At 72.3% G+C, this 40,716-nt stretch carries 37 protein-coding genes; 19 read left to right on the top strand and 18 right to left on the bottom strand.

Going from position 1 to position 40,716, the window contains the following annotated elements; genetic code table 11:
• Positions 1–133 precede the first annotated feature (133 nt).
• Positions 134–2,293 (top strand): molybdopterin oxidoreductase family protein, encoded by a 2,160-nt coding sequence (locus ACIGXX_RS12640; RefSeq protein ID WP_399975137.1) that lies wholly within the window; start codon positions 134–136, stop codon positions 2,291–2,293.
• Between the two features lie 127 nt (positions 2,294–2,420).
• On the opposite strand, the gene ACIGXX_RS12645 is transcribed toward ACIGXX_RS12640, so the two are convergent.
• From ACIGXX_RS12645 to cutA, 3 genes are all read right to left on the bottom strand, one after another.
• Positions 2,421–2,717 (bottom strand): DUF6355 family natural product biosynthesis protein, encoded by a 297-nt coding sequence (locus ACIGXX_RS12645; protein WP_351160194.1) that lies wholly within the window; start codon positions 2,715–2,717, stop codon positions 2,421–2,423.
• A gap of 222 nt (positions 2,718–2,939) precedes the next feature.
• The gene (locus tag ACIGXX_RS12650) at positions 2,940–3,377 is read right to left on the bottom strand and encodes a gamma-glutamylcyclotransferase family protein (protein ID WP_399975142.1); all 438 of its coding nucleotides are present in this window, start codon (positions 3,375–3,377) and stop codon (positions 2,940–2,942) included.
• Positions 3,374–3,742 carry a divalent-cation tolerance protein CutA gene (cutA, locus tag ACIGXX_RS12655; RefSeq protein WP_399975144.1) on the bottom strand — a complete coding sequence of 123 codons (369 nt, stop codon included), beginning with the start codon at positions 3,740–3,742 and terminating at the stop codon, positions 3,374–3,376. The genes ACIGXX_RS12650 and cutA overlap by 4 nt, the downstream gene beginning before the upstream one ends.
• A 155-nt stretch (positions 3,743–3,897) precedes the next feature.
• On the opposite strand from cutA, the gene ACIGXX_RS12660 reads away from it, so the two are divergent.
• Together ACIGXX_RS12660 and ACIGXX_RS12665 are read left to right on the top strand one after the other, a co-directional pair.
• Positions 3,898–4,653: a hypothetical protein gene (locus ACIGXX_RS12660; RefSeq protein WP_399975147.1), complete on the top strand. Its 756-nt coding sequence runs from the start codon at positions 3,898–3,900 to the stop codon at positions 4,651–4,653.
• Complete coding sequence (locus ACIGXX_RS12665; protein WP_351160206.1) at positions 4,650–5,936, top strand: HAMP domain-containing sensor histidine kinase; 1,287 nt, start codon at positions 4,650–4,652, stop codon at positions 5,934–5,936. The genes ACIGXX_RS12660 and ACIGXX_RS12665 overlap by 4 nt, the downstream gene beginning before the upstream one ends.
• A 63-nt stretch (positions 5,937–5,999) precedes the next feature.
• On the opposite strand, the gene ACIGXX_RS12670 is transcribed toward ACIGXX_RS12665, so the two are convergent.
• Positions 6,000–6,659, bottom strand: coding sequence for an NAD(P)H-dependent oxidoreductase (locus ACIGXX_RS12670; RefSeq protein WP_351160208.1), 660 nt, complete (start codon positions 6,657–6,659; stop codon positions 6,000–6,002).
• A gap of 217 nt (positions 6,660–6,876) precedes the next feature.
• Here ACIGXX_RS12670 and ACIGXX_RS12675 point away from each other — a divergent pair, with 217 nt between their 5' ends.
• The 3 genes from ACIGXX_RS12675 (at position 6,877) to ACIGXX_RS12685 (ending at position 9,455) form a co-directional block, all read left to right on the top strand.
• Positions 6,877–7,662 (top strand): aminotransferase class IV family protein, encoded by a 786-nt coding sequence (locus ACIGXX_RS12675; protein WP_351160211.1) that lies wholly within the window; start codon positions 6,877–6,879, stop codon positions 7,660–7,662.
• Positions 7,663–8,096: 434 nt separating this feature from the next.
• Positions 8,097–8,654 (top strand): hypothetical protein, encoded by a 558-nt coding sequence (locus tag ACIGXX_RS12680; RefSeq protein WP_351160214.1) that lies wholly within the window; start codon positions 8,097–8,099, stop codon positions 8,652–8,654.
• 198 nt (positions 8,655–8,852) lie between these two features.
• Complete coding sequence (locus ACIGXX_RS12685; RefSeq protein ID WP_351160714.1) at positions 8,853–9,455, top strand: class F sortase; 603 nt, start codon at positions 8,853–8,855, stop codon at positions 9,453–9,455.
• A 47-nt stretch (positions 9,456–9,502) separates the two neighbouring features.
• Here ACIGXX_RS12685 and ACIGXX_RS12690 read toward each other — a convergent pair whose 3' ends face one another.
• The 3 genes from ACIGXX_RS12690 to ACIGXX_RS12700 form a co-directional block, all read right to left on the bottom strand.
• The gene (locus ACIGXX_RS12690; protein ID WP_351160217.1) at positions 9,503–10,285 is read right to left on the bottom strand and encodes a TSUP family transporter; all 783 of its coding nucleotides are present in this window, start codon (positions 10,283–10,285) and stop codon (positions 9,503–9,505) included.
• A gap of 96 nt (positions 10,286–10,381) precedes the next feature.
• A complete protein-coding gene (locus ACIGXX_RS12695) occupies positions 10,382–10,573 on the bottom strand; it encodes a hypothetical protein (RefSeq protein WP_351160220.1) in 192 nt (63 codons plus the stop codon).
• Positions 10,574–10,612: 39 nt separating this feature from the next.
• Positions 10,613–12,085 (bottom strand): ferric reductase-like transmembrane domain-containing protein, encoded by a 1,473-nt coding sequence (locus tag ACIGXX_RS12700; RefSeq protein WP_399975233.1) that lies wholly within the window; start codon positions 12,083–12,085, stop codon positions 10,613–10,615.
• A 436-nt stretch (positions 12,086–12,521) separates the two neighbouring features.
• On the opposite strand from ACIGXX_RS12700, the gene ACIGXX_RS12705 reads away from it, so the two are divergent.
• The 6 genes from ACIGXX_RS12705 (at position 12,522) to ACIGXX_RS12730 (ending at position 19,408) form a co-directional block, all read left to right on the top strand.
• A complete protein-coding gene (locus ACIGXX_RS12705) occupies positions 12,522–13,865 on the top strand; it encodes an FAD-dependent oxidoreductase (RefSeq protein WP_366462047.1) in 1,344 nt (447 codons plus the stop codon).
• A 1-nt stretch (position 13,866) separates the two neighbouring features.
• Positions 13,867–16,467, top strand: coding sequence for a nitrite reductase large subunit NirB (nirB, locus tag ACIGXX_RS12710; protein ID WP_351160227.1), 2,601 nt, complete (start codon positions 13,867–13,869; stop codon positions 16,465–16,467).
• Positions 16,464–16,787: a nitrite reductase small subunit NirD gene (gene nirD, locus ACIGXX_RS12715; RefSeq protein WP_351160229.1), complete on the top strand. Its 324-nt coding sequence runs from the start codon at positions 16,464–16,466 to the stop codon at positions 16,785–16,787. Before nirB ends, nirD begins: the two co-directional genes overlap by 4 nt.
• A 72-nt stretch (positions 16,788–16,859) precedes the next feature.
• Positions 16,860–17,444, top strand: coding sequence for a TetR/AcrR family transcriptional regulator (locus tag ACIGXX_RS12720; protein WP_399975155.1), 585 nt, complete (start codon positions 16,860–16,862; stop codon positions 17,442–17,444).
• Between the two features lie 126 nt (positions 17,445–17,570).
• A complete protein-coding gene (locus ACIGXX_RS12725; RefSeq protein ID WP_351160234.1) occupies positions 17,571–18,347 on the top strand; it encodes a glucose 1-dehydrogenase in 777 nt (258 codons plus the stop codon).
• A gap of 89 nt (positions 18,348–18,436) precedes the next feature.
• On the top strand, positions 18,437–19,408 hold the full coding sequence (locus tag ACIGXX_RS12730; RefSeq protein ID WP_399975159.1) for an oxidoreductase: 972 nt from the start codon (positions 18,437–18,439) through the stop codon (positions 19,406–19,408).
• A 147-nt stretch (positions 19,409–19,555) separates the two neighbouring features.
• Here ACIGXX_RS12730 and ACIGXX_RS12735 read toward each other — a convergent pair whose 3' ends face one another.
• Positions 19,556–20,083: a hypothetical protein gene (locus tag ACIGXX_RS12735; protein WP_351160239.1), complete on the bottom strand. Its 528-nt coding sequence runs from the start codon at positions 20,081–20,083 to the stop codon at positions 19,556–19,558.
• A 272-nt stretch (positions 20,084–20,355) separates the two neighbouring features.
• Here ACIGXX_RS12735 and ACIGXX_RS12740 point away from each other — a divergent pair, with 272 nt between their 5' ends.
• The 3 genes from ACIGXX_RS12740 to ACIGXX_RS12750 all read left to right on the top strand — a co-directional run bounded on the left by ACIGXX_RS12740 (position 20,356) and on the right by ACIGXX_RS12750 (position 23,472).
• Positions 20,356–22,227: an APC family permease gene (locus tag ACIGXX_RS12740; RefSeq protein WP_399975163.1), complete on the top strand. Its 1,872-nt coding sequence runs from the start codon at positions 20,356–20,358 to the stop codon at positions 22,225–22,227.
• 10 nt (positions 22,228–22,237) lie between these two features.
• Positions 22,238–22,822 carry a hypothetical protein gene (locus ACIGXX_RS12745; protein ID WP_351160243.1) on the top strand — a complete coding sequence of 195 codons (585 nt, stop codon included), beginning with the start codon at positions 22,238–22,240 and terminating at the stop codon, positions 22,820–22,822.
• Between the two features lie 95 nt (positions 22,823–22,917).
• Positions 22,918–23,472 carry a hypothetical protein gene (locus tag ACIGXX_RS12750; protein ID WP_366462042.1) on the top strand — a complete coding sequence of 185 codons (555 nt, stop codon included), beginning with the start codon at positions 22,918–22,920 and terminating at the stop codon, positions 23,470–23,472.
• Between the two features lie 55 nt (positions 23,473–23,527).
• Here ACIGXX_RS12750 and ACIGXX_RS12755 read toward each other — a convergent pair whose 3' ends face one another.
• The 3 genes from ACIGXX_RS12755 to ACIGXX_RS12765 form a co-directional block, all read right to left on the bottom strand.
• The gene (locus ACIGXX_RS12755) at positions 23,528–23,767 is read right to left on the bottom strand and encodes a hypothetical protein (RefSeq protein WP_361462504.1); all 240 of its coding nucleotides are present in this window, start codon (positions 23,765–23,767) and stop codon (positions 23,528–23,530) included.
• A gap of 216 nt (positions 23,768–23,983) precedes the next feature.
• Positions 23,984–26,719 carry a pyruvate, phosphate dikinase gene (gene ppdK / locus ACIGXX_RS12760; RefSeq protein WP_351160251.1) on the bottom strand — a complete coding sequence of 912 codons (2,736 nt, stop codon included), beginning with the start codon at positions 26,717–26,719 and terminating at the stop codon, positions 23,984–23,986.
• Between the two features lie 406 nt (positions 26,720–27,125).
• Positions 27,126–28,391, bottom strand: a complete 1,266-nt coding sequence (locus ACIGXX_RS12765; protein WP_351160254.1) for an ROK family protein — start codon at positions 28,389–28,391, stop codon at positions 27,126–27,128.
• 137 nt (positions 28,392–28,528) lie between these two features.
• Between ACIGXX_RS12765 and ACIGXX_RS12770 the strand changes: the two genes are divergently transcribed.
• Entirely contained in the window at positions 28,529–29,983 is a 1,455-nt protein-coding gene (locus ACIGXX_RS12770) for an MGH1-like glycoside hydrolase domain-containing protein (protein WP_383818949.1), read from the top strand.
• Positions 29,976–31,988: a glycogen debranching N-terminal domain-containing protein gene (locus tag ACIGXX_RS12775; RefSeq protein WP_383818775.1), complete on the top strand. Its 2,013-nt coding sequence runs from the start codon at positions 29,976–29,978 to the stop codon at positions 31,986–31,988. The genes ACIGXX_RS12770 and ACIGXX_RS12775 overlap by 8 nt, the downstream gene beginning before the upstream one ends.
• A gap of 176 nt (positions 31,989–32,164) precedes the next feature.
• On the opposite strand, the gene ACIGXX_RS12780 is transcribed toward ACIGXX_RS12775, so the two are convergent.
• The 5 genes from ACIGXX_RS12780 to ACIGXX_RS12800 are packed head-to-tail and all read right to left on the bottom strand — an operon-like array spanning position 32,165 to position 36,900.
• Positions 32,165–33,388, bottom strand: coding sequence for an NAD(P)/FAD-dependent oxidoreductase (locus ACIGXX_RS12780; RefSeq protein ID WP_399975168.1), 1,224 nt, complete (start codon positions 33,386–33,388; stop codon positions 32,165–32,167).
• Positions 33,389–33,394: 6 nt separating this feature from the next.
• On the bottom strand, positions 33,395–33,586 hold the full coding sequence (locus ACIGXX_RS12785; protein WP_351160262.1) for a ferredoxin: 192 nt from the start codon (positions 33,584–33,586) through the stop codon (positions 33,395–33,397).
• A 26-nt stretch (positions 33,587–33,612) separates the two neighbouring features.
• The gene (locus tag ACIGXX_RS12790) at positions 33,613–34,467 is read right to left on the bottom strand and encodes a fumarylacetoacetate hydrolase family protein (RefSeq protein ID WP_399975172.1); all 855 of its coding nucleotides are present in this window, start codon (positions 34,465–34,467) and stop codon (positions 33,613–33,615) included.
• Positions 34,464–35,381: a 3,4-dihydroxyphenylacetate 2,3-dioxygenase gene (locus ACIGXX_RS12795; RefSeq protein WP_399975174.1), complete on the bottom strand. Its 918-nt coding sequence runs from the start codon at positions 35,379–35,381 to the stop codon at positions 34,464–34,466. Before ACIGXX_RS12795 ends, ACIGXX_RS12790 begins: the two co-directional genes overlap by 4 nt.
• Complete coding sequence (locus tag ACIGXX_RS12800; RefSeq protein WP_399975177.1) at positions 35,374–36,900, bottom strand: aldehyde dehydrogenase; 1,527 nt, start codon at positions 36,898–36,900, stop codon at positions 35,374–35,376. Before ACIGXX_RS12800 ends, ACIGXX_RS12795 begins: the two co-directional genes overlap by 8 nt.
• A 220-nt stretch (positions 36,901–37,120) precedes the next feature.
• On the opposite strand from ACIGXX_RS12800, the gene ACIGXX_RS12805 reads away from it, so the two are divergent.
• Positions 37,121–37,885, top strand: a complete 765-nt coding sequence (locus tag ACIGXX_RS12805) for a gamma-glutamyl-gamma-aminobutyrate hydrolase family protein (protein WP_399975180.1) — start codon at positions 37,121–37,123, stop codon at positions 37,883–37,885.
• A gap of 64 nt (positions 37,886–37,949) precedes the next feature.
• On the opposite strand, the gene ACIGXX_RS12810 is transcribed toward ACIGXX_RS12805, so the two are convergent.
• Positions 37,950–38,522, bottom strand: coding sequence for a MarR family winged helix-turn-helix transcriptional regulator (locus ACIGXX_RS12810; RefSeq protein ID WP_351160272.1), 573 nt, complete (start codon positions 38,520–38,522; stop codon positions 37,950–37,952).
• Positions 38,523–38,618: 96 nt separating this feature from the next.
• Complete coding sequence (locus ACIGXX_RS12815; RefSeq protein WP_383818786.1) at positions 38,619–39,416, bottom strand: acetoacetate decarboxylase family protein; 798 nt, start codon at positions 39,414–39,416, stop codon at positions 38,619–38,621.
• A gap of 622 nt (positions 39,417–40,038) precedes the next feature.
• On the opposite strand from ACIGXX_RS12815, the gene ACIGXX_RS12820 reads away from it, so the two are divergent.
• A partial coding sequence (locus ACIGXX_RS12820) for an IS110 family transposase (protein ID WP_399975236.1) occupies positions 40,039–40,716 on the top strand: 678 nt, incomplete at its 3' end.

A 40,716-nucleotide genomic window follows, 5' to 3' on the forward strand; every position in this document is an offset into this window, starting at 1 on the left:
CCTCGCGCAGTTCCCCGCGCCCCTAGGCACGGCCCCGCTCACAGTGGGGTGCGGGCCGCGCTGAGGTCGGCTTACCGCGGGTGTAACGCGATCGCGTCGGGGGGCGTAACACGTCCGGCGGACGCTGGACCGCATGCACACCGAGGCGACACCGACCCACTGTCCGTACTGCGCGCTGCAATGCGGGATGGGCCTGGCGACCGGCCCCGGCGGGGTGGAGGTCATGGAGCGCCCCGCGTTCCCCGTGAACGGGGGCGCGCTGTGTGGCAAGGGCCGCACGGCGCCCGCTGTGCTCTCCTCCCGGGTGCGCCTGACCGAGCCACTCATCCGATCCCACGCCACGGGCCGGCTCGAACCGGCCACCTGGGAGGAGGCCGTCGGCCGCGTCGCCGAGGGGCTCTCCCGCACGCGTACGGACCATGGCGCGGACGCCTGCGGGGTGTTCGGCGGCGGGGGGCTGACCAACGAGAAGGCGTACACCCTGGGGAAGTTCGCGCGGGTGGCGCTCGGCACGTCGCAGATCGACTACAACGGCCGGTTCTGCATGTCGTCGGCGGCAGCGGCCGGGCAGCGGGCCTTCGGGCTCGACCGCGGCCTGCCGTTCCCACTGGAGGACATCCCGCGCACCGGCTGCGTGATCCTCGTCGGTTCGAACCTCGCCGAAACGATGCCGCCCGCGCTGCGGTACCTGACGGAGCTGAAGGCGAACGGCGGGAAGCTGATCGTCGTCGACCCGCGCAGGACCCGCACCGCCGAGCAGGCCGACCTGCATCTGGCGCCGCGCCCCGGCACCGACCTCGCCCTCGCGCTCGGCCTGCTGCACCTGGTGGTGGCCGAGGGCCGGACGGACGAGGCCTTCATCGAGGAGCGCACCAGCGGCTGGGAGGCGGCGCGGGCGGCGGCGATGGCGCACTGGCCGGAGTACGTGGAGCGGATCAGCGGCGTTCCCGTGCCCCACCTCCGGGACGCCATGCGGATGTTCTGCGACGCCGAGGCCGCGATGGTGCTCACCGCGCGCGGGCCCGAGCAGCAGTCCAAGGGGACGGACACGGTGGGCGCCTGGATCAACCTCTGCCTCGCGACGGGCAACGCGGGCCGTCCACTCGCCGGGTACGGCTGCCTGACCGGGCAGGGCAACGGGCAGGGCGGACGGGAACACGGCCAGAAGGCCGACCAGTTGCCCGGCTACCGCAAGCTGACGGACCCGGCGGCGCGGGCGCACGTGGCGGGGGTGTGGGGCGTCGACCCGGACTCGCTCCCGGGCCCAGGCCGTTCCGCGTACGAGCTCCTGGACGCGCTCGGCGGGGACATCAAGGCGCTGCTCCTGATGGGCTCCAACCCGGTGGTGTCGGCGCCGCGCGCCGCGCATGTGGAGGAGCGGCTGCGCTCGCTCGACTTCCTTGCGGTGGCCGACGTCGTGCTCTCCGAGACGGCCCAACTGGCCGATGTGGTCCTGCCGGTGACGCAGTGGGCCGAGGAGACGGGGACGGTGACGAACCTGGAGGGGCGGGTGCTGCTGCGCCGGCAGGCGGTGAGCGCTCCGGACGGCGTACGGAGCGACTTGGACGTGCTGCACGGTCTGGCCGCCCTGCTCGGCCATGAGAAGGGCTTCCCGACGGACCCGGAGGAGGTCTTCGAGGAGCTGCGCCGGGCGAGCGCGGGCGGGGTCGCGGACTACTCGGGGATCTCGTACGCGCGGCTGAAGGAGGGGAACGGGGAGGGAGTCTTCTGGCCCTGCCCCGCGGACCAGGGCCAGGGCGAGGGCGGGCACGAGGACGGGGACGAGGACGAGGACGGGGGGATGGGCCGGGACGGGGACGGAGTACGTGCCGCGCACCCCGGTACGCCCCGCCTCTTCCTCGACCGGTTCGCCACCGAGGACGGCCTCGCGCGGTTCGTGCCGGTGACGCACCGGGCCGCGGCCGAGGAACCGGACGCGGAGTATCCCGTGCTCCTGACCACCGGGCGGGTCCTCGCGCAGTACCAGTCGGGGGCCCAGACGCGCCGCGTCGACGAGCTCAACTCCGCCGCCCCCGGCCCCTTCGTGGAGCTGCATCCACGGCTCGCCGCGCGCCTCGAGGTCGGGGACGGCGAGCCGGTGACCGTCGTCTCGCGGCGCGGCCGGGCCGTCGCCCCGGCACGGATCACGAGCGCGATCCGCTCCGACACCGTCTTCATGCCGTTCCACTGGCCGGGCGAGGGCCGCGCCAACTCCCTGACGAATCCGGCGCTCGACCCGGTGTCGCGGATGCCGGAGTTCAAGGTGTGCGCGGTGCGTCTGGAGCGGACATAGCGGCGGGCCGGGGTGGCGTCTCCCCCGGCCCGCGGTCATGCACGTACGAAAACAGCCCGTACGGAATCAGACGGTATGGAACCTGACCATACGGAATCAGCCCGTACGAGGTCAGCCCGTACGAACGTCAGCAGGTGCGTCCCACGTAGTGCGCGCCCTGGATCTTGTTCGCCGAGCCCAGCCAGTGGTTGCCCGGGCCCACACAGCGCTCGTAGTCGGGGGCGAGGGCCACGCGCACCTGGATGACGACGTTCGAGCCGTCACTTGTGCAGTGGTTGTAGAACGCGTCGCTGCCGGTCTCGTAGAACCCGCAGGGGTTCATGACGGCGGTCGGGGCGTGAGCGGACGCGGCGGCCGCCACGGGGAGGCCGAGGGTGAGGGCTACGGCGCCGACGAGGGCCGGCAGCGAACGGCGAAGGCTCATGGGGCAACTCCTGCTGAGGACGTGGTGCTCACGCACCGACTCGCGCACCGACTGGTGCACACGGAGAGTGCCACAGCGAACACCCTGCGCGATCATGCGGTTCGCGTGACGTCGCTCGCACGGGTGATGGAGTACACCGGATCGAGTGCGCAGCCGTTTGAGCTGCGAAATCCGCGCCACGGCCGGACCGTCGGCGCCGGCGCGAAACCCGCACGGCACACCTCACCGCCGCGTCCGGAACGACGCCCAGTCCCCTCCCGCGATCACCGCCCCCGAGGCGCGCAGCCGCGCCGCCACCCGCGGCGCCGCCACGTACACCCACGCGCGCGCCGTCGTCCCGTCCAGGAGGGTCACCTCGCGCACCACGCGCTCGTACAGGCTGCGGGGGTCGCCCGGCGCGCACTCCTCCAGCACGTCGAGGTCGGCGAGGAGCCGCTCGTACGCGGACGGCAGCGCGTCGATCAACTCGCCGCGCACCGGGGCGCCTTCGGACTCCTCCACCAGGTACGGATAGCCGGGCCCTTCGTAGAGGACCGCGCCCGCGAGCCGGGCGGGCACCTCCGCCGCGACACGGCCGCGCAGGTAGACGTCGTGGTTCGGCTCCCCCGGCCGCAGCGTTCCGTACACGAAGAACGGCAGCCGGTCCGCCTCCGGCCTCACCCGGCCGTCTCCCGCTCCACCCACTCCAGGTACGCCGCGCTCCCCCGCACGACCGGCGTCGCGATGATCTCCGGGGTGTCGTAGTCGTGGGCCTCGGTCAGCCAGGCCTCCAGCGGCTCGTACCGCGCGGCGGCCGTCTTGAACAGCACCTGCCACTCCCGTGCGGTCTCGATCTCGCCCTCCCACCGGTAGACGGAGACGACGGGCCCGATTATCTGCGCGCACGCGGCGACCCGTGCCGTCACCGCGCCGCTCGCGAGGTCTTCCGCCTTCTGGGCGGTGTCGGTCGTGGTCAACACGGTGAGCACCGCTGCCTGTCCGGGGCCGGGTCCGGGTCCGCATCCGGGCGCGTACGTCGTCGTCATGCGCCCGATTCTCACCGGACCGGCCGGCGGCGGGACGGGAGGGGGCCACCGGCCAGGCCGAAGGTCCCGATCTCCGCGTTTCCACCCCGCCTACCCCCGTCTGTTACACAACGTCCCGTTTTCCGTGATGGACGCTTCCTACCGTCGGTAGAGCCATGAACCTCACCTGCCCCCGTCGCCGCCGCCCGCGCCGCGCCGCCCTCCTCGCCGTCGCGGCGGCCGTCGTGCTGGCCGGATGCGGCAGCGTGGACGGGCTCGACGCCGGTGAGCCCGCGCCGTCCGTTTCCGTGCAGCCGCGCCCCGAACCGCTCTGGCCCGCCTGGTCCAGTACGTCGTCGGAGGCGCCCGGCGCCGACGCCGCCACCCACCAGCCGCCGCCGGAACCCCTGGCGGGGCTGCCGAAGCTCGGCAAGGACGGGCTCGGCGCGGAGGACTTCCGCAAGGTGCTGCGGGCCGACCCGCGGATGAAGCCGCTCGCCGACCGCGGCGAGATCGACCGCCCCGGCCGGGTCGGCCTTCGGCCACCGCTCCTGACGGACCTGACCGGCGACGGGCGGCCCGAACTGCTGGTGGCCGCCGACACGGAGAGCGGGCGCAGCGTCCTCGTCGCCTACACGGAGCGCGAGGGCCGCGTCTATCCGATCCTGCTCACCGCGGGCAAGCGCGTCAGCGTCGAGACGCTCGGCCGGGACCTGCTGGTGCGCAGCCCGTGCACGGACGGCGGCGAGCAGGCCGTGCGGTTCCACTGGGACGGCGTACGGATGTCCACGGTGAGCGACGTCAAGAACTACAAGAAGACGCCGGGCTCCTCCGAAGGCCCTCCGTCACCGAAGCCCACTCAGGAGCCTTCGGGCGGCACGGAGCCTTCCGGCAGCACCGAGCCTTCCGGCGGCACGGGCGGGCAGAGGTGAGGGGCATCGCCCGGCGCGCCCGCGCCGCGCTCAACGCCCTCGGACTGCGCTGGAAGATCGCCGCACTGCTTGCCCTGGGCTGCGCGGTCGTCGCCGTCGCCATCGGGGTCCTCATCCATCAGGCGCGCCTCGAGCAGGTCTCCGTGAACGCCAGGTCGGGGGCGACCGCGCAGCTGGTGCGGGTGCGCCAGCTGTACGAGCTGACGGGGCAGGTCGACACCGACGGCGACGCCGGTACGGACGCCGCCATCGACGCGCCCGACCTGCCCGCGTCGCTGCGGGCCGCCGCGCTGGACGGGCGGCGCACCACGTACCTCGACATGGATGCCGCCGATCCCGTCGTGTGGGCGGCGCGCCCGGTCGGCGACCATGTGCTGTCCGTACGCGAACCGCTGGCCGAACAGGCCGCCGAGATCGCGGAGTTCGACCAGCAGCTGATCGCGTCGGGCGCCGTCGTCGTCATCCTCGCTGCGCTCGGCGGCGCCGCCCTGGCCAGCCGTCTCAGCCGCGAGCTGCGGACCGCGGCGGCCACCGCGCGCCGCATCAGCCAAGGCGATCTGGACGCACGTATCGACCATCCGCGGCCACCGGGCAGCCGGCCCGGCAAGGACGAGGTGGCCGAACTGGCCACCGCGGTCGACACGATGGCGGCCTCCCTTCAGCAGCGCATCGAGGCCGAGCAGCGCTTCACGGCGGACGTCGCCCACGAGCTGCGCACCCCGCTGACCGGTCTGCACACCGCGGCCGAGCTCCTGCCGCAGAGCCGCCCCACGGAACTGGTGCGCGACCGGGTGCTCGCCCTGCGCACCCTCACCGAGGACCTGCTCGAAGTGGCGCGGCTCGACGCCGAGGTGGAGCGGCCGGACCTGGACGCGCATCCGCTGGGCCCCCTGACCGAGGGGATCGTGCAGCGGTCGGGGTGCCCGGTGCGGTTCGCGGCGTCGTGCGGCGCGGACGGCACGCTCGTACGCACCGACGCGCGCCGCCTGGAGCGGATCATCGCCAACCTCGTCGCCAACGCGCGCAGGCACGGCGCCGACCCGGTCGACGTGCGGGTGGCCGGACCCGTGGTCACGGTCAGCGATCAAGGGCCCGGCTTCCCCGAGCACCTCCTGAAGGACGGTCCGCGGCGCTTCCAGACCGGCGCCCGTGAGCGCGGTCAGGGCACGGGCCTGGGCCTGACGATCGCCTTCGGCCAGGCGCAGGTCATCGGGGCGCGGGTGGAGCTGAGCAACGCGGAGGGCGGCGGCGCGGTGGCGACGGTGCGTCTGCCGGAGGCCTAGCCCGCGCGGCCGGAGGCCTGCCTCCGCGCGACCGGCGGCCCAGCCACGCGCGCACTACGGGAATCAACTGCCGTACGGGCGCACTTCCTTGGCGCCGCGCAGCGCCCACGCCCACCAGTGGAGCTGGTCGAGCATCGACTTGGCGGCGGCGTTCGCGGCCGTCGGGTCCTTGTGGGTGCCGTCGTCGGCGAAGAGCGCGCCCGCGTTGTGGAAGGAGACGGTTTCGCGAATCGTCATGGTGTGCAGCTCGGCGAAGACCGGGCGCAGGTGCTCGACCGCGCGCAGACCGCCGGAGAGCCCTCCGTAGGAGACGAAGGCGAGGGGCTTGGCCTGCCATTCGGCGTTGTGCCAGTCGATGAGGTTCTTGAGGGACGCGGGGTAGGAGTGGTTGTACTCGGGGGTGAGGACGACGAAGGCGTCGGCGGCGGCCAGCTTCGGGGTGACCTTGCCGAGTTCGGCGAGCACTTCGGCGGACGGGTTGAAGGAGAGCGCGGTCGGCAGATGGGATTCGGCCAGGTCGACGACGTCCACCTCGAAGTCCGCGCGCTCGCGAATCCGGGACAGCAGCCACTCGGCGACGATCGGCCCGAAGCGGCCCTCCCGGTTGCTCCCGATGATGACGGCGACGCGAAGGGGCGCGGCGGACGTGCCGGACGCGGCGGCGAACGTGGGAGTGGACGCGGCGGTGGACGTGGAATCTGCGGCAACGGTGTTCTTGGTCATGGGTAGGAGCCTCGTTGCTCAACCTAGGTTGAGGTCAAGCGCCTCCCGCGACGAATTCGGCGAGCGGCTGAAGCCGACGCCGCGGCCACCCCTTGCCCGGGCCTCGTCCACCCCTTGCCCGGGCCTCGTCCGCCCCTCCCCCGGGACTCACCCCGGCCTCACCCACCCCTCCCGTTCCCTCGTCCGGCCCATGCCCCCACGTCGTACGGTGAAGCCCATGACAACTCCCGCGCCCCTCCAGCGCCTTGAGATCGACGGCCGGGCCGCCACCGCCGACCGACTGCTGTGGCCCGCTCTCGGCGGTGTCGGACACTTCACCGCGATGCAGGTCAGGGGCGGCGCGACCCGCGGGCTCGGGCTGCACCTGGCCCGGCTCGACGCGGCCACCCGCGAGCTCTTCGACCGGGAGCTCGACGGGGAGTACGTCCGCGGGCTCGTCCGGAACGTGCTCCGCGACGACATCGCCGACGCCTCCGTACGCGTCCACGTCCACGCGCCGGAGGGCGAGCCCTCCGTGACGGTCACCGTGCGGCCGCCCGGTGGGATGCCCGAGAGCGCGCAGGCCCTGCGGTCCGTCCCCTACCAGCGACCCTTCCCGCACATCAAGCACCTGGGCGGCTTCGGACAGGCACGGCACGGAGAGCTCGCCCGGCGCGCGGGCTTCGACGACGCGCTGCTCACCGCGCCCGACGGGACGATCAGCGAGGGCGCCGTCACGAACATCGCCTTCTTCGACGGCTCGGAGGTCGTCTGGCCCGACGCGCCCTGCCTCACCGGCATCACGATGCGGCTGCTCGAACCGCGGCTGGCGGCCGCCGGGCTCCCCACGCGCCGGGCGCCGGTCACGCTCGCGGACCTCTCCTCGTACTCGGCCGTCTTCGTCACGAACGCGCGGGGCATCGCGCCGGTGCGGCGGATCGACGCCACGGAGTTCGCGGTCGACGAGAAGCTGATGGGGACGCTTGCGGGGCTCTACGCCGACGTGCCCTGGGACGCCGTCTGAGGCGGACGCGTCTGAGGCGGCGGCCGCCTGAGGTGGACTCAGGTCCGCGGAGGGGTTCCGGAGTCCGCCGAAGTGGGGTTCCGGAGTCCGCCGGAAGGGTCCCGGAGGGCTGCGGAGGGCTGCGGAGGGCTCCGGACAGGTTGTGCAGGGGGTCCGCGGGCCTGCGGTCGGGCCGTGGCGGTGCCCCCGGGTCACCCATTCACAGGCGCCGCGCACCCCCTTCGGATACTTCTCGGCGACACGCCGGGTGACCTGCTGGAATGTTCCCGTCGAAACGTCAGGAGCCGCTCCACCGCAGAGTTTCTGACGGACCTTCAGGAGGCGTGCGCCGCCGAGTGCCACTTACCTCGGTAGAGCGGGGTTCGACCGACGCAGCGGCACTTGGGGGTGCCGCGGGCCGTGCCCTCTGAAGGCCCCTCGGAGGAGCAAGCACGATGCGCAAAGCCCGCCTGCTGACCACTGCCGCGCTCGCCGTCGCATCGGCGGGCCTCGTGGCGCCACCGGCGGCCGCCGCGGCGCTCGCCGCCGGTGGCGGCCTGGAGGTCCACCCCTCCACGGTCGTGCCCGGCTCCACGGTCACCGTGCACACCTCCGCGTGCGGCGGCGGAGGGTCCGCGTCGGGCGACGCCAGCGCGGTGGGCGCGGGCACGTTCACGCTCGCGCCTGCCACGCACGAGGATCACGAGGAGAACGCGACCGGCCGGTTCAAGGTGCCGCCCTCGGCTCAGCCGGGCACCTACGAGATCGTCGCGCAGTGCTCCGGTTCCGGCGCGGACGGCAAGCAGGTGGCGGGCGATCTCGTCGTGACGATCACCTCCACCGCCGCCGCCCGTGAACAGCAGGTGGCCCCGAAGGGGCACGTGAAGACGGGGGTCGGCGGCGCTCTTGGCCCCGATCCCGTGCAGACCGCGGCGGGTGTGGCGGCGCTTGCCGTCGCCGCCGCGGGCGGTACCTGGCTCCTGCATCGCCGGGCGAGAGGCGACAGGATCTGACGGACACCCTCCGCTGTCCACCGGTACCGCCAGCCCCCTCCCTCTCCGGGTCCGCCTGTCCCTCGTGGATTCGGAGAGGGAAGCGGGGACCGGCCTCCCCGAACCCTGAGGGGGACGAGTCGAGTGAAGCGCAGGAAGAACGTCGGCGGGACGAGCTCTGGCAGCAGACCTCGCGGCTTCAAGACCCTCAACGCCGCGATGGGCGCGGTCACCGTCCTGGCCCTGTGCGCCGGGGCCTGGCTGCTGCACAACGGCACCGAGTCCCGTCCGCCGCCCCAGCCGTCGGCCGCGCAGGCCGCTTCGGCACATCCCCGCTCCGGCCACGACCCGGCCGCCGCGGCGCTCCCGCCGTCCCCGCCCGACCGGATCCGCATCCCCTCGATCCGGGTCGACGCGCCCCTCATGGGGCTCGGCCTGACCCGGCAGGGCAGTCTCGACGTACCGCCTCCGAAGAAGACGAACCTCGCGGGCTGGTACGAGTCGGGGACGACGCCGGGCGAGACGGGCACCGCGATCGTGGCGGGGCACGTCGACAACGCCGATGGGCCTTCGGTCTTCTACGACCTGGGCGGCCTGACCAGGGGCCGCACCATCGAGGTCGAGCGCAGGGACGGCAGCGTGGCGGTGTTCACGGTCGACGCGAACGAGGTCTACGACGCGAAGGAGTTCCCGGACGACAAGGTGTACGGGGCGGCGGACCGGCCGGAGCTGCGGGTCATCACGTGCGGCGGCAGCTATTCGAGGAAGACGGGCTACCAGGGCAACGTGGTGGTGTTCGCGCACCTGACGAGCGTGCGGTGAAGCGGTCCTGCGAGCGCTGACGCCGTCCTGCGTGCACTGACGCCGTTCTAGGCGAGCCACTGCTCGTACGCCATCTTGGCCACGAGCCCGAACACGGTGGTGAGCAGCACGATCCGGACGAACCCGCTGCCCTTCTTCAGCGCGGTGTGCGCGCCGAACATGCCGCCCGCGAGGTTGAAGACGGCCATCAGGGCGGCCAGTTGCCACAGGACCGCGCCCTGCCAGGCGAACATCGCCAGGGCGCCCGCGTTGGTGCAGCAGTTGACGATCTTGGCGGTGGCGGAGGCCGACACCAGGTCGAGGTGGAGCACGGCGGTCAGCGCGAGCACCAGGAAGGTGCCGGTGCCGGGCCCGATGAGGCCGTCGTAGAACCCGATGCCGAGGCCCGCGAGGCCGATGGCGGCGAGGATGCGCCGGGGTGAGGCGGGCCGGGCGGAGGGCGCGGTGCCGAAGGCGGGCCGGAAGATGACGAAGGCACCGACGCCGAGCAGCACCACCATGATCACGGGCTTGAGCACCTCGGTGCTCATGCCAGCGGCGAAGAAGGCGCCGCCCATGGACCCGGCGAGCGCGGCGAGCCCGATGCGGACGGCGGTGCGCACGTCGACGGGCGTCTTCCTGACGTACGTCACCGCGGCGCCGGTGGTGCCGACGATGGCCACGGCCTTGTTCGTCCCCAGGGCGTGCGCGGCCGGGGTCGAGCCGGGAAGCCCGAGCAGCAGGGCGGGCAGGAGGAGCAGGCCGCCGCCGCCCACCACCGCGTCGATCCAGCCGGCCGCGAGGGCGGCTGCGCACAGGACGACGACGGTGGTCAGAGATATGTCGGGCATGATCGCGACCCTATGGAGGGGTGATCACCGCGTCCATGGAATTCAGGGAGAGTTGAGGGAGAGTTGAGGGTCTTCGGAGGTTTCGGTTCCCGGGGGCTACGGCGCCGCCTGCGGTGCCGGGGCCCCCGCCGGGACGCGGTCGGGAGCGGGCGGTGACGCCGGTTCGACGGTGAGCGCGAGGACCGTGGCGACCAGCGCGCTCGCTCCGGCGAGGCCCGTCGCCAGCTTGCGGCGGGCCTGGAGGGTGGGCCCCTGGGCGGGGCCTACGGGTTTGCGGTGACGTCCCATGTCGGCCTGCGATCCCCTCTCGGAAGGTGAAGCACTCGGTCAGAAGGTGAAGCACTCGGTGTGGATGCGCTGCTCGGGCACCCCGGCGCGGACGAGCGCGGTGGTGGCGGAGGCGGTCATTCCGGGCGGCCCGCACAGATACACGTCGTGCTCGGCGAGGTCGGGGATCAGATTGCGCAGGGCCTGCGGGGAAATGGGGTCTTCCCTTCTCGACAGGTCTTCCCTGCTCGACAGGTCTTCCCTGCTCGGCCGAAGCCGAGAGCTTGCGGAAGGATCGATGGAGGCGTCGGACCGCCCGAGCAGATAGTGCAGCCCCGCTCCCCTGCCGCGGGCGATCTCCTCCAGCTCATCGCGCAGCACGAGCTGCTCGGCGCTGCCCGCCCGGTAGAGCAGGGTGATGTCGCCCGGCCCGCCCGGCAGCGTCTCGAACAGCGCCCGCATCGGGGTGATCCCCACCCCGCCCGCGAGCAGCAGCACCTTCCTGCGCGTACGCCGGTGGGCGGTCAGCGCCCCGAAGGGCCCCGTGGCGAGCACGCGCGTTCCCGGCTTCAGGCGCCGCATCCGCCGCGTGTGGTCGCCGACGGCCTTCACGGTGATCCGCAGGGTGTCGTCGCGCACGGGAGCGGAGAGCGAGAACGGCAGCGCGGTGCGCCAGAGCCTGCGCCGCAGGAAGCGCCAGCGGAAGAACTGGCCGGGTTCGGCCCGCAGTCCGTCGAGCCCGATGCCCTGCATCACGACGGACACGACACCGGGCCCTTCGTCGCGTACGTCGATGACGCGCAGGCTGTGCTTCAGCGCCTGGCGGACGGGTACGACGACGCGGTACCAGACGAGCAGGACCGCCACGGTGGCGTGCAGCATCGACCACACCCACACCGTCAGGACGCTGCCCGCCACGTCGGGCCCGGCGAGCTGGTGCACGAAGGCGAGCGCGGCGCCGAGGTAGGTCAGCAGGTGCACGGCCCGCCAGGTCTCGTGCGGGACGCGGCGGCGCATGGCGCGGGCGGAGGTGACGCCGACGGCCATGAGCAGGGACGTGCCGACGGCGGCGAGGGCGAGGCCCGGGTAGCCGAGCAGGGCGGCGGTGGCGCTGAGGAGGTCGGTGTCGGCGTGGGCGGCGTATCCGCACAGGGCGAGCAGGGCGTGGCCCAGGCAGAGGGTGAGTACGTAGCGACCGCCGAGGGCGTGCAGCCGCGCGAGCCGGTCGGCGCCGACGCCGTGCTCGACCGCGGGGACGCGGGCCATCAGGAAGAGCATGACGAGGACGCCGTACCCGGCGAGCAGTCCGGTGAGGTGGGCGCCGGTCGCGAAGAGCACGTCGAGCCGGGCCGAGGGTTCGGCCTGCACGGCCCAGAGCGCGGTGACGGCGAGGGCCGCGGCGAGGATTCCGTTGCGGAGGGCGGTGGGGGTGAGGCGGATCGGGGGGACGGGGGTGGCGGCGGTGGCGGGGCGTTGCCGTGGGGGTCGCGGGGGTCGCGGGGGTCGCGGGGGTCGCGGGGGCTCCGCGGGCATGGGCGGCGGGAGCTGCGGCCCCTCCGTCTGCCGCAGGTACGCGGACAGCGCGGGGTACGCGGCGAGACGGGAATCGGCTACCTCGGTGGTCACCGCCGCAGACTAGGCGCGGGGCGCGGGCAGAAGTGGCTGGTCAGGGGGTTATCGCTGATCCTTAAGGTGGACTTGAGGACCGGCTCAACGGGGGTTAAGCCGGGGCGCGGCGGGGCGGGAGAGGCCTGTTCGTCCAGGACCGGATGCGGGGTGAACGGGCGGGTGGGCGGGAGAGGCCCGTTCGGCGAGGACCGGATGCGGAGGGGCGGGCGAGGCCCGTTCGGCCGGGACCGGAGGCGGGGGCGACCCTCACAACCCGTTCCGGCGCCCGCTGAGGGCAGCGTTCCCGCCGGGAAACAGTCAGGATGCCGACGGGTAACACCGCCCCCGCACTCTGCCGTACATGACCTCTTCGACCCCGGGCCCCCAGAGCTCGCCCTCCCGCGTGGTGGTGATCGGCAGCGGCCTCGCCGGTGTCCGGCTCGCCCAGCGCCTCGGGGGCGACGGCGGCACCGGGGCCGTTCTCATCGGGGAGGAGCCGCACGCCCCGTACAACCGCGTGCTCCTCGCCGACGTCCTCGCGGGACGGCTCGGCCCGGACGTCATCGGCCTGCCGTCCGCCCCCGGCGAGTTCCTCCGCACCCGCGCCGTCCGCGTCGACCGCGCGGACCGCGTCGTGCACTGCGCGGACGGCAGCGTCGTCCCGTACGGCACCCTCGTCCTCGCGACCGGCTCGAACCCCGTCCTCCCGCCCCTGCGCGGCCTCTTCGAGCCCGGCGCCGTCGACCTGCCGCGCGGCGTGCACGCCTTCCGGACCATGGACGACTGCCTCGCCCTGTCCGAGGCCGTCGGCACAGGCACGGGCACGGGTACGGGCACGGGCACGGGCACAGGAAAAGGCACCCGCGTCGTCGTCATCGGCGGCGGACTGCTCGGCGTGTCGGCCGCCCGCGCGCTCGCCGTCCGCGGCGCCCAGGTCGTCCTCACCCAGCAGGGCGACCGCCTCATGGAGCGCCAGCTCGACCCGGGCGCCAGTGACCTCGTACACCGGCATCTCACCGACCTCGGCGTCGAAGTGCACACCGAGTGCCGCGTGCGCGGCGTGCGGCAGGCCGACGGGGCGGTGCGCTCCGTGGAGCTCGCCGACGGGTACGTCCTGGGCACCGACCTCACCGTCCTCGCCTGCGGCGTCCGCCCCCGCACGGGCCTCGCGCAGGCCGCGGGACTCGACGTACGCCGCGGGATCGTCGTCGACGACCAGCTGCGCACCTCCGACCCGCACATCCGCGCCATCGGCGACTGCGCCGAGCACTCCGGCGAGGCCCGCTGCCTCGCCGCCCCGGCGCTCGAACAGGCCGACGCCCTCGCGGACTCCCTGATCTCACCGCACGACGCCCGCCCCTACGCAGGCACCCGCGCCCTCACCCGCCTCACCCTGCACAACGGACACCCCGGTTCCGCTCCCCTGGACCTGGCGGCCTTCGGCGACCCCGAGCACCGGCCCGACGACGACGTGGTCCAGCTCGCGGACGCCACCCGTGGCACGTACCGCAAGGTCGTCGTGCGCGGCGACCGGCTCGTCGGCGGCGTGCTGCTCGGCGAGCTCACCGCCGTCGGCACGCTCGCCCGCGCCTGGGAGGCCGACGACCCCCTGCCCGACGACGGCAGCCCCCTGCTCCACCTGCTCACCCTTCCCCAAACTCTCGACTCCGCTCGAGCAGGGGAGACCCCAATCGGAGGCCTCTGAGATGCCCACGGACACTCCCCGCCACGACAACACCATCGTCCTGGTCGGGCACGGCATGGTCGGCCAGCGCTTCCTCGAGGCCCTCGCCGCACGTGGCCTCACCGCCACGCACCGCGTGGTCGTCCTGTGCGAGGAGCCGCGGCCCGCCTACGACCGCGTACAGCTCACCTCGTACTTCTCGGGCCGCACGCCCGACGAACTCTCCCTCACCGACCCGGAGTTCATCCGGGAACACGGGATCGAGCTGTACGTCGGCGATCCGGCACGGACCGTGGACCGCGACGCGAAGACGGTCACCGCACGCTCGGGGCAGACCTTCGCGTACGACACCCTCGTCCTGGCGACCGGCTCCTTCCCCTTCGTGCCGCCGGTGCCCGGCAAGGACACCACCGGCTGTTTCGTCTACCGCACCATCGAGGACCTGCTCGCCATCGAGGAGTACGCGAAGACGTACGCCAAGACCGGCGCCGTCGTCGGCGGCGGACTGCTCGGCCTGGAGGCGGCGGGCGCGCTGCGCGGGCTCGGACTGGCCACGCACGTGGTCGAGTTCGCGCCGCGGCTGATGCCGGTGCAGGTCGACGAGGGCGGTGGCGCCGCGCTCCTGCGCACCATCACCGGCATGGGCCTGACCGTCCACACAGGCGTGGGCACCCAGGAGATCGTCGCCACCGACGGCGCCGTGAGCGGGATGAAGCTGTCGGACGGCAGCGAACTGGCCGCCGATCTGGTGGTGTTCTCCGCCGGTGTCCGGCCCCGCGACCAACTCGCCCGCGAGAGCGGCCTGTCGGTGGGCGAGCGCGGCGGCATCACCGTCGACGAGCAGTGCCGCACCAGCGACCCGGCCGTGTACGCGATCGGTGAGTGCGCCCTGGCATCGGACGGCCGGGTCTACGGACTCGTCGCGCCCGGATACGAGATGGCGGAGACCGTGGCCGCCTCCATCGCCACCGAGGAGTCGAGCTTCACCGGCGCCGACATGTCGACCAAGCTGAAGCTCCTCGGCGTGGACGTCGCCTCCTTCGGCGACGCGCACGGGGCGACCCCGGACTGCCTGGACGTCGTCTACTCGGACTCGCGCTCGGGCACGTACAAGAAGCTGGTCATCGGCGCGGGCGGCGAGCTGCTCGGCGGCGTGCTGGTCGGCGACGCGGAGTCCTACGGCGTGCTGCGGCCGATGACCGGCAGCGTGCCACCGGTCTCGCCGGAGCAGCTGGTGCTCCCCGCCGGCGCGGGCGGCCCGGTGGCGCTCGGCCCGTCCTCGCTGCCGGACTCCGCGGTCATCTGCTCCTGCCACAACGTCACCAAGGGCTCGATCCGCGGCGCCGTCACCGAGCACAGCTGCACGACGGTGCCCGAGGTCAAGAAGTGCACCAAGGCCGGTACGGGCTGCGGAAGTTGCGTGAAGGTGCTCGGCCAGCTGGTCAACGACGAGCTGGAGGCGTCGGGCGTCGAGGTCGACAAGGGCCTGTGCGGCTGCTTCGGCCAGACCCGCCAGGAGCTGTACGAGATCGTCCACACCCTGGGTATCACCTCCTACCGGCAGCTCCTGGACGCCCACGGCCGCGAGGCCGCCCGCGGCACCGAGGGCTGCGAGACCTGCAAGCCGACGGTCGGCTCGATCATCGCCTCGCTGGCCCCGACGATCGGCGCCGACGGCTATGTGCTCGAAGGCGAGCAGGCATCGCTCCAGGACACCAACGACCACTTCCTCGCCAACCTCCAGAAGAACGGCTCCTATTCGATCGTGCCGCGCATCCCCGGCGGCGAGATCACCCCGGAGAAGCTGATCGTGATCGGCGAGGTGGCACGGGACTTCGGGCTCTACACGAAGATCACCGGCGGCCAGCGCATCGACATGTTCGGCGCGCGCGTCGAGCAACTGCCGCTGATCTGGACGCGGTTGGTGGACGCGGGCTTCGAGTCGGGGCACGCGTACGGCAAGTCGCTGCGGACGGTGAAGTCGTGCGTCGGGCAGACCTGGTGCCGTTACGGCGTGCAGGACTCGGTCCGGATGGCGATCGACCTGGAGCTGCGCTACCGCGGCCTGCGCTCCCCGCACAAGCTGAAGTCGGCCGTCTCCGGGTGCGCCCGCGAGTGCGCGGAGGCCCAGTCCAAGGACTTCGGCGTGATCGCCACGTCGAGCGGCTGGAACCTGTACGTGGGCGGCAACGGCGGCGCGACCCCGCGCCACGCGGACCTGCTCGCGCAGGACCTGTCCGACGCCGAACTGGTGCGTCTCATCGACCGGTTCCTGATGTTCTACATCCGCACGGCGGACCGCCTGGAGCGCACGTCGACCTGGCTGGAGCGGATCGAGGGCGGCCTTGACCACGTACGCGACGTGGTCGTGCACGACTCGCTGGGCCTCTGCGCCGAGCTGGAGGCCCTGATGGCCGACCACGTCGCGAACTACCGCGACGAGTGGTCCGAGACCATCAACGACCCCGAGCGCCTGGCCCGGTTCGTGTCCTTCGTGAACGCGCCGGACGTCCCTGACCCGACCGTGAGCTTCGTCCCCGAGCGGGACCAGATCAAGCCGGACCTGCCCCTCCTCACCATCGGCTCCCGCCCCCGCGACCTGGAAGGTGCTGCATCCCGATGAGCGTTCAACTCCACCTGGACGACGACTGGTTCGAGGTCTGCGACCGCGCGGTGCTCCAGCCGGGCCGCGGCATCGCCGCCCTGCTCCCGGACGGCCGCCAGGCCGCACTCTTCATCGACCGCGCGGGCCGTGCGTACGCGATCGACAACCGCGACCCGTTCACCGGCGCGGCGGTGCTCTCGCGCGGCCTGCTCGGCGCGGCGGCCGGCCGGCCGTTCGTCGCGTCGCCGCTCCTGAAGCAGCGGTTCGACCTGGAGACGGGGCGGTGCCTGGACGACGATTCGGTGACGGTGGAGACGCATACGGTCCGCCTCGCCTGATCGAGCACCGTCCGCCGGAGCCGATCACGCGGCTACTTGACCGACCGTTCCAGTATTGCTTAATCTCTCCTCGTGGCCAGGACCAAGGAATTCGATCCGGACGCCGCGCTCCAGTCGGCCCTAGAGCTGTTCTGGCGGCGCGGCTACGAGGCGACGTCGATGGCGGACCTCGTCGAGGCGCTCGACATCGGCCGCGCCAGCATCTACGCGACGTTCGGCAACAAGCACGAGCTGTACCTGAAGGCGCTGGAGCGGTACGCGACGCTCCAGAACCCGCGCCTGCTCGCCGAGCTCTCGCAGCCGGGCCCCGCCCTGCCCGCCGTCCGCGCGGTGGTGCGCCGCTTCGGGAGCGAGGCCGCCTCCGAGGAGGGCCGTCTGAACGGCTGTTTCATCACGAACACGGCAGCCGAACTCGGCCCGCACGACGAACCGGCCGCCCGCTGCGTCGAGCGCAGCTGGGAGCACATGGAGACGCTCCTGCACTCCGCACTCGTCCGCGCCCAGGCGCAGGGCGAGCTGCCGCAGGACCGCGACCCCCTGGCGCTCGCGCGCATGCTGCTGACCCTGATGCAGGGCCTTCGCATCGTCGGCAAGGCGTCGAAGGACCCGGCGCGGGTGCGGGACGCGACGGAGCAGGCACTGAGCCTGCTCGACTGAACCGACCTCCCTCACCCCCCTGGCTTCCTTGGCTTCCTTGGCTTCCTTGGCTCCCCGGCCTCACCGGCTTCTTTTTCATGCCCTGATACTGAACCGATCGTTCAAGAAAAGAAACGAGTCTCTCTCATGACTTCAGCAGCGCGCACCCGTTTCACCGGCCGCACGGCCCTCGTCACCGGCGGCGGCTCCGGCCTCGGCCGTGCCATGGCGCTCGCCTTCGCCGCCGAGGGCGCCAACGTCGTCGTCGCCGGGCGCACCGAAGGTCCGCTCAAGGAGACCGTGGGGCTCATCGAGGACGCCGGAGGCACGGCACTGGCCGTCACCGCCGACGTCTCGCGCTCCGCGGATCTCGCGGCGCTCGTCGACGCCACGGTCGAGCGGTTCGGTTCCCTGGACGTGGCCGTCAACAACGCGGGCGTCCTGCGCGCCGGGCAGCCGGTGGCGGAGCTGCCCGAGGAGGACTGGCGGACGATGCTCGACATCAACGTCACCGGCGTACTGCTCGCCCTGCAGGCCGAGGTGAAGCAGATGCGTACGCAGCCGAACGGCGGGACCGTCGTCAACATCTCCTCCACCCTCGGCGCCCACATCCGCGTCCCGGGGACCACCGCGTACGCCGCCACCAAGGCGGCGGTCTCCGCGCTGACCAAGGGCGCGGCGGCCGAGCACATCCGGGACGGGGTACGCATCAACGCCGTGAGCCCCGGCTCTTCGGACACGAGCATGTCGCTCCAGGGCGGCGAGAGCGAGGCCGAGCGCACGGAGCGCATGAAGACCGCGACACCGCTCGGCCGCGTCTCGTCGACGGAAGAGGTCGCCGCCGCCGTGCTCTACCTCGCCTCGGACGAATCGGCGTCGGTGGTCGGCGCGGATCTCGTGATCGACGGGGGTGCGGCTGCCTGACTCCCTGCCCTGGGCTCGCACCACTTACTCTTGAGTAAGAACCAGCGTGAGTAAGAACCAGCGTGCGCCCAAGCAGAGGGAGCTGTGTCATGACGGGCTGGAACGCGAGCGACATCCCCGATCAGAGCGGCCGCACGGCCGTGGTCACCGGCGCCAACAGCGGCATCGGCTATGTCACCGCACGCGAACTCGCCCGCCGTGGCGCGCGCGTCACCCTCGCCTGCCGGAGCGAGGAGCGGGGGACGCGGGCGCTGGAGCGACTGCGTTCCGAAGTTCCCTCGGCGCAGGCGGAGTTCAGGCGGCTCGACCTGGGGGACCTCGGCTCGGTGCGGGAGTTCGCAGCTTCGTACGACCGTGACGGCGAGGGCAGTGGGGACAGCGAGGGGAGCGGGGGCGGCGGCGGGGGCGGCGGCCTCGATCTCCTCGTCAACAACGCGGGCGTGATGGCGCTGCCCTACATGCAGACGGCGGACGGCTTCGAGACGCAGTTCGGGGTCAACCACCTGGGCCACTTCGCGCTCACGGGTCTGCTGCTGCCCCGGCTCCTGCGGACGCCGGGGGCCCGGATCGTGTCGGTGTCCAGCGCGTTCCACGCACTGGGGAACATCGACCTGCGCGACCTCAACAGCGAGCGCAACTACCGGCGTTGGATCGCGTACGGCCGCTCCAAGTCGGCGAACCTCCTGTTCGTCCACGAACTGGCACGACGCCTCGCGGCGAGCGGCTCCGACGTGGTGGCGGCCGCGGCGCACCCCGGCTACGCGGAGACGAACCTCCAGGCCGCCGCCCCCAAGCTGGAGGGCCGCAGGCTCGCCGAGCGAGTGATGTGGCTGGGCAACCGCGCCCTGGCCCAGTCGGCGACCGCGGGCGCACTGCCGACGCTGTACGCGGCGACGGCACGGGGAGTCCGCCCGGACTCGTTCACCGGCCCTCGGGTGCTGGGGTGGCAGGGGGCGCCGGGGAAGTCGTGGCGGGCGAAGTGGACGCTCGACGATGCTGCGGGGGAACGGCTCTGGGAGGCTTCGGAGGGTCTTACCGGGGTGCGGTACCCGGCGGGCTAGACACAGCCCGTCCGGCGATTGAGGACGAACTCGGCCGAGCCGGTGATCGGCGGTCACCAAGGCCCCTGCGCCGAGCGGGATTTCGGGGAGGGCGGGGAGGGGGAAATGCCCCGCGGGGTTGGGGAGTGACCCGCAGCGACCCCGCCCTTACCGCAGGCCAGACGCCTCGAAGACCCCCCTCGCCGCATCGCCGTCAAGCCGGGCGGACAGCCGCCCAAGCACCTCGGACCCCGTCCGCAGCAGCCCGCAGGCAACCGCGTCCCGCGCCCCCGCGTCCAACCGGTGCAGCAGCAGCGGATTCTCCGCGAGCACCTGAGGATCCACCTCCACCCGATTCCCGAGCGAGTCACACAGCACGAGGCGCGCCGCGATCCCCTCGCTGTGCCGCACCGCGGTCAACAGCCCCGTACAGACGTGCCGGCGGCGCAGCAGCCCCCGCACCGCCAGCCACCCCGGTCCCGCCGTCACCCGCACCGGATGCAGGACCAGGTACAGCAGCCCCGAAAGCCCCGCCCACAACCCGCCCCGCGGCGCGTCCAACGTGCCGTTCGCCCAGTCGACGAGGTCGATGAGGACGAAGAGCGCGGCAGCGCAGAACGCGGCGGCCCGCACATCGGCTCCCCAGCGCCGGTCGGACACGGCACCGTCCCCGACGCCACCCCTGGCATGTGTCATGTGCGGCACCGTAGGACGGACCGCGCGCCACGTCAGCGGTGTTGACGGCCCGCATACTCCTCCCCCGCCCTCCTTGACGCACCGCTGACGCCCGACGACGCCGGATGGCACCTGATGGCGGCCGCTGATGCCTGATGGCACCCCGCGTCAAAGAGGCGTGAAGATCCCCGCCGTACGCGCCAAAGAGCCGCCAAAGCCGCCCGCGGCCCACCCACGGCCCCCTCACGCTGGGCATCGCTCAAGCGATCGAACCCGCCTGGAGGGCCCCGCCCATGACCGACACCGTCTCCGAGACCCCGAACATCGAGACCCCGGGCACCAGGACCCCAGGCACCGAGAAGACGGTCGACCCCACCGACCGCCACCGCCTCACCGCCGTCCAAGGCCTCGCCGCGCTCTCCCTGGACGCGATGGCCTCCGTCGCCTACGGCCCCGAGGCCATCGTCCTGGTCCTCGCGGCAGCAGGCGGCCACGGCCTCGGCTTCACCCTGCCCGTGACGCTGGGCATCGCCGCCCTGCTCGCCGTGCTCGTCGCCTCCTACCGGCAGGTCATCGCCGCCTTCCCCGACGGCGGCGGCAGTTACGCCGCCGCCAAGACCCACCTGGGCCGCCGCGCGGGCCTGGTCGCCGCGGCCTCACTGGTCCTGGACTACGTACTGAACGTCGCCGTCGCCGTCACCGCGGGCGTCGCGGCGCTCACCTCCGCCTTCCCGGAGCTGTACGGCGACCGGGTGGCGATCTGCCTGGCCGTCCTCGTCCTCGTCACGGCGGTCAATCTGCGCGGCATCGTCGACTCGGCGCGCGTCTTCATCGCCCCCACGGCGATATTCGTGACCGCGATCCTGACCATGATCACGATCGGTCTGTTCCGTGCGGGCCCAGTCAGCACGGCCGCCGCCGAGGGGCACGCGTCCGCCCTCGCCGACAACGCCACGACCGTCGGCGCGCTGCTCCTCCTGAAGGCGTTCGCGTCGGGCTGTTCCGCCCTCACCGGCGTCGAGGCCATCGCCAACGCCGTACCGTCCTTCCGCACCCCGCGCGTCAAGCGCGCCCAGCACGCGGAGGTCGCGCTCGGCGCGCTGCTCGGGGTGATGCTCATCGGCCTGTCCGCGCTGATCTCCCGCTTCGGGCTCCAGCCGGTGGAGGGCGTCACGGTCCTCGCGCAGCTCGCGGACGCCTCGCTCGGCCACAACTGGGCCTTCTACGTCGTGCAGTTCACGACGATGATCCTGCTCGCCCTCTCCGCCAACACGTCCTTCGGCGGCCTGCCGGTCCTCATGAGCCTGCTCGCCCGGGACAACTACCTCCCGCACGTCTTCGCCCTGAAGGCCGACCGCCAGGTCCACCGGCACGGCGTCCTCGCCCTCGCCGCCGTGTCGGCCGCGCTGCTCGTCTTCTCGGGCGGCGACACCAACACGCTCGTACCGCTCTTCGCGATCGGCGTCTTCGTCGGCTTCACGCTCTGCCAGACCGGGATGGTTCTCCACTGGCGCACGGCGGGCAAACCCGCGAAGGCCCTGCTCAACGGCTTCGGCGCGGTCCTCACCGGCATCTCGGCGGTGGTCGTCACGGCGACCAAGTTCACCGAGGGCGCCTGGCTGATCGTGCTCGCGCTGCCCGCGATCGTGCTCTGCTTCGAGGCCGTGCACCGCGCCTACCGCCGGATCGGCGACGACCTGGGCCTCGGCCGCGTCCCGGAGCCCCCGCACCGCGACCACTCCCTGGTCATCGTCCCCGTGTCCCACCTGTCCCGCCTCACCTGCGAGGCCCTGAACGCCGCGGTGTCGCTCGGCGACGAGGTGCGCGCGGTCACGGTCACCCACCCCGACCCCGAGGACCGGCGCGCGTCGGAGGCGCTGCGCCGCGACTGGGAGCTGTGGAACCCGGGCGTCGACCTGGTGGAGCTGCCCTCGCGGACGCGGACGGTCGGGCGGCCGGTGTCGGCGTACGTAAGGAAGATCTACACGTACCACCCCACCACCCGCGTCACCGTCCTGATCCCCGAGGTCGAACCGGCCCACGTCTGGCAGCGCCTGCTCCAGAACCAGCGCGGCTCGGTCCTCGCGCACGCCGTCCGCAGGGACACCGACGCGGTCATCTGCCGCCTGCGGTTCCGCCTTGCGGCGGGGCGGAGCCGGTCCTAGCGTCGGCGCCATGAGCGGGAGCGGCGGAAGCACGGGCAAGAGGATCACCGAGAAGCTGTCGGACGAGACGCTGCGCGAGGCGACCGGCAAGGACTGGCCGCAGTGGTTCGCGGTGCTCGACGCCTGGGGTGCCGCGTCCCGCGGCCACACCGCGATCGCCCGCCACGTCCGCGAGGACCACGCCGTCGACGGCTGGTACGCCCAGTCCGTGGCCGTCGGCTACGAACAGGAGCGCGGGCTGCGGGAGGTCGGCCAGAGCAGCACGGGCGCGTGGCGGACCAGCGGCAGCAAGACCATCGACGCCACGGCGGCGCGGGTCGTCGAGGCCTTCGCGGACGACGGCGTACGCGCCCGCTGGCTCCCCGACGTGGAGTTCACCCTCCGCACGCACCGCCCCGCCAAGTCGGTGACCGCCGACTTCAAGGACGCCGAAGGCACCACCACCCGCGTCTCCGTGACGCTCACGGCCAAGGGCCCGGAGAAGACGGTGGTGGGCGTCGGCCACGAGAAGCTGCGGGACGCGGCGGAGGTGGCGGCGTACAAGGTGTTCTGGCGGGAGCGCCTGGCCGAGCTCAAGTCCCTCCTGGAAGACTGACCGAGCTCAGCCCCACGCCGCCGGCCGGTACGGCGCGTACCCGTATGCCGTCCGCCGCTCCGTCCCAAGTAGCCCCGCGGGAAGGGGATGAAGCGATGCCCTTGCGTTCCGATGTGGCCGAGTTGCTGGCGGAGACCGGCATCCTCGACGTGGACGTCGACGAAGCCGTCGCGGACGACCACGTCCGGACGGCCGCGTACCTGCGCGTCGTCTCGGTGACCGCTTCCTCGCGAAGCCGCGACCGAGACCGCGCGATCGTGGCCACGATCCTGCGCGACCCCGACGAATTGGGGTCCAAGACGGCGGTGGTCGCCCTCGTGGACGAGATCGCGACGCAGGCGACCGGCCCCACCGAGTTTGGGGAGTGGTCGGCCGAACTGCTGCCGGAGATCGACCAGTTCACGACGGAGGCGTACCGCGATTTCATCCGCCGACGCATCCACGACTGGCTGTTCCACCTGTCCGTCGAGGACGGTCACGTGCCGACACCGGCCGAGCTGGCGGAGGTCACGGACTGGATGCAGCGCCACCTCGCCGAGTGGTCGACGTCGCCGGCGGTACTGGCCCTGGTCGCCGCGTCGGCCAACACCAGGAAGACACGGAACATCGCTAAGAACCGAGCCGGAAGCCGCGGCCTGAGAACGAAATGAGTCGCCTGGGCGGCGAGAGGCCAGTGGGTCAGCGGGGCAGCGGGTCAGCGGCCGGCTACTTGAACTGGTTTCCACGCCCGGTGAGCGGGGTGTTCGCCTCGTCCGGACGGTCCACTCCGGACTCCACGAGCCCAGGGGGCGAGACCGGCTGCAGCGGCCGGGGCTTGCGATCGGCCTGCGTGATGCTGGTGTCCGCCTGGGAGACGAGCTGCGTGGCGCTGACGCCTGCGGTCGCGCCTCCGAGCGCGAAAGCCGCCATGGCCGCTGCTGCCGCGGCCCTGCGTGCGATGACCATGATGCGTCCTGGTGTGAGTCAGGAGCGGGGTCCGCGGTGCTCTGCCGTGGTGCCCGTGTCTGCTCCCGGCATCTCCACCCTATGTCCGGCCGCGGGCGCTGTCGTCCCCACTGCTCGAAGGGGCAGCTCCCCCGCACAGGAAGCTGCCCCTTCGTGGTGAACCGGGACCGACGCCGCATCGGTGAGGGTCGGGGACACGGCGTCGGTCCCGGAGTGCTACCGGTGGTCGCTGCCCGCCGACTCCGAGGCGGCGCGTCCCGCCTCGAGGCGGGCCACCGGGATGCGGAACGGGGAGCAGGAGACGTAGTCCAGGCCCACCTCGTGGAAGAAGTGGACGGACTCCGGGTCGCCGCCGTGCTCGCCGCAGACGCCGAGCTTCAGGTCGGGGCGGGTGGCCCGGCCGGCCTTGACCGCGTCCTTGACCAGCTTGCCCACGCCGTCCTTGTCGATGGTCTCGAAGGGCGAGACCCCGAAGATGCCCTTCTCCAGGTACGCCGTGAAGAAGCTCGCCTCCACGTCGTCGCGCGAGAAGCCCCAGACGGTCTGCGTGAGGTCGTTCGTGCCGAAGGAGAAGAACTCGGCGGCCTCCGCGATCTGGTCCGCCGTGAGCGCGGCACGCGGCAGCTCGATCATGGTGCCGAGCGCCAGCTTCAGCTCCACACCGGTCGTCGCCTCGACCTCGGCGATGACCTGCTCGGCCTCCTCGCGGACGATCTCCAGCTCCTGGACCGTGCCGACGAGCGGAATCATGATCTCCGCACGCGGGTCGCCCTTGGCGTTCTTGCGCTCGGCCGCGGCCTCCGCGATGGCCCGTACCTGCATGGTGAACAGGCCGGGGATGACCAGGCCCAGGCGTACGCCTCGCAGGCCCAGCATCGGGTTCTGCTCGTGCAGGCGGTGCACGGCCTGGAGCAGGCGCAGGTCGTTCTCGTTGGAGTCCTTGCGGGACTCGGCGAGCGCCACCCGGACGGAGAGCTCGGTGATGTCCGGCAGGAACTCGTGCAGCGGCGGGTCCAGGAGACGGACGGTGACCGGAAGGCCGTCCATCGCCTCGAAGAGCTCCACGAAGTCGCGCTTCTGGAGCGGGAGCAGCTCCTTGAGGGCCTCCTCGCGGGCCTCGTCCGCGTCGGCGAGGATCAGGCGCTCGACCATCTCGCGGCGCTCGCCGAGGAACATGTGCTCGGTGCGGCACAGGCCGATGCCCTGGGCGCCGAAGCGGCGGGCGCGCAGCGCGTCCTCGGCGTTGTCCGCGTTGGCGCGGACGCGCAGGCGTCGTACTCGGTCCGCGTACGCCATGATCCGGTGCACGGCGCCGACCAGCTCGTCGGCGTCGTCGGCACCCGCGTGCATGCGGCCCTCGAAGTACTCGACGACCGGCGAGGGGACCACGGGCACCTCGCCCAGGTACACCTTGCCCGTCGAGCCGTCGATGGAGACGACGTCGCCCTCCTCGACGACGGTGCCGCCCACCGTCATGCGGCGCCGCTTGGTGTCGACCTCCAGGTCCTCGGCGCCGCAGACACAGGTCTTGCCCATGCCGCGGGCGACGACGGCGGCGTGCGAGGTCTTGCCGCCGCGCGAGGTGAGGATGCCCTCGCAGGCGATCATGCCGTCGAGGTCGTCGGGGTTGGTCTCACGGCGGATGAGGATGACCTTCTCGCCCGAACGCGACCACTTGATGGCCGTGTACGAGTCGAAGACCGCCTTGCCGACCGCGGCACCGGGTGACGCGGCGATGCCGCGGCCCAGCTGCTCGACCTTCGCGTCCTCGTCGAAGCGCGGGAACATCAGCTGGGCGAGCTGGGCGCCGTTGACGCGCTGCAGCGCCTCGGCCTCGTCGATCAGGCCCTGGTCGACGAGCTGCGTCGCGATGCGGAAGGCGGCACCCGCGGTGCGCTTGCCGACGCGGGTCTGCAGCATCCACAGCTGGCCGCGCTCGATGGTGAACTCGATGTCACAGAGGTCCTTGTAGTGCGTCTCAAGGGTCTCCATGATCTGCATGAGCTGGTCGTACGACTTCTTGTCGATCTGCTCCAGATCGGCGAGCGCGACGGTGTTGCGGATGCCCGCGACCACGTCCTCGCCCTGGGCGTTCGTCAGGTAGTCGCCGTACACGCCCTGGTGGCCGCTGGCCGGGTCGCGGGTGAACGCGACGCCCGTGCCGGAGTCCGGGCCGAGGTTGCCGAAGACCATGGAGCAGATGTTGACCGCGGTGCCCAGGTCGCCGGGGATGCGCTCCTGGCGGCGGTAGAGCTTGGCGCGGTCGGTGTTCCACGACTCGAAGACCGAGCGGATCGCGAGGTCCATCTGCTCGCGCGGGTCCTGCGGGAAGTCGCGCCCGGCCTCGGTCTTGACGATCTTCTTGAACTTGGTGACCAGCTTCTTCAGGTCGCCGGCCTCCAGGTCGGTGTCGACCGTGACCTTCTTGGCGGCCTTGGCGGCCTCCAGGGCGTCCTCGAAGAGCTCGCCGTCGACGTCCATGACCGTCTTGCCGAACATCTGGATGAGGCGGCGGTAGGAGTCCCACGCGAAGCGGTCGTCGCCGGACTGCTTGGCCAGGCCCGTCACCGACTTGTCGGAGAGCCCGATGTTCAGGACGGTGTCCATCATCCCGGGCATCGAGAACTTGGCGCCCGAGCGGACGGAGACGAGCAGCGGGTCGTCGGCCTGACCGAGTTTCTTGCCCATCTTCTGCTCGAGGGCGTCGAGGTGCGCGCTGACCTCGTCGCGCAGCTCTACCGGCTCCTCGCCGCTGGCGAGGTAGGTCTTGCAGGCCTCTGTGGTGATCGTGAAGCCCGGAGGGACGGGCAGCCCGAGGTTGGTCATCTCGGCGAGGTTCGCGCCCTTTCCGCCGAGAAGGTCCTTGAGGTCCCTGTTGCCCTCGGTGAAGTCGTAGACGAACTTCACGGCCGCATCGTTCTGCGCTACGTGGGGATCTTTGTTTTCCGACACGGGTCTCGACTCCTCGAGGACTCGGTGGCTGCCCTGACGGCGAGGAACATACCCAGATCGAAGGCGCCTGGGTACGTCCACTTGTGCGTCATACGGCTGTAACCACCCGTCCGCCAGTAGATCGAAAGTAACTCGGCGGTAGCTGGACGAGCACCCATGCGTTCAACTCTTGAAGACGCAACTCCCGTAGACCCGGTGATTCGCTCGAATGAGCGGCCCATACTCAGATGTGAGTTCACCTCATGAATGATCGAGCAGTGGCACTGAGTGCCACCCCTTGGAGAAGTGCAGTCGGCCTCGATGCGCTCATCTGAGCGCAAGCCCTATCAGGGGTGGCGAGAATCACGCCGTTTGAGGCGGCCGGATGTCAGCATCCGGACTCCGGATCGAGACGGACACGCGTCCGTCACACGCCGAGCGCGGCGAGCCGCTCCTCCGCCCGCCGGGGGGCGTACAAGTGCTCCACCACGAGCGTTCCCGCACCGATGAGGGCCGCGCGCTCGCCGAGGCGCGAGGTGACGACCTCCAGATGAGCGGTGGAGCGGGGCAGGGCCCGCTGGTAGAGCAGTTCGCGCACCCCGGTGAGGAACGGCGTTCCGGCCAGATCTCCGGCGATCATGAGAACTCCCGGGTTCAGGAGTGTGACGACGGTGGCGAGGACCTCCCCCACGTGCCGCCCCGCTTCGCGCGCGAAGCCCACCGCCTCGGGGTTCCCCGCCTCCAGGAGTAGGCGCACATCCGCCCCCGAGGCCGCGGGGACGCCCGCCTCCGTCAGCCGGCGGGCCACCGCGCGGCCGCTGGCCACGGCGGCCAGGCAGCCGTAGGAACCGCACTTGCACAGGGCCCCGGCGCCCTCCGGCACCCTGATGTGGCCGATGTCCCCCGCGCCGCCGTCGATGCCCCGGTAGACCGCGCCGTCGACGACGACGCCCGCGCCGATGCCGGTGGAGACCTTGACCAGGGCGAAGGCCGAGCACTCCGGGTGCGAGGCGCGCTGTTCGCCGTACGCCATGAGGTTCGCGTCGTTGTCCACGAGGACCGGGATGTCGGCGGGGCCGCCCGTCTGCTCGGCGAAGGCGCGGCGCAGGCGGCCTCTTATGTCATAGCCGTCCCAGCCCGGCATGATCGGCGGCTGGACGACGCGGCCCGTCTCGCTGTCCACGGGGCCCGGCACGGCGAGCCCGATGCCGCAGACGGAGGCGGGGGCGCGGTCCGTCTTGCGCAGCAGCTCGGCGAAGCGGACGCCCAGCTCGCCCAGGACCGCTTCGGGGCCGTCCTCGATCGCCAGGGGTTCCGCGTGCTCGGCGAGGATCTCGCCGGTGAGGCCGAGCAGGGCGGTGCGGGCGTGCCGGGTCTCCAGGTCGGCGGCGAGGACGACCGCGTGGGCGTCGTCGAACTCCAGCCGGACGGCCGGGCGCCCGCCGAGCGGCGAGCCCGCCTTGTCGGCCTTGCCGGGGACGCCGCCCACGCCCTCCCGCAGCCAGCCCGCGCGGAAGAGCCGGTCGAGGCGCTGGCCGACGGTGGCGCGGGAGAGCCCGGTGACCTGCTGCAGGGCGCCGCGCGTGGTGGCCCGCCCGCTGCGCACCAGGTGGAGCAGGTCCCCGGCGCCGGCGTACTGCCCGCCCGCGCGTCCCCCCGCAGCCTGTCCTTCGTGACCCGCTCGCTCCGACATCCGTTCTCCCCTTGCGCTCATCAACTCCACGTTACATATTGAGTTTTGCGTGTTAAGTAGACGTAACTCTAGGGTGGACAACACCAAACTGACAGGGTGTCGAGCCCTTCGGGGAGAACCGCGTGGACCGCACGAACGTGGGCCGTACGGCCCAGCTGACCGCCCGCCGTGTCACGGCGTCGCTGCGCGAGCGCGCCGCCGAGGTCCTGTGGGCCAACTGGACGGGCACGTCGACGGTCCCCTCCCGGCAGCTCTATCCGCACCAGTGGTCCTGGGACTCCGCGTTCATCGCGATCGGCCTGCGCCATCTCTCCCCCTTACGGGCGCAGTTGGAGCTGGAGACGCTGTTCTCCGCCCAGTGGGGCGACGGCCGCGTCCCGCACATCGTGTTCAACCCTTCCGTCCCCCTGGACGCCTACTTTCCCAGCCCCGACTTCTGGCGCTCCACCACGGCCGGCCGCGCGGCCGGGGCACCCGGTGCCGTGCAGACCTCCGGCATCGTGCAGCCCCCGGTCCACGCGCTCGCCGTCTGGCTGGTCCACCGCTCCGACCCCGGCCTCTCCCGGGCCCGTTCGTTCCTGGCCCGCGCCCGTCCCCGGCTCGCCGCCTGGCACCACTATCTGCTGCACCGCAGGGACGCGGGCGGCGCGGGCCTGGCCTCGGTGATCCACCCCTGGGAGCAGGGCATGGACAACAGCCCTTGCTGGGACGCCCCGTTGAGCCGCGTGACCCCGGCGGACCCGGCCGCGTACCGCCGCGCCGACCTGGACCACGGCGCCGCGGAGGACAGGCCGACCGACCTCGACTACGGCAGATACGTACGGCTCGCAGCGGACTACCGCGATCGTCGGTACGCCGACGGGGCGGGCGAGTTCGCCGTTGAGGACCCTTCCTTCAACGCCCTCCTGATCGCCTCCGAGCACGCACTGGCCCGTATCGAGGCGGAGTTGGGCCTGCACGACGCGTCCCGCGCGCGGGAATCCCGTGCGCAAGCGCTCACGCGCACGCTCGTGGAGCGCCTGTGGGACCCGGCACAGGGCCTGTTCTTCTGCCGCGACCTGCGCTCGGCGGACCGTCCGGGGGGCCGCTCCGGCGACCGCTCGGGGGACCTGGTGCCCGAGCGCGGAGTCGGCGGCCTGGTCCCGCTGATCCTGCCCGCGCTGCCGCACCCCGTCGCCGCCGCACTCGTACGGACCGCGTGCGGACCGCACTTCGGTCTCGGCGGCCCCGCGCGGCTCGTGCCGAGCTACGACCTCACGGGAAGCGCCTTCGACCCGCGCCGGTACTGGCGCGGGCCCGCGTGGTTCAACACCAACTGGCTGCTGGAGCGGGGACTTCGGCTGCACGGCGAGCGCGCGCGGGCGGACGGCCTGCGGCGCTCGCTGCTCGATGTGGCCGGGGAGTCCGGGTTCGCGGAGTACGTGGACCCCTGCACAGGGCGTGGCTGCGGTGCGCGCGGCTTCGGCTGGAGCGCCGCGCTCGCCCTGGATCTGCTGCTCGACGATCCCGCCGGGCGTGACGACGAGCCGCACGGGAGGCCCGCAGGTGTGCCTCCCGTGACGGTGGTGAGGGAGGGGTTCAGGGATGACTGATCGGCGTCAACCACTGGTGCGGGGCGCTACGTTCGCGGTGCTCGGCTCGGGCGGCGACATCAGCGGGGTGCGGGGCGGCGGCACGGCTCCGGACGGTCTGTTCGTGCGCGACGCCCGGCATCTGAGCCGCTGGCAGCTGACGGTCGACGGGGCCGTCCCGGAGATCCTCGCGCCGGTGTCGGACGCCGACGCGGACACGGGCGTCGCACGGTGCGTCCTCGTCCCGCGCGGCGGCAGGCAGGAACCCGCGTCCTGCACGCTCTTCCGCGAACAGGCGGTGACGGACGGCGCGTTCGTCGAGTCGCTGCGCGTCACGTGCAATCGCCCGGTACCGACGACGGTCCGGCTCGCGCTGACCGTGGACGCCGACTTCACCGACCAGTTCGAGCTGCGCTCCGACCACCGTACGTACGCCAAGACGGGCGCCGTCAGGTCGCGCAAGGTCATCGGCGGACGCGAGGGCGGAGGCGGGGGCGGAGGCGCCGGCGGAGGGAGTGAGGGCGAGGGCGACCCGATCCAGGGCATCGAGTTCGCGTACCGGCGCCGTGAGTGGTGCTCCCGTACGTCCGTGACGGCCGAGCCCGCCCCGGACGCGGTCGAGGAGACGGGGACGGGCGCGCGGCGGCTCGTCTGGACGCTCGACCTGGACGCGCACGCCACGGCCGAGGTGGCACTGCGTGTCACGGCGTACCCGCACGGGGCCCCTCGGCCGCAGGCTCCAGCGGGACCGCCGGAGGCAGCCGAGCAACTCACCTCCCTGGAGGCGGAGTTCGCGTCGGGCATCGAGATCCCCGGCGGCTGGCCCGAGCTGGCGGCCGCGTGTCGGCGGGGCCTCGCGGACCTCGCCGTACTCCAGGTGCCCGCGAGCGGACCGGACGGCGAGGCGCTGAGCGTCCCGGCGGCGGGGGTCCCCTGGTTCCTGACGCTCCTGGGCCGCGACGCCCTCATGACCTCGCTCTTCGCCCTGCCTTACCTTCCGCGCCTGGCCGCGGCCACCCTCCCCGCGCTCGCCGCCGCACAGGCGACGGAGGCCACCGAGGGGACGGTCGCCCAGCCCGGCAAGATCGTGCACGAGGTGCGGTACGGCGAGCTGGCGCACTTCGGGCAGGTGCCGTACGGGCGCTACTACGGCTCGGTGGACGCCACCCCGCTGTTCCTGGTCCTGCTCGGCGCGTACACGGAGCAGACCGGCGACACGGCCCTGGCCCGCCGCCTGGAGCCGCACGCGCGGGCCGCCGTCGGCTGGATCCTCGACCACGGCGGCCTGACCTCGCGCGGCTACCTCGTCTACCGCGCGGACGAGGGCGGCCTCGCCAACCAGAACTGGAAGGACTCCCCCGGCGCGATCTGCTCCGCCGACGGCAGCAGGGCCTCGGGGCCCGTGATGGCGGCGGGTGCGCAGGGATACGCGTACGACGCGCTCGGCCGCACGGCGTGGCTGGCGCGCACGGTGTGGGGCGACGCGGTGTACGCGGACCTGCTCACGCAGGCGGCGGCCGACCTGCGGGACCGCTTCCAGCGGGACTTCTGGATGCCGGGGCAGGGCTTTCCGGCGCTGGCCCTGGACGGCGAGGGGCGCCAGGTGGACGCGCTCGCCTCGGACGCGGGCCACCTGCTGTGGTCCGGACTCCTGGACAAGGAGTACGGGGAGGCGGTGGGCCGCCGCCTGCTGGAGCCGGACTTCTTCTCGGGCTGGGGAGTACGAACCCTGGCCGCGGGCCAGGGGGCCTACCACCCGCTCTCCTACCACCGGGGTTCGGTGTGGCCGCACGACAACGCCCTGATCACGCTGGGGCTCGCACGCTATGGGCTGCACGACGAGGCGAGGGCGGTGGCGCGAGGTCTTGTGGGGGCGGCGTCGCGGGGTGGTGATCGCTTGCCGGAGGTGCTCGCCGGGTATGGGCGGGATTCCTATCCGGGGCCGGTTCCGTATCCGCACGCGTGCGTACGCGAATCGCGCTCGGCGGCGGCGCCGTTGGCGCTGCTGAGTGCGGTGGGCGGGTAGCTGAGCCGAGGCCTTGGTCTCCGTCATCACCGGCTCCGCCGAGTTCGTCCTCAAACGCCGGACGGGCTATATCCAGCCCGTCCGGCGTTTGAGGACATCTTGTCGGGGGTCCAGGGGGCGGAGCCCCATGGTTTCGGGAAGGGGCGGGATGGGGGAAAGCCCCGCAGGGCCCGCCCCTACGCCAACCCCGCCCCCTCCGGCGATGCCATCAGCTCCGCCCGACAACGCCCCGCCAGCGCCACCGCCCTCGCCCCACCCAGCGCCACGACCCCCACCATCCGCTCCCCCACGTAGTACCCGTACATCACATCCCCGCCCCCAGAACCCGGCTCACCCTCCAGAAGCCGGACCTCCTCCCCCACCCCCGGCAGCCCGAACGACTGCACCCGCACATCGAACTGATCGCTCCAGAAGGACGGCAGCGGCGCGAACGGCACCAAGCCGGGCGGCGGCGGCAGCGGTGGCGCGCCCCCCAGCCCCGCCACCAGCACCCGCGCCCCGTGCTTCGCGCAGTCCGCCGGCATCGACCAGTGCTCGACCCGCCGCGCGACCGGCCCGTAGCGGGGGTTCGGGAAGCGCGCCACGTCCCCCACGGCCACCGCGTGCGCAAGCCCCCCGATGCGCAGATGCGCGTCACAGAGGATGCCGTCCGTGAGGTCGAGGCCTTCGGTGGCCGCCAGCCATTCCGTGTTGGGGACCGAACCGACGGCTTCCACCAGTACGTCCGCCGCGACTTCCGCCCCGTCATCCAACACCGCGCATCCATCGCCCAGTTCGGACACCAGCCGCCCCATCCGGAACCGCACCCCCCGCCCCTCGTGCCGCCCCCGCAGCACCCTCCCCGGCTCCTCCCCCACCGCCAGCATCATCGGCTCGGCCTCCGGCGCGACCACCGTCACCTCGCAGCCCGCCTTGCGCGCCGTCGCCGCCACCTCGCAGCCGATGAAGCCCGCACCGATCACCAACACCCGTACCCCCTCGGCCAGTTCGGCGCCCAGCGCGGCCGCGTCCTCCAGTGTCCGTACGACATGCCTCGGCGGGCCCCCGGCCGCCAGGGGAAGCCTCCGTGGCCGCACCCCTGTAGCGGCCACCAGGCCCTCGTACGCATGGACCGAACCATCGGCCAGCGTGAGCGTGCGGGCGGTCAGGTCGGCGGACGCGACCGCCGTGCCCAGCCGCCATGCGACGTCGTCGACACTCGGACGGTGCCGCAGTGCCGTGGCGGCGGGGGGTGCCTCGCCCGCCAGTACCTCCTTGGACAACGGCGGGCGGTTGTAGGGGAGATGGGGCTCGTCCCCGTACAGCGTGATCGGGCCTTCCCAGCCCGCCGCCCGCAGCTGTTCCGCCGCCCGCAGACCGCCGAGCGACGCCCCTACGACGGCGATTCCCGCCGAGGCCACGGCAGGTCAGCCCTCGACCCGGATGGCCTGCAGCGGACAGACGTCGGCGGCGTCCTCCGCGTCGGCGCGCAGGGCCTCGTCGGGCGATTCGACGTACGCGAGGTGGCCGTCCTCGCCGAGCGTGAAGACGTCCGGCGCGGCGAAGACGCACTGCCCGTGGTCCTGGCAGACGTCCAGGTCGACGGTGACCTTGAGCATGTGAACTCCCGGGGATATAGGACCCATTACCTGCGCGGCGCTCGTACTCCGCGGAACTCCCAGTCGCCCCCGAGAGCCGTCGAGACGACCTCCTCGGACTCCGTGGGCTGGGCTCCGACGTCGGAGCGGACGGCCGTCGGGCCGGTGACGATGTGGTTCGTGAGGCGGCCCAGGCCCTCGGCCTCGACCTCGACGACGTCTCCCGGCCGGACGGGCCGGGAGCCCGCGGGGGTGCCGGACAGGAGCACGTCGCCCGGCTCCAGCGTGATCGTGCGGGCGATGTCGGCGACGAGGTAGTGCATGTCCCACTCCATCTCGTCCGTCGAACCGTCCTGCACCTGCTTCCCGTTTACGTACGTCCGCAGGTGTTTGCCGTGGAAGTCCCATCCGGTGACGAGGCCGGGGCCCAGCGGGCAGAGCGTGTCGGAGCCCTTGACCCGCAGCATCGAACCGGCGTCGGTGTCGCGGAAGTCGTGCAGGCCGTAGTCGTTGGCGACGGTGTAGCCCGCGATGTACGCGCCCGCGTCGGCGGGAGCGATGTTGCGGCAGGTCCGGCCGATGACGATGCCGATCTCGCCCTCGTAGTTGAGGTACTTGCAGCCCTCTGGGCGGACGACCGCGCCGCCGTGCGCGTTCAGGGCCGAGACCGGCTTGTGGAAGTAGGTGGGCGCGGGCGGCAGGCCGACACCGAACTCCCGCACCCTGCTGCGGTGGTTGAGGTGGACGGCGATGACCTTGGTGGGGCGTACGGGTGGCAGGTGGTGCGCCTGTGCGGCCTTGACCCGGCGGCCGTCGGCGGCGACCAGCTCCTCCCCCTCCCGCACGACCTGGACTGCGGCGCCTTCGAGGAGGACGCGGCGGTACTCGACGGTGGTCGTCATACGAGGGAGGCCTCACTCTCGGCGGTGGTGACGGACCAGCCCCCGGCGGGGCGGTCGAACCACAGATGCATCTGGCCGGTGCCGACCGAGTTCTCGTAGTCGCTGAAGGCGCGCCCCGGAGCGGAGCACCGCTCTTCTCCGAGAGCACCGATCATCATGAGGTAGTGGCCGAAGCGCGCCTCGGGCTTGTGGGCGAGGAACTCCGGCATCGTGCGCAGGACTTCGGCGTGGTCGCCGCGTTCGAGCCGCTCGATGCACTGCTCGTCCGCGGCCCGCGCCTCGGGCGTACGGATGTGGGACGGGGCGCTCGACTCGTGGGCGCGCAGCTCCCGCAGCGGCCAGAAGGTGTGCGAGAGCGCGCCGGAGGCGACGAGGACGACCTTGCGGTCGGGCAGTGCGGCGATCCCGTCGGCGAGCGCGCGGCCGAGCCGCAGGTGGTCCTCGGTGTCGCCGGTCTGGCAGACCCCGATCGAGAGCCACTTCTTGTCCGGGAGGCCTTCGCCCAGGTATTTCCAGAGGTTGATCGTGGCGTAGTGGACCGGCAGGCACGGGTCGTCGATCGGGGTGATCCACGTGCCGTGTCGGTCGGCGAACTCCGCGACGGACAAGGCGAGTTCGGGGTCGCCGGGATAGTCGTACGGCATCCTGCACATGCCGCGCGGCAACTCCTCCGAGGTGAAGAGCCCGGCACGGCGTGCCTGCGCCGAGACGACGAACTCGACCGTGGTGGCCCAGTGCGAGTCGAGGACCACGACGGTGTCGTGGTCGAGGGTCTCGAAGACTTCCTCGCGCAGCCGCCGCAGGCCGGGGACGAGGCTGATCTCGCGGCCTTCGTTGAGCTCTTTGCGGGTCTCTTCGGGCAGCACGATGGTGGGCACGTGGGCGAGGAGTCCCGCCCCGACGATCTCACCCATGGCGGGCCCATCCCTTCGGCGCGGTCACGGTGTTCTTCAGGTCGCAGTAGAAGTCGAAGGACCAGTCGCCGCCCTCGCGCCCGATCCCCGAGGCGCGGGAGCCGCCGAAGGGCGCGGAGAGGTCGCGTACGAAGAAGCAGTTGACCCAGACCGTGCCGGCGACGAGCCGCGCGCCGACCCGGTCGGCGCGCTCGCGGTCGCCGGTGGCGAGGGTCGCGGCGAGGCCGAAGCGGGTGTCGTTGGCGAGGCGTACGGCCTCGTCCTCGTCGCCGTCCGGGAAGGTCTGGAGGGTGAGGACGGGCCCGAAGACCTCTTCCTGCACGATCTCGGAGTCCTGGGCGACGTCGGTGAGGAGGGTGGGGAGGTAGTAGTTGCCGCCGAGCCGCTCGTTGCGGCCGCCGCCGGTGGCCGCCTTGGCGCCCGCTTCGAGAGCGCGGCGCACGAATCCGTCGACGCGTTCGACGTGCCGGGGGTGGATGGTGGGCCCGACGTCGGTGGCCTCGTCGCGCGGATCTCCCTGGGTCAACTTCGTTACCCGGTCAAGAAAGTGACCGAGGAAGGTGTCGCGCGCGGATTCCTCGACCAGGATGCGGGTGGCGGCCAGGCAGACCTGCCCCGCGTTGTCGAACTGCTCGACGGCGAGGCCGGCCGCGAGCTCCGGATCGGCGTCGGCGAAGACGAGCAGCGGCGACTTGCCGCCCAGCTCGAAGCTGCACGGCACGAGGTGCTCGGCCGCCGCCGCGGCGATCCGCCGTGCGGTGGGTACGGACCCGGTGAAGCTGATCCGGCGCACGTCGGGGTCGGCGACAAGGGGCTCGCCCACCTCGGCGCCGTACCCCTGCACCACGTTGAGGACCCCGGACGGAAGCCCCGCCTGGTGCGCGATGTCCGCGAACAGCGAGGCGGTCAGCGGGGTCCACTCGGCGGGCTTGAGGACGACGGTGTTCCCGGCGGCCAGCGCGGGCGCGATCTTCCAACTGGCCAGCATCAGCGGGGCGTTCCACGGCGTGATGAGGACGGCCGGACCCGCCGGGTCCCAGCTCACGTGGTTCGTGTGGCCCCTGGTCTCGAAGTCGTCGTGGGCGAGGGCGAGGAGGCGGTCGGCGAAGTAGCGGAGGTTGTGGGCGACGCGGGGCATGACGCCACGGCGGTGGGAGCGCAGAAGTGCGCCGTTGTCGGCGGTCTCGACCGCGGCGAGGTCCTCGATGCGGGCCTCGACCCCGTCGGCGACGGCGCGCAGGAGCCGGGCGCGCTCGGCGGGCGGGGTGGCGGCCCAGCCGGGAAAGGCCTCACGGGCCGCGACCACGGCCGCCCGCGCCTCCGCGGGGCCACCGCGGGCGATCTCGGCGAGCGGGGCGCCGTCGAGCGGCGAGTGGTCGGTGAAGGTGGCGGAGGCGCCTGAGGAGGCAGCGGCGGTCGCGGAGGTGACGCGCTTGCCGCCGATCCAGTGCCGGATGTCGACGGGGACACCGGCGACGGCGGCCGTGTGCGGCGGGGGCGCGGGGTCGGGGGAAGCCATGACGTCCTCCAGTTCGTTTGAACCCAAACAACATTAGGAGCGGCGGGGCGAGGCGGTCAACCCCTCGATCAGACCGCCCCGTTCGGCTACCGTTTGACCTCAAACGAGAGACACAGACGCAGACGCCGTTGTACGTGCCCCACGGCACCCAGGAGGCATCCATGCCGGACGACGCACTGGCCAGCGGCAGCCATCAGGACTGGATACGCCGGGCCGAAGCGTGGAACCAGCTCTGAGGCGCCGCCCGCTGATCGCCCTGCCGCAGCGGTACGCGGCGTCGACCTCCGCTCTTCGGTACGAGGCGGTGGTGACGGCCCGTGCGTTGGCGGAGGCGGTGTTCCGTGCGGGCGGCGAGCCGTTCATGATGCTGCCGGGCCCGCCCGGGGAGGCGGCGGCGCGGCTCGCGCGGTGTGAGGGGCTGCTGCTGCCCGGGGGCGGGGACGTGGCGCCCTGGCGGTACGCGGGCGGCTCCCCCTCGGAGGTGCACGGTGCTGTGTACGACGTGGACGACGCCCAGGACGCGTTCGACTTCGCCCTCGCACGGCGCGCGCTGACCTGCGGCCTGCCGGTGCTTGCGGTGTGCCGGGGGCTGCAGGTGGTGAATGTCGCGCTGGGCGGCTCGCTGCGGCAGGACATGGGTGGGGTGGAGGTGGAGGGGGTAACAGAGGGGGCGCATCGGCATGTGGTGCATCCCGTGCGGGTGGCGGCCTGTTCGACCGTGGCCCGTGCGCTGGGCGCGGAGACGGTGTCCGCCTCCTGCTTCCACCACCAGTGCGTGGAGCGGCTCGGGCGGGGTCTTGTCGCCACGGGGTGGGCGGCGGACGGGACGGTGGAGGCGCTCGAACTACCAGGCGGGGAAGGGTGGTTCGCGGCGATCCAGTGGCACCCGGAGGACACGGCGGCGTCGGACGCGGCTCAGCAGGGGTTGTTCGGGGCGCTGGTCCAGGCGGCGGGGCTGAAGGATTTCAGCCCGTCCGGCGCGTGAGGACGAACTCGGCGGAGCCGGTGATGACGGTGCGCAAGGCTTCGGGGCTTCGGGGCGGCCGGTTCTACCCCTTGGCCCGCCGCCCGCTCCGGCGAGGAGCCGGGTCCGCGCCGTCCAGGAGCTCCAGCCGCCGCTCCTCCCCCTTCTCCTCCGTCTGCACCACGATCTTCCGCAGCAGGTCCGCGAGGACCCTGCACTCCTCGTCCGTGAGACCGTCGGCGACAAACGCCTCCTCGGCGTTGAACTGGGGGAACACCTTCTCCATCAGCCGCTCCCCCTCCCCCGTCAGCCGCAGCAGCGCCAGCCGCCCGTCGCCGGGGTGGCCCCGCCGTTCCAGCAGGCCCCGCCCCGCCAGGGTCCGGGCGACCCCGGTCAGCGTGCCCTTGGAGATCCCGGCCTCCTCGGCGACGTACCGCGTCTCCATCTCGCCCCAGATCCAGACCACGTAGAGGACCACGAACGACGTCCACGTCAGTTCGGCCCCGCGCAGCACGGAGTTCTCGAAGTGCTGCCGGACGGCCGACGCCGCGCGGTAGATGTTGGAGACGGCGGCCATCTGCTCGTACGCGACGGGGGTGCCGCCGAGCTTGGCCCGGACCGCCTTCTCGGTCTCGCGGATGGAGCGGTAGCCCGTCACGTCCGTGTCTCCTCGTTCTTGTGGTGCCAGTGGTGGCGACGTATCACCAGCGCCACTCACATTCCATACGGGCTCGAACGATAACGCGGGCTCCTGCTACAGGCCCCGCTCCAGCAGCGTCCCGCCGTTCCACGTCACGCCCACCTGGCGGTAGTACGCGCCGATCGGCTCCTGGATCGTCAGCGCGGACAACTCCTCGGTGGGCGCGTCGAAGAGGTCGAGCTCGGCCTCGCCCGACCAGGCCTGGCCACCCTCGAAGGAGGCGGCACCGGACGCGATGAGTTCGTCGAGGGCCAGCCCCTTTCCGTCCACGGCGGGGAGTTGGCGGTGGTGGGCCATGGGGTGCGCGTTGACGAAGCCGTTCGTCTCGGAGGGTTCGCGCAGGGTCACCACGGCCTGGGCGAGGCGGCGGTCGGCGGCGGCGAGGGTGGCACCGAAGGCGGCGCCCGCCTCGATGCGGGGGGCGGGGCCGAAGGGGTGGGGGCGGGTGAGGTGGATCGAGCCGAGCTTCTTCGGGTAGCCCTGGTGGATTCCGCGGGCGACGGCGAAGTCCTTGTCGACCCAGATGTAGACGCAGCGGGAGTAGGTACGGCCGCGGTGGGCGCAGCGCACGACGGCGAAGCACTCCTTGTACTGGGCCCGGACGGGGTCGAGCAGTTCGGCCCTGGAGTCCCCGCAGGACTGCCAGTCGGCCCAGATGAGGGCTACCGCGCCGGGGTCGTCGGCGGCCAGGTCGAGGGGAGCGGGCAGCAGTTCGCGTACTCGGGACGGGTTGGTGCGGTACTCGATGGTGAGCAGGTCGCCCGAGTAGTGCCAGGGCGGGGCCGGGATGAGGGAGGAGCGGCCCGTCGCGGTCTTGGGCGGAAAGAATCCGTGCACTCCGGCGACGGCCATCGGCGGGCTCCTTCGTGGATGCTGGCAGCACTTTCGTTTGGACCCGTACGGTATGCCTTCACCACCGGGAGCGCTACGGCGCCCCTCGGCCGCCGGTCGGGACCGAGCCGATATGCCCGCCCTCGCCATCGCCGCGGGGCCGCTTCGACACCTGAGCCCTGTTACGGGGGGGCGGGCGGGAAAGGCTCGTTCGCCCAGGGATGGATGCGGAGTTACGGGCGGGCGGGCGGGAGAGGCTCGTTCGCCCAGGGTTGGATGCGGAGTTGCGGGCGGGTGGGTGGGAGAGGCTCGTTCATCCAGGGGTGGATGCGGGGTGAACGGGCGGGTGGGTGGGAGGGGTCCTTGCGTGGCCCAACACCCCGCGGCGCCAAGCCAGTCCCCCCGCAACCCCCCCCATTACCGTTTTCGTAGCCCCGCAACGGGGTTACCGGCCTTCGGAGTTGGCATGACTACCTCCCCTTGTCGAGGACATGGCCTGGGGGGTGGTGTCACCAGCTCCGGAGGCACTGACAGACCGCTGATTAGGGGCATGACCACCGACCTTTTCGCAGGTCGGGAGGCTCTTCGTAATGTGGATGTGGCGATCAGTGCCGTGCCAAGGCCGGGTGAACAGCACCGAAGGATGCACGACGTGATCGATACCAGCGACATCGACGTCTACCTCGGCCTGGACGTCGGCAAGGGCGAACACCACGCCACCGCACTCACACCCACCGGCACAAAGACCTTCGACAAGCGGCTGCCCAACAGCGAGCCCAAGCTCCGCGAGGTTTTCGCCAAACTGCAGGCCAAGCACGGCACCGTGCTCGTCATCGTCGACCAGGTCGCTTCCATCGGCGCCCTGCCGCTGGCCGTCGCCCGCGACCTGGGCTGCCACGTCGCCTACCTGCCCGGCCTGACCATGCGCCGGATCGCCGACCTCTACCCCGGCGAAGCCAAGACCGACGCGAAAGACGCGTTCATCATCGCCGACGCCGCCCGGGCGATGCCGCACACCCTGCGCTCGGTCGACCTCGACGACGAGACCATCGCCGAACTCCAGATGATCGTCGGGTTCGACGACGACCTCGCCGCCGAAGCCAACCGCCTCTCCAACCGGCTCCGCGGCCTGTTCACCCAGATCCACCCGCACCTCGAGCGAGTGATCGGCCCGCGCATGCAGCACCCGGCCGTGCTCAAAATGCTGGACCAGTTCGGCTCACCGGCCCAGATCCGCAAAGCCGGACGCCGACGGCTGATCAACCTGATCCGGCCGAAGGCCCCGCGGATGGCCGAGCGACTGATCAACGATGTCTTCACC

The sequence above is a fragment of the Streptomyces sp. NPDC055243 genome (assembly GCF_044544025.1).
GTDB lineage: Bacteria > Actinomycetota > Actinomycetes > Streptomycetales > Streptomycetaceae > Streptomyces.

Coding starts and splice junctions, on each gene's coding strand:
- ACIGXX_RS12640 (WP_399975137.1), top strand. CDS start 134: ATGCACACCGAGGCGACACCGACCCACTGTCCGTACTGCGCGCTGCAA.
- ACIGXX_RS12645 (WP_351160194.1), bottom strand. CDS start 2,717: ATGAGCCTTCGCCGTTCGCTGCCGGCCCTCGTCGGCGCCGTAGCCCTC.
- cutA (WP_399975144.1), bottom strand. CDS start 3,742: ATGACGACGACGTACGCGCCCGGATGCGGACCCGGACCCGGCCCCGGA.
- ACIGXX_RS12660 (WP_399975147.1), top strand. CDS start 3,898: ATGAACCTCACCTGCCCCCGTCGCCGCCGCCCGCGCCGCGCCGCCCTC.
- ACIGXX_RS12670 (WP_351160208.1), bottom strand. CDS start 6,659: ATGACCAAGAACACCGTTGCCGCAGATTCCACGTCCACCGCCGCGTCC.
- ACIGXX_RS12675 (WP_351160211.1), top strand. CDS start 6,877: ATGACAACTCCCGCGCCCCTCCAGCGCCTTGAGATCGACGGCCGGGCC.
- ACIGXX_RS12680 (WP_351160214.1), top strand. CDS start 8,097: ATGCGCAAAGCCCGCCTGCTGACCACTGCCGCGCTCGCCGTCGCATCG.
- ACIGXX_RS12685 (WP_351160714.1), top strand. CDS start 8,853: ATGGGCGCGGTCACCGTCCTGGCCCTGTGCGCCGGGGCCTGGCTGCTG.
- ACIGXX_RS12690 (WP_351160217.1), bottom strand. CDS start 10,285: ATGCCCGACATATCTCTGACCACCGTCGTCGTCCTGTGCGCAGCCGCC.
- ACIGXX_RS12695 (WP_351160220.1), bottom strand. CDS start 10,573: ATGGGACGTCACCGCAAACCCGTAGGCCCCGCCCAGGGGCCCACCCTC.
- ACIGXX_RS12700 (WP_399975233.1), bottom strand. CDS start 12,085: ATGCCCGCGGAGCCCCCGCGACCCCCGCGACCCCCGCGACCCCCGCGA.
- ACIGXX_RS12705 (WP_366462047.1), top strand. CDS start 12,522: ATGACCTCTTCGACCCCGGGCCCCCAGAGCTCGCCCTCCCGCGTGGTG.
- nirB (WP_351160227.1), top strand. CDS start 13,867: ATGCCCACGGACACTCCCCGCCACGACAACACCATCGTCCTGGTCGGG.
- nirD (WP_351160229.1), top strand. CDS start 16,464: ATGAGCGTTCAACTCCACCTGGACGACGACTGGTTCGAGGTCTGCGAC.
- ACIGXX_RS12725 (WP_351160234.1), top strand. CDS start 17,571: ATGACTTCAGCAGCGCGCACCCGTTTCACCGGCCGCACGGCCCTCGTC.
- ACIGXX_RS12730 (WP_399975159.1), top strand. CDS start 18,437: ATGACGGGCTGGAACGCGAGCGACATCCCCGATCAGAGCGGCCGCACG.
- ACIGXX_RS12735 (WP_351160239.1), bottom strand. CDS start 20,083: ATGACACATGCCAGGGGTGGCGTCGGGGACGGTGCCGTGTCCGACCGG.
- ACIGXX_RS12740 (WP_399975163.1), top strand. CDS start 20,356: ATGACCGACACCGTCTCCGAGACCCCGAACATCGAGACCCCGGGCACC.
- ACIGXX_RS12745 (WP_351160243.1), top strand. CDS start 22,238: ATGAGCGGGAGCGGCGGAAGCACGGGCAAGAGGATCACCGAGAAGCTG.
- ACIGXX_RS12750 (WP_366462042.1), top strand. CDS start 22,918: ATGCCCTTGCGTTCCGATGTGGCCGAGTTGCTGGCGGAGACCGGCATC.
- ACIGXX_RS12755 (WP_361462504.1), bottom strand. CDS start 23,767: ATGGTCATCGCACGCAGGGCCGCGGCAGCAGCGGCCATGGCGGCTTTC.
- ACIGXX_RS12765 (WP_351160254.1), bottom strand. CDS start 28,391: ATGTCGGAGCGAGCGGGTCACGAAGGACAGGCTGCGGGGGGACGCGCG.
- ACIGXX_RS12775 (WP_383818775.1), top strand. CDS start 29,976: ATGACTGATCGGCGTCAACCACTGGTGCGGGGCGCTACGTTCGCGGTG.
- ACIGXX_RS12785 (WP_351160262.1), bottom strand. CDS start 33,586: ATGCTCAAGGTCACCGTCGACCTGGACGTCTGCCAGGACCACGGGCAG.
- ACIGXX_RS12790 (WP_399975172.1), bottom strand. CDS start 34,467: ATGACGACCACCGTCGAGTACCGCCGCGTCCTCCTCGAAGGCGCCGCA.
- ACIGXX_RS12795 (WP_399975174.1), bottom strand. CDS start 35,381: ATGGGTGAGATCGTCGGGGCGGGACTCCTCGCCCACGTGCCCACCATC.
- ACIGXX_RS12800 (WP_399975177.1), bottom strand. CDS start 36,900: ATGGCTTCCCCCGACCCCGCGCCCCCGCCGCACACGGCCGCCGTCGCC.
- ACIGXX_RS12815 (WP_383818786.1), bottom strand. CDS start 39,416: ATGGCCGTCGCCGGAGTGCACGGATTCTTTCCGCCCAAGACCGCGACG.